The organism is Gammaproteobacteria bacterium (assembly GCA_022340215.1).
Classification (GTDB): Bacteria; Pseudomonadota; Gammaproteobacteria; order JAJDOJ01; family JAJDOJ01; genus JAJDOJ01.
On sequence record JAJDOJ010000046.1, the window covers coordinates 1 to 49540 of the forward strand.

Genomic DNA, 49540 nt, shown 5'->3' on the forward strand with positions numbered 1-49540 from the left:
TTCATGCACGTGCAGGAGATGCAGCGCATGGGAGCGGACATCCAGGTGCGGGGCAACACGGCGTTCATTCGCGGCGTCGCGGGTCTGCGCGCGGCGCCGGTGATGGCGACCGACCTGCGTGCCTCGGCCAGCCTGATCCTCGCCGGGCTGGCCGCAGAGGGCGAGACCGTGGTCGACCGGATCTACCACATCGACCGGGGATACGAGACCATCGAGGAGAAACTGGCCCAGCTCGGGGCCAATATCAAGCGGATCCCTTCCTGATGTCCGCTTCCGGTCCCGGGGCGTGGCGGGCGACGACGGTCCGGCGATGTTGAAGATCGCACTTTCCAAGGGTCGGATCCTCGATGAGACCCTGCCGTTGCTGGCGAAGGCCGGCGTGTTGCCGCTCGACGATCCCGCCACGAGCCGCAAACTGATCCTGGACACCGCTGCCGAGGCGGTGAAACTGGTCATCATTCGCGCCACCGACGTGCCGACCTTCGTGCGTTACGGGGCGGCCGACCTGGGTGTTGCCGGCAAGGACGTCCTGATGGAGAGCGGTGGCGAGGGGATCTACGAGCCGCTCGACCTGCGCATCGCGCGCTGCCGGATGATGGTCGCGGGCAAGGTCGGCGCGGGTCCCGTCGAGGGGCGCCTGAGGGTCGCCACGAAATACGTCGCCTCGACGCGCGCCTGGTACGCGGCGAGGGGCCAGCAGGTCGAGATCGTCAAGCTGTACGGCTCGATGGAACTCGCTCCGCTGGTCGGGCTCGCCGACCGGATCGTCGACCTGGTCGATACCGGCAACACGCTTCGTGCGAACACGCTGGAGCCGTTGGAGCACATCGCGGACATCAGTTCGCGTCTCATCGTGAACAGGGCCTCGATGAAGACGAAGCACGCCGAACTGAGGGGACTGATCGAGTCGCTGCGCCGTGCCGTCGACGCCCGGCAAGCGGCCCGAACGACGGAATCCTGACCGCATTCCCTTCCTCCGGGTGCGGTGTCCCGGGGATCGCATGCGGTTTGCACCGCGAAGCGCAGCCTGCCATATTTGTCCCATGTTCCCTTGCGGCCGGGCGCGCCGACCCGGGATGTGCCAGGGAAGCCCTGCGGGTAGAGCGAATGAAGATACAGACCGACGACCTCAGAATTCGCGAGATCCGCGAAGTCAGCACACCCGTGCAACTGCACGAGGAGTATCCCATCAGCGAGGCGGCCGCCGAAACGGTCGCGCGGACGCGTTCGGCGATCCACGATATCCTGCACGGGCCGGACGACCGGCTGCTCGTGATCGCCGGACCCTGCTCGATCCACGATCCCGAAGCGGCCCGCGACTACGCCGCGAGACTGAAGTCCCAGCGGGGCCGGTACGCCGTGGACCTCGAGATCGTCATGCGGGTCTATTTCGAGAAGCCACGAACGACCGTGGGGTGGAAGGGGTTGATCAACGATCCCGAACTGGACGGCAGCTTCCAGATCAACAAGGGGCTGCGGTACGCGCGCAGCCTGCTGCTCGACCTGAACTCGCAGGGAATGCCCGCGGCCACCGAATATCTGGACCTGATCAGCCCGCAGTACGTGGCGGACCTCGTCAGCTGGGGGGCCATAGGGGCACGCACCACGGAAAGTCAGGTGCATCGGGAACTGGCCTCCGGGTTGTCCTGTCCCGTGGGGTTCAAGAACGGTACCGACGGGGACCTGCAGGTCGCGATCGACGCGATACGCTCGGCCTCACAGCCGCATCATTTCCTGTCCCTGACCAAGGCCGGCCACTCGGCGATCTTTTCCACCACCGGGAACGAGGACGGCCATGTCATCCTGCGCGGCGGCAGGGAGACGAACTACGATGCCTCGAGTATCGATGCCGCATGTCAGCGGATCAAGGCCGCGGGACTGCGTGCGCAGGTGATGGTCGATTGCAGCCACGCCAACAGCCGCAAGCAACCGGAGCGGCAGATCGTCGTGGCCGAGGATGTCGCGTCCCAGTTGACGCAGGGAGAAACCCGGATCATCGGGGCGATGCTGGAAAGCCACCTCGTGGCCGGGCGCCAGGACGCGAAGCCCGGGGTCGAGCTGACCTACGGCCAGAGCATCACAGATGCATGCATCGGCTGGGACGATACGGAGCCGGTGCTGCAGCACCTCGCCGAGGCCGTGCGTAAGCGCCGTGCCTCAGCCAGCCGGCTGACGGCCTGACGATGGGTATCGCAATCGCGCGCCTGAGTACCGGGGCCCCGGGGTTCCACGAGGCGCTCGACCGTCTTCTGGCATGGGAATCGGTGTCGGGTGACGAGGTACTGCACACGGTCCGGGGAATCCTGGACGACGTGCGTGCCCGCGGTGACGCCGCGGTGCTGGATTACACCAGACGATTCGATCGGGTAGACGCCGACGGCGTGGCGGACCTCGAGATCGCAGCGCCGCGACTGCGCGACGCCGTGTCACGCATCTCCGCGGAGCAGCGCGAGGCCCTGGAGGTCGCGGCCGCGAGGATCCGCGCCTATGCCGAGCGCCAGCGACTGGAGTCCTGGGAGTATGAAGAGGCCGACGGCACGCTCCTGGGACAGCAGGTCCGGCCTCTGGATCGGGCCGGTCTCTATGTCCCCGGCGGAAAGGCGGCCTATCCGTCCTCGGTACTGATGAACGCCATACCTGCCAAGGTGGCAGGCGTGCCGGAGGTGGTCATGGTGGTGCCGACACCCGATGGCGAGGTCAACGAGCTGGTGCTTGCCGCGGCCGGGATCGCGGGGGTCGATCGAACCTTTGCCATCGGCGGGGCGCAGGCGGTGGCGGCACTGGCCTACGGGACGGAGACCGTCCCGTCCGTGGACAAGATCGTGGGCCCCGGGAACGCCTATGTGGCGACCGCGAAACGCCTCGTTTTCGGGCGCGTGGGCATCGATATGATCGCCGGGCCATCGGAGATCCTGGTGGTCTGCGACGGCAGGACCGATCCTGACTGGATCGCCATGGACCTGTTCTCTCAGGCCGAGCACGACGAGGACGCGCAGGCGATTCTGCTGAGCCCGGACGAAGGCTTCCTCGATGCCGTTGCCGCCCGGATCCCGATATTGCTAGAGGATATGCCGAGGGCGGCGATCATCGGCAGGTCCCTCGGCAGGCGGGGTGCGCTGATCGCCGTCAGGGACCTCGACGAGGCGATGGCGATCGCCAACCGGATCGCGCCGGAGCATCTGGAACTGTCCGTCGAGGACCCGCAGGCCCTGGCCGCCGGCGTCAGGCACGCGGGTGCGATCTTCCTGGGCCGCCACACGGCAGAGGCGATCGGCGACTACTGCGCCGGACCGAATCACGTCCTGCCGACCTCCGGCACCGCGCGGTTCTCGTCCCCGCTGGGGGTCTACGACTTCCAGAAGCGAAGCAGCCTGATCGGTTGCTCGGTCGATGGCGCCGATGTGCTAGGACGAACCGCCGCGATCCTTGCCAATGGCGAGGGGCTGACCGCGCACGCACGATCGGCCGGGTATCGCGTCGTCAAACCGGCTTGATTCGCTTGTCCGTTGCCTGCGATAGCGAGACCGGGAGGGATCCCGGCGAATTCGCACCACCCCCGACGGCGATCGGAAGCGAATAGCGATAATGGACAAGGACATCCTGACCTGGGTCCGCCCGGAGATCCGGCGGCTGGACGCCTACCACATCCCGGACCCCGGGGACGCGGTCAAGCTCGATGCGATGGAGAATCCCTACCGCCTGCCGCCGGAACTCGAACAACCCTGGCTGGAACGACTCCGCGAGGTTCCGATCAACCGCTACCCGGATCCCGGTGCCGAAGGGGTCCGCGCGCGGCTCACCCGGGGTCTGGGACTGCGGGACGGCACGGCTGTGATTCTCGGCAACGGTTCCGACGAACTGATCCAGGTCATCGCCCTGGCGGTCGCGGAACAAGGTCGTGTCGTGCTGGCCCCTGGGCCGAGTTTCGTGATGTACCGCATGATCGCCGCCTTCACTGGGATGCGTTTCGAGGAGGTGCCCCTGCTGGCGGGGTCGTTCGAACTCGACGTGCCGGCGATGCAGGCGGCTATCGATCGATACCGCCCCGCCGTGATATTCCTGTCCTGTCCCAACAACCCAACGGGCAACCTCTGGCCCCGCGAGCAGATCCTGGAGCTCGTCGAGCGGGCGTCCGGGATCGTGGTGGTGGACGAGGCCTATGCGCCTTTCGCATCCGACACGCTGATCGACACGGCCGGGTCCCCGAGTGGCCTCGTCGTGATGCGGACCCTGTCGAAAATGGGGCTCGCGGGACTGCGGCTTGGACTGGCGGTGGGAGACGCGCGACTGATCGCGGAGTTCGACAAGGTTCGATTGCCCTACAACATCAACGCATTGACCCAGGCAAGCGTAGAGTTTGCGCTGGACCATGCGGAGGTGTTCGAGCGCCAGGCCGAGCAGATCCGCCGGGACCGCGGCGAACTGCTGCTGCGTCTTGACGCGCTGGATGGCGTGCGTCCCTATCCCAGCGAGGCCAATTTCATCCTGTTCCGGCTCCCCACGGCACGGGGCCCTTCGGTTCACGCCTGCCTGATGAAGCGCGGTGTGCTGGTCAAGAACCTGTCTTCCCAGCCCCTGCTCGACGACTGCCTGCGGGTGACGGTCGGTACCCCTGAGGAGAATGCAGCCTTTATCGACGCCCTTCGGTCTTGCCTTACCTGACCCACGTATCTTCCCAGGCCGGCAGGCGGCCCGGCCCAGGTGGAGGGGTAGAGCACCGGCATGTTCTCAACCGACTTTCCGGTTGGGAGCCGCAGACATCCATGACGGTGGAACCGCTGCGCTTGTTCCACCCTACGCGATGTCATGACTCGCTGAAAGCACGGAACAACCGTAGGTCGGATCAAGCGAAGCGGATCCGGCAAGCCGTGGAAGCGCCACGACCTACGTTCTGGGGAGAATGCGGCATTCCTCGACGCGCTGAAAAGGTGTCTCGACTGAAATCGAGGCGCGACAGTCCGCCAGGGACCTGGGGGCGGCCCTGGTCAGTAGATCTTGGGTCTTTCCGCGATAGTGACGGACTGGCGGAACGGGGTCCCGCGCCGGATCCCAGAGATCGTGACAACGTCGCCGGGCCGGTGGCGGGCAATCCGTCTGAAGGCCTCCTTCGAGGACAGCAGTTCCTTGTCGTTCATGTGTGTCAGGATGTCACTCGGGCGCAGACCGGCGGCTTCGGCCGGTCCGCCCCGCATGACCTCGGTGACCAGCACGCCCTGTGTCTCCTCGAACCCGTATGACTCCGCCAGCTGATCGGTGACGTCCTGGGCCTGGACGCCCAGCCATCCCCGCACGACGTGGCCGTTTTCGATGATCTGGGTCATGACATCGCGCGCCAGACCCGCTGGAATCGCGAATCCGATCCCGAGTGAGCCACCGGAGTTGGAGAAGATCGCGGTATTGATGCCGATCAGTTCACCCCTGGCATTGATCAGCGCGCCGCCCGAATTTCCGGGATTGATCGCGGCGTCGGTCTGGATGAAATTCTCGATCGCGCTGATGCCGACCTGACTGCGGCCGGTGGCGCTGATGATCCCCTGCGTGACTGTCTTGCCCACCCCGAAGGGGTTGCCGATGGCCAGTGCCACGTCGCCGACCTCGAGACCATCGGAATTCCCGACGACGATCGCCGGGAGATCCCTGGCGGCAAGTTCGAGCACGGCGAGGTCGGTTTCCAGATCCGTGCCGACGACCCGGGCGGTGACGCTCCGCTCGTCACCGAGCATGACATAGATCTCGTCGGCGCCTTCGATGACGTGGTAGTTCGTCACGACATATCCCTGCGGGCTTACGATCACGCCCGAGCCCAGGCTGTTCTGGACGCGTGCGTCGGAGGTCGTGTCGGGGTCCTCGAACAGGCGCCGGAACGTCGGATCGAAGGCCAGCAGGGGCAGCTTCCGGTTTACCGTCTTGGTTGTGTACACGTTGACCACGGCCGGCGAGGCTTGCCGCACCGCGTGGGCATAAGAATAGGGGCCGGTTCCGGAAAGCGGCAGCGAAGACTCTCCGATCGAGGAGGCCATTTCCACGACGGGACGTCCGATACGGGCGTTGTCCGGCACGAGATACAGGACCACCAGCGCCGCGATGACCCCGACAATGGCGGAGCGAATCAGAAGACCATGAAGGGATTGCATGTTCATGATTCTGATACCCTATCACGGAACCGCCGTGTACCTGAACAGTGCCGGGTCCTCAGTCGGATGACCCGGGCGCCACCTATCCCGGACCGGAGCCCGAGCCATGGCCGCTCTGCATGCGATCGTCGCCCATCTCGACGCCTTTCTCGAGGCCGATCGATTCCAGGACTACGCACCCAACGGCCTGCAGGTCGAGGGGCAGTCAGAGGTTGAATTCGTTATGGGCGGCGTGACGGCCAGTCGGGCATTGGTGGAGGCGGCCGTACGAGACGGCGCGGACGCCCTGCTGGTCCACCACGGTTATTTCTGGAAGGGCGGCGACTCACGGGTGCGCGGGGTCATGCGCGAGCGGCTCAAACTGCTGTTGTCCCACGATCTCAGCCTGATCGCCTATCATCTGCCGCTCGACGCCCACCCCCGGATCGGCAACAACGCCTGCCTGGGTGAACGACTGGAACTCGATATCTCGGGACCCCTCGACCCCCGCGGGGATCTGACCCGGGGATTGCAGGGGCGGTTTCCCACACCCTTGTCACCGGTGGCGGTCAGGGAACTGCTGGCGCGGAAACTCGATCGGGACCCGTTGCACGTCTCGGGTCGGGACGGTCCGATCCGTTCGATCGGCTGGTGCACCGGCGCGGCGCAGGGGTTTCTTGAACTGGCGGTGGAACAGGGATTGGATGCCTACATCAGTGGTGAAATCTCGGAGCAGACGGTCCACCTGGCCAGGGAGTCCGGGACCCACTATTTCTCGGCGGGCCATCACGCGACGGAGCGCTACGGTGTACAGGCGCTGGGCGCCCACTTGAGCGGCGAATTCGGGATCCGATATCGGTTCGAGGAGATTTCGAACCCGGTCTGAACACGACACAGGCCTGCTGGTCACTTGACCCAAAACGCTGTTTCGGCGATCCTTGCCAGATTATGACGCCGCAAATATCGCGGTGTTTTCGAGCATAAGGGGAGACCGCCGCACCAACCCTCTGGCAGGTGGTGGCAACAGCTTCGACACACGGTCCGACCGGCGGCACCGCAGCCGGCCGGCGACGCTCGCGAATCCGGCAGACGGTTGATTCCCTCAGGTCTGTCAGGCGTCGTGAGATTCCCCCGCGTCGAGCAGATTCGAATTCTTCGTTGATTGACTTGCAGGAGATCTCTAATGGCAGAACAAGGCGTTGATCTGCGCCGACGCCGCATGCTGACCACAACCGCGAGCGTCGTTGGCGGCGCCGGCGTCGTGGCGGCAGCGTGGCCGTTTGTGGCATCGATGCGACCCAGCGCCAGGGCGCAGGCAGCTGGCGCACCGGTGGAGGCAAATATCGGACAGCTCGAACCCGGGCAACTGATCAGGGTCAAGTGGCGCGGCAAGCCCGTCTGGGTCGTGAGACGCACCGAGGCGATGCTCGAAAGTCTGAATCTTGACACCGACAAGTTGAGGGATCCGGATTCCCTCGTCGCCTCTCAGACGCCGGAGTTCGCCAGAAACAAGTTTCGCTCCATCAAGCCGGAGTACCTCGTGCTGGTTGGTATCTGCACCCACCTGGGATGCTCGCCGACGTTTCGCCCGGAGATCGCGCCGCCCGACCTCGGCCCCGACTGGATGGGCGGGTTCTTCTGCCCCTGCCACGGATCGCGTTTCGACATGGCGGGGCGCGTGTTCAAGGGTGTCCCGGCCCCGATAAACCTGGAGGTGCCGCCCTACCGATTCCTCAGCGATTCCAGGCTGATCATCGGCGAAGCCGAGGGGGTGTCGTGATGGGACGGATACTGACTGGACTCCTCGGGTGGGTGGATGCGCGGTTTCCGCTGTCCAAACTCTGGAATGAACACCTGGCCGAGTACTACGCCCCGAAGAACTTCAACTTCTGGTATTTTTTCGGCTCGCTCGCGCTGCTGGTGCTGGTGATACAGATCGTTACCGGAATCTTTCTCACGATGCACTACAAGCCGGACGCGGAACTGGCGTTCGGTTCGGTCGAGTACATCATGCGCGACGTGGACTGGGGGTGGTTGATCCGCTACATGCACTCCACGGGCGCCTCGGCCTTCTTCATCATCGTCTATCTGCACATGTTCCGGGGGTTGCTGTACGGCTCTTACAAGAAGCCCCGCGAACTGATCTGGCTGTTCGGTATGGTGATCTACCTGGCATTGATGGCCGAGGCCTTCATGGGATACCTCCTTCCCTGGGGTCAGATGTCCTACTGGGGGGCGCAGGTCATCGTGAACCTCTTCGGCGCGATTCCCGGGTTCGGGCACGACCTGGCCCTGTGGCTCCGCGGCGACTTCGTGATCTCCGACGCCACACTGAACCGCTTCTTCGCGCTGCATGTGAGCGCGATTCCGCTGGTTCTGGTGTTCCTCGTGATCGCCCACATCATGGCCCTGCACGAGGTCGGCTCGAACAACCCCGACGGCGTCGAGATCAAGAAGAAAAAGGGAGAGGACGGCATCCCGCTCGACGGCATCCCGTTTCATCCGTACTACACGGTCAAGGACATCGTCGGCGTCGTCGTCTTCCTCTTCGTGTTCGCCTTGGTCATGTTCTTCGTACCGCAGATGGGCGGCTATTTCCTGGAGCACGCCAATTTCATTCCGGCCGATCCCCTGACGACTCCCGTGCATATTGCGCCGGTCTGGTATTTCACCCCCTTCTATACCGTGTTGCGTGCGGTGCCGGACCCGTTCGGCGGGGTCGTGGCCATGGGGCTCGCCGTCGCTATCCTCTTCGTGCTGCCCTGGGTCGACAGGAACCCGATCAAGTCGGTGCGCTACCGTAGCGTACTGCACAAGATCAACCTGATCGTTTTTGCCCTGGTGTTCATTATACTCGGCGTTCTGGGTACCAAGCCCGCCACGCCCGAGCTGGGTGAGATGGCGGTTCGATTCAGCGAGGTCTATTTCCTGTTCTTCGTGTCATTGTGGTTCAGCAGCGCGAAGCGCAGTGCGAAGCTAGGCATCGTCACCACGATCGTCCTGCTGGGCATCGTGACGATCTACGACCTGACGCGAGTGAGTGCCGAGACCCAGTCACTGGTGCTCTCCGGGTGGTTCGTCCCGGCTGCATACATCGTCGTCATGTTTCTCCTGCCGGTGTTTACCAATCTGGACGAGGAGAAAGTGGTGCCTGAGAGGGTGACATCATGAGAAGCATTATTCTGATTTTGCTGGCAGCGGTATTGCCGGCGGGGGCCGCCGTGGCGGCGGTCGGCGTGGCGCATCTCGACCATGCCGCCGTGGACGTCGAAAACAGATCGTCGCTACAGCGGGGCGCGAAGTACTTCTTCAACTACTGCCTCAGTTGCCATTCGGCGAACTTCAGTCGGTACAACCGGATCGCCACGGACCTCGGTCTGTCGGAGCTGCAGGTGGAGGACAACTTCATCTTCACCGATTCCACCATTCGGGATCACATGACGGTTGCGATGCGGCCGAAGGACGCCAAGGAGTGGTTCGGCACCGCACCACCCGACCTGACCCTGTCCGCGCGGGCAAAGGGGGCGGACTGGTTGTATACCTATCTGCGGTCGTTCTACCTGGATGACACCCGACCCTTCGGCGTCAACAACCTGGTTCTCGAGAACGCCGCTATGCCTCACGTCCTGTGGGAACTTCAGGGATTGCAGAAGCGTGCCCATAAGGAGGCGGAAGCCCCCGCTGAAGGGGGGCACGGTGATGAGCAGGGGCACGGAGGGGGGGCGCCCGTCCTGGAACTCGTCCGGCCGGGAACGATGTCGCCGGATCAGTACGACAGGGCGGTACTGGATCTCGTCAACTTCATGGTGTACCTCAGTGAGCCTGTGCAGGTCGTCAGAAAGCAGATCGGTGTCTGGGTGCTGAGCTTTCTTCTGCTGCTGTTCGTGGTCACCTACCTGCTCAAGAAGGAATACTGGAAAGATATCCACTGAGCCCGGTTGTCCGGTTCCGGACCGGTCCACGGGCTTCAGACGAGGGAGCCGCGCTGGCGGTGGCACGGGAGTCCCCACGAGTCCACGAGTGGTTCGTGCCCCCGGGGCCGCCTGTCAGGCTCCCTCTCCGGTGACGGGGCCCGAGGCGGGAAATCGTTCACGTTGGGGCGACGAGGCGGTATGAAACCCCGGCGGGCCCTCGTTCCATCGATCTCAATAAGGGAGGCGTTGAATGGCGCTGGTTGCCAACAGACGTTCGGTCATGACGCTGTTTTCCGATCCATCCTGTCCGCAAAGTCACCGAACGCGTATCGTCATCGCGGAGAAGGACATCACGGTCGATGTGATCTATATCGATCCGGACGACAAACCCGAGGATCTTTCCGACCTCAATCCCTATAATTCCATTCCGACCCTGGTCGACAGGGACTTGGTGCTCTACGACTCACGCGTCATCATGGAGTATCTCGACGAGCGGTTTCCCCATCCGCCACTGATGCCGGTCGATCCGGTTTCGAGGGCGCGGTCCCGTATCGCCCTCTATCATGTCGAGCGGGACTGGTATGGCCTGGTCGCAGACCTGACCGACGGCAAAAAGGCCTCCGCGGCACGAAAGGTCCTTCGGGAAAGTCTGCTGTCCTCCGTGGACATCTTCCGGGCGAAACCGTTTTTTCTCAGCGACGAGTTCACCCTGGTCGACTGCTGTGTTGCGCCGATACTCTGGCGGCTGGAGCATTTCGGCGTGGACCTGCCGGCCCAGGCCAAGCCCATCAAGCAATATGCCGACAGGATGTTCGCGCGACCCTCCTTTCGGGAAAGCCTTTCCGAGGCCGAACTCGAAATGCATCCCTGACGATGGCGGTCGGGGGCGGTCAGCCGGTGCTCGTATCGGCGTCCCGCCATCCCGATGCCCTGCCACGGTAGCGATCATGACCTCCAGCCGTCCCTATCTGATACGCGCGATGTACGAGTGGATCGTGGACAACGAAATGACCCCGCATATCCTCGTCGATGCGGAAGCCGAAGGCGTGATCGTGCCGCGCGAGTACGTGGAGAACGGAAAGATCGTCCTGAACGTCGGCCCGATTGCAGTCCAGGGTCTGACCTTGGGCAACGGGGAAGTCACGTTCAGTGCACGATTCTCCGGGAAACCCGTGCGGATGCAGATCCCCGTCTCCAACGTGCTCGCTGTTTATGCACGCGAGAACGGTAAGGGAATGATGTTCGGTGAGGACGGCGACGAGCCGCCACCCGAATCGGGGCCGGAATCCGAAACGCCTGCGCGGCCGCACCTGAAGGTTGTTAAATAGCGGCCAGCTCGCAGCCGGGCATTCCTGGATTGCGCTTACGCTCCATCCAGGCTACGAGTTCTGGATGGTATGTCATTTGACAGAAATCGCCTAATTACATTCAAGGCACTTCAGGTTGTGCCTGCACCGATCCTGGACGGCTCGTCGACGGGAAATATCTTGGCGGGATTGAGGATGCCGTGTGGGTCGAACTGAGCCTTGATGCGTCGCATCAGTTCCAGTGTCGATGCATCAATTTCCCGCTCGATGTAGTCGCGCTTGGCGATCCCTACGCCGTGTTCGCCGGATAGCGTTCCGCCGAGCTCCAGCACCAGACCAAAAACCTCGGCAAGGCATCGCTCCGCACGTTCCATGACGCCGGCGATATCCGGGTCTATGAGCAGATTGACATGAATATTTCCGTTGCCCGCATGACCGAAGTTCACGATCGGGATCCGGTGCCTGTCGCTCAGTTCGCCGAGTCCACCGATCAGGGCGGGAATTGCCGAGACCGGAACCACGACATCCTCGTTGATCTTTTCGGGGGCGATCGTGCGCAGCGCCGGCGAGAGCGCCCTTCTGGCCGCCCATAGCTCCCGGATCTCGTCCTCACCTCGGGCCGCCCGCATGCGCAGGCAGCCGTCGATCCGTCCCGCGCGCATGATGGCATCCGCCGCGGCCGCCACCGCTGCCTCGCTGCCGTCGATCTCGATCATGAGCAGTGCGCCGGCGCCCTCCGGGACATCGACCTCGGCAAAGTCACGGATCATGTCGATCGCTTTTCCATCCATGAATTCAAGGGATCTCGGCACGGCGGGTTGTGCCATGATCCTGGAAATGGCCCGGGCTGCGGCTGCGACGTCGGCATAGACGGCCTGCAGGGTCTGTATCGTCTCAGGCAGCGGAACGAGTTTCAGCGTCGCCTCGGTGACGATGGCAAGGGTCCCTTCCGACCCGATCAACAGGCGTGTCAGATCGTAGCCGACCACACCCTTGGTGGTGCGCACGCCGGTGCGTATCGTGGTGCCGTTGCCGGTGACGGCGCGAAGGCCGAGTGTGTTCTCCCTCGGGGTGGCGTACTTGAGGGCGCGCGGACCCGCTGAGTTGTACCCCAGGTTGCCCCCGATCGTGCAATACGCAGCGCTCGTAGGATCGGGTGGCCAGAAAAAACCGTATCGCGCGGCCTCGTCCTGGACTGCCTGGTTGATGGCGCCGGGTTCCACGCGGGCGATCCGGTTGGCGGGATCCAGTTCCAGGATCCGCTCCATCCGTTCCATCGACAGGACGAGACCTCCGGTCAACGGCACGGTTGCCCCCGTCGTGCCGGTACCCCTGCCTCTGACGACCAGGCTCACCCGGTCCCGGTGGCAGCACGCGACGATGCGCGCGACCTGATCATGATCGCGAGCGAAGGCCACCGCCTCCGGAAGCGCGTGCTGGCGGCTGTTGTCGTAGCCATAGGCCCAGCAGTCCTCGGGGCTCGCGATGACGTTTTCCATCCCGGCGGCGTCCCGAAGGCGGCCCAGGAGGTCCGGGGTCAGGGCGCCCATACGGATTCGCTCATGGTCTGAGTCCGGGGCACGTGTTCACTCGCCGAGCAGGTGCCGGTCGACCAGATCGCAGAGGCAGTGAATGATCAGGAGGTGGACCTCCTGAATGCGGGCGGTGGAGTCGGCGGGAATCCGGATTTCCAGATCGTCAGGTCTCAGCAGCTCCACCAGCGCCCCGCCGTCGCGACCGGTCAAGGCGATGACGCGCATATTTCGACCATGCGCTGCCATCGCCGCCTTCAGTACATTGGCGGAATTGCCGCTCGTGGTGATGGCGAGCAACAGGTCTCCGGGTTGACCCAGAGCCTCGATCTGTTTGGAAAACACCAGGTCCCAAGTGTAGTCGTTGGCGATCGAGGAGAGTGTCGACGAGTCCGTGGTCAGCGCGACGGCTGGAAGTCCAGGACGATCGCGCTCGAAGCGGTTGAGCATCTCGGAGGAAAAGTGCTGCGCGTCCCCTGCCGAACCGCCATTGCCACAGCTCAGAATCTTGTGCCCGCCGAGCAGGCACTCGACGACCATGCCGGCACCCTCAGCGACGGTGGCGGAGAGTTCGGATCCCGCCGCCTGCTTGGTCTCGATACTTTCGGCAAAGATCTCGAGCACGCGCGCCGAATCGTTCATGGGAGATAGGCCCTCGGGAATGCCGGACTCGCTCGGGTCCGGGAAGTCGATCGATCGTCAATCCGCGAACGGCGGATGCTACCAGGCCGACTCGATTGCATTGCTAAGCCAGTCTATCCGGTTGCGGTCACGGACTCCAACCACATCGACACGGGTGGGGCACTCTAGTTTATGGCGCTGCACGTAGTGAGATGCGGCCGCAAGGATCCGGGATTGTTTCCGGGCGTCGATACTGGCCAGGGCGCCCCCGAAAACGGGATTGCTGCGGTATCTCACCTCGACGAAGACCACTGTTTCGACGTCCCGCATGACGATGTCGATCTCGCCCATCCGGCACCGGTAGTTCCGTTCCAGCAGTTTCAGGCCACGTCGCTGCAGATACGCGCAGGCCCATTGTTCGGCCTGCGCGCCTGCCTTGAGATGTGGCCTCACGGATTCTCGGTTTCGCTGGTGACGGGAGCCGCCGGTTCGGTGCGCGGTGCCATCAACACCGGTGCGCCCGCCTCGAACCGAGCCCAACTGAGTTGCCGGTAGATTCGCTGGCGGGCGTCCAGGGACAGCGATCCGGTGACCCCCTGAAACCTTTCATGGGGCCGGTCGGCCAGCCATCGCAGGGAAGGCAGTACATCGTAGGCATCGAAGCCCAACCCGACCAGTCGCGGATACTTGCGCACCAGGTCCGGACTGGTCTCCTCCAGACTGTTGCGCAGCGACCGGGCCTGTTCGTCATCACTGATGGTGAGTGGCATGTCGGCGAACATGATGCCGTTCAGATCCAGATCCGCGTTGTTCGCGGCCGCGCCATAGACGTTTGACGTCGCATAGACGGGCAGGTCGCCGGTGAAGTGGAATCGGAACTGGGGATTCAGCAGACGTGCCTGGCGGGGGGATGCGACAATCAGGATGGAATCCACGTCTTGTCTCCGGCGAGGCTCGAACGCGACGTTGCGGCGCAGGTTCGCCTGCAGGGTCCGGTGGCGCTGCCTGCTCTGATCGATCAGCAGGGCATGCTGGATCTGTGCGGCGAAATCGGGCTGTGCCGGGTCATAGGTTTCCACCGCCAGGACGCGTCCACCGAGTTCCTCGAACCGGGACTGGAAGCTGTCTCGTAACCGCCCTCCCCAGCGCCCCGCAGGGACGAAGACGATGGTATTCAGATTGCCGTCAATCGAGATGCGTTCCGCGGTCTGGCGCGCCTCATCCTCGGGGAGAAGCCCGAACTGATAGAGGTTCGAGGGCGCTTCCCGATCCGCTTCCAGGTAGTTCAGACTCAGTGCGACGACCGGAAGCTCGCCCGAATCCGACAGCGCGGATACCCCTTTTTTGTCCAGGGGGCCGATGACGGCATCGGCCCCGTCGCTCACCGCCTGGCGATAGATCGCGGGAACCCTTTCCGGCTTGTCCCCTGTGTCGTAGATTCTCAACACCTTTGTCGGGGTGTCGACACCCGCGTCGTCGTAGTACGCGGTCAGCGTCCCGGCCATGATGGCGGCCGCCGCCGCTGCGTACCGACCGCTAAAGGGCAGCAGCACGGCGATCGAGGCCGGCCGGAAACTGAGGCGTCCCCACTCGTCAAGGACACGCAGGGTGTACTCGGGAGCGGCCGGGTGCCCTGGGTAGCTCTGGTTCCACCGGTCGATGCGCTGCGCGAGTGTCTCCTTGTCCGGTGCCGGCTGCTTGTGTATCAGCGCCAGCGCGACCCAGCCCGCGACCTGGGCGTTGTCGGTGCCGAGGTACCACTGGTTCAGCTCGCTGGGACCAGCGTCCGTGAGGGTCCCCCAGATCGTCGCGTCGTTCGAGCGCCGTTGCGCCTCGTTGAGAGGCATCCTGTGGCGCTCAACCAGCAGCGCGAGACCTTCCAGTGTCATCCCCTTTTGGAGATAGGCTTCGGCACGTACGCCGGCCAGGTTCGCAGCCGATTCTGGCGCCAGCGTGTCAAGCGATTCCGGCAGGATGGCCAGTGCCTCGTCCGGATTTCCGTACAACAGGGCCAGTCTTGCCTCGGCGATCCTGCGGCGCACGAGAAGGGCCCCGTCCCAACCTTCAGCGGGGAGCCGATTCAGGTAGGAGCCTGCCGCCTCCCGGGTTGCGGGGGTCAGTAGGGTTTCCACCGCACGCAACTGCAGTTCACGCGCCACTGGGCCCTTCGCGAGTGCTGCCTGTCCCCAGTAGATTTCGGCCGCGGCGACGAGTTCTCCCTGTGCAGCGAGCTGCTCGGCCCGCAACTGCTCCGGGGGGGTGGTTGGCTTGCTCGGTTGCGGCGCGCAGGAGATGAGCCATCCGAGCGAAACGATCGCGGCCGCGATGATGCTGATAAACTTCAGGGGACTCAATCTTTACGTTCCATCGCGTGTCGCGCGGGTGCGACGTGCAGGGCAGATGTCTAAGTTCAGGCAGTATCGGGACTGATCAAACGGGTGTCAATCCAGACAGGCATTCTCTATGTGGTCGCCACGCCCATCGGAAACCTGTCCGACATCACCGAGCGGGCGGTGAGGGTGCTCGCCGCCGCGGATATCGTTGCCGCGGAGGACACGCGGCACAGCAAACCCCTGCTGAGGCGTTGCGGCGCGCGGGCGCGGCTCGTCAGCCTCCACGACCACAACGAACGCGACCGGACCCCCGGCCTGATCGGCGCACTTCGGGAAGGGGCATCGGTGGCGTTGATCTCGGACGCCGGTACTCCCCTGATCAGCGATCCCGGCTTCCGCCTGGTCGCGGCCGCCTGGGACGCGGAACTCCGTGTCTGTCCGATCCCCGGCCCGAGCGCATTCGTCGCCGCCCTGAGTGTCGCGGGTGTGCCGACGGACCGGTTCGCGTTCGAAGGTTTTCCGCCGCCGCGAACGGCGGCCCGCCGCAAGTGGTTCGATCGCCTGGCGCGCGAGGAGCGCACGATGGTCTTCTACGAATCGCCACGGCGCCTGTGCGAGTGCATCGAGGACATGCGCGATAGCTTCGGAGACGGGCGGACGGCAGTGATCGCGCGCGAACTTACCAAGACCTTCGAGACAGTGAGGCGCGGCCGGCTCGACGAGCTCGCCCACTGGGTCGCGGCGGACGCCGATCGGCAGCGGGGCGAGATCGTCATCGTCCTGGCGGGTGCCGAGGTCGCCCCGAGCGAGGCGTTGAACATCGAGGTGCGTGAAATCGTCGGCGTGTTGCTGCGCCATCTGCCGGTGCGTGACGCGGTCAGGGCTGCGGTCGAGCTGACGGGTCTGCCCCGCAATTCGCTGTATGCCATCGCAGTCCGTATGAAAACGGAGGATGAAAACGGAAGCGCCCCCTGATCCGGGGCTGTATCGGGGGGTATGATAGACTCCTCGCGGGAGTCGGCCGAACAGTCGCTGTGCCACAACCGTTCTTCGGGATGGCGGTGCGGAGGAAAGTCCGGGCTCCGCAGGGCAGGGTGCCAGGTAATCCCTGGGGGGCGCGAGTCCACGGAAAGTGCAGCAGAAAGCATACCGCCGATGACCCCGATCGTGTGCTGCCGTTCGCGGCACCGTGCGGAAGGGGGACAGGCAAGGGTGAAATGGTGCGGTAAGAGCGCACCGCGCTGCTGGTAACAGCGGCGGCAGGGTAAACCCCACCCGGAGCAAGACCAAATAGGGGAGCGCACGTGCGGCCCGCATGGCTCCCGGGTAGGTCGCATGAGGCGTGCGGTGACGCACGTCCCAGATGAATGGCTGTTCTCGACAGAACCCGGCTTACAGGCCGGCTCCCCTTCTCAATGCAGCGTTAGCGAGCGCGATAGACCGGTGCTCGGCGTCGTTCTGACCCACATTCCCCCACCTTCGCTTCACATCGCCCCCTTCACGGGCACGCAACTTCACGTAGTTTGTCAGCATTCAGGGTTAACGGGCTGAAAGATTCTTTATTTCTGTAGTTCTTGCAACACCTGTTGCAAGAGCGTCATAAGTTCTTGTCTGCAAAGAAAAAATCGGGGCGTCTCCTTGACACCCTTCCATCTTGGGGTATAAATGAGGAAAGCTGTGGGGGGAGGTGGAGAGAAGTGGGAGATTTTCCCACGCCCGGGGAGGGGGGATGTTCCGGGGCAAGGCGAAACTCAGTATCGACGAGAAAGGCCGCGTCGCCATTCCATCCAGCTACCGCAAACGGTTGATGGAGATGGAAGGGTGCGGGGGGCGTCTCGTCGTGACGACTCACTGGGACGGTTGCCTGCTGATCTATCCGCTGCCGGAATGGGAAATCGTCGAGGAGCACGTGAGAAAGCTCCCGAATAGCAAGCCCGCGGTCCGAAATCTCCAGCGCTTTCTGCTCGGCAACGCCATGGACCGGGATCTCGATGGTCAGGGGCGTCTTCTGATCCCCGCCGACATGAGGGAGACGGCGAAGCTCGACGGCCAGGCCGTGCTGGTCGCGCAGGGCAACAAGTTCGAACTCTGGGACGAGCAGCGTTGGGAACACCTCTGTAACGGCGTTCTGGAAGACCCGGATGCCCTGGCCGCGGGCGGCGATGCACTCGATTCCCTTTCAATATGACGCCATGTTCAATATGACGCTATGAGCGATCTGAAGATAGGCCGCCACGAGCCGGTATTGCTTCGAGAAGCGATCGAGGCGCTGTCCGTGTGTCAGGACGGTATCTACGTGGACGGCACCTTCGGGCGCGGGGGGCACGCCAGAGCGATTCTCGGCAGGCTCGGACCCAAGGGCGCGCTTTACGCGCTCGACCGCGATCCCGAGGCGGTACAGGCCGCTGGACTTCTCCTCGGAGACGAGGGTCGGTTCCGGATCGAACGCGGGTCGTTCGGGGCCTTGGCGAGGTTCTGTGAGGGCTGGGGTATTACCGGTCTAGTTGACGGCCTGTTGCTGGATATCGGGGTCTCCTCCCCGCAACTGGACGACCCCGCACGCGGCTTCAGCTTTATGGAAGACGGGCCGTTGGACATGCGCATGGATCCCGACGAGGGTCCATCGGCGGCCGCGTGGCTGCGGCAAGCGGACGAGCGGGAGATCGCGCAAGTGCTGTGGCGTGACGGCGAGGAGCGGTATGCGCGACGCATCGCCAGGGCCATCGTCGCCGCCCGAAGCGAGGCACCGTTAGAGACCACCGGGGATCTCGCCAGTCTGGTGGACGGGGCGGTTCCGCACCGCGAGCGAAGCAAGCATCCGGCCACCCGTACCTTCCAGGCCCTTCGCATCCTCATCAACCGGGAACTCGATGCCCTGAAGGCGGGGTTGGAGCAGAGTCTGGATGTCCTCAGGGCGGGCGGTCGTCTGGTCGTTATCTGTTTCCATTCGCTGGAAGATCGTCTCGTCAAGCGATTCATCAGGGCGAATGCCCGGGTGCCGCAGGCGCCGCGTCGCCTGCCGGTGAAAGCGCCGGGCGCCCGGCCGAAGCTGCGCGCGGTCGGCAAACTCATCCGGCCCTCGGAGGTGGAATGTCACGCCAATCCGAGGGCCCGCAGCGCGCTGATGCGCGTCGCGGAGGTGCTGGCATGAGGCAGGCGCTGCTGATCCCCAGTGTGCTCCTCGGCCTGGTCATCGCCAGCGCCGTGTCGGTGGTGTACTGCAAGCACGAGAGCAGGAAGCTCTTCGCCCAGCTCCAGCAGCAGCAGTCGATGGCCGACGAGCTGGCGATCGAGTGGGGCAGGCTCCGCCTGGAGGAAAGCAGCCTGGCCACGCACGGCAGGATAGAGGCCAAGGCCCTCAGACAGCTGAGGATGCGCAGCCCGGGGCCGGAAACGACGGTGATCGTGAGCAAGTGAACCATCGCAACGACAGGGTGTCGGTAACGTGGCGCAGGATGCTGGTGCTGTCCGTTCTGCTCGCCGGGATGGTAGGGCTCGCAGCGCGCGCCGTGCAGTTGCAGTATTTCGAGGAGGACTTTCTTCGCGGCGAGGGCGAGGCGCGGCACCTGCGGGTGGCGGGCATCCCGGCGCACCGGGGAATGATCACGGACAGACATGGCGATCCGCTTGCCGTCAGCACCCCCGTGGACTCGGTCTGGGCGAACCCGGTCGAGCTATTGTCCGACCCCCAGGGGATCGTGGGGGTGGAGACGCTGCTGGGACTTGGCAAGGGAGAGGTCCGGGGGAGATTGGCGGGTCGCGAGGACAGGGAATTTGTCTATCTCAGGCGGCACGTCAACCCGGACCTGGCCTCGCGGGTCGAGTCGCTCGGCGTGCCCGGCATCCATATCCAGCGCGAGTATCGCCGCTACTACCCGGCCTCCGAGGTGACGGCACACGTACTCGGGTTTACCGACATCGACGATCGCGGTCTGGAGGGGATCGAGCTGGTCTTCGATGACTGGCTGCAGGGGCAGCCGGGGGCCAAGCGCGTGATTCGCGACCGCCTGGGCCGGACCATCGAGGATGTCGAGCAGATCCGCCCGCCGAAGCCGGGCCGTGACTTGGCGTTGAGCCTCGACCGCCGTATACAGTACCTCGCCTATCGGGAACTGAAGGCGGCCGTGCAGCGCCACGGGGCGCGTTCGGGCAGTGTCGTCGTGCTGGATCCCGAAACGGGGGAGGTGCTGGCGATGGTGAACCAGCCCTCGATCAATCCCAACAACCGGGATGAGCGTGACCCGGGGTACACCCGCAACCGGGCCGTGACCGATGTCTTCGAGCCGGGGTCAACCATCAAGCCGTTCACCGTGGCGGCGGCCCTGGAATCTGGCAAGCTCAGGGTCGATTCCGTCATCGACACCGCGCCAGGATGGCACATGGTAAGCGGCTATACGATCCAGGATACGCACAACTACGGTTCCTTGACGCCGGCCGGGGTCCTGATGCATTCCAGCAACGTGGGGGCTTGCAAGATCGGTATGTCGGTGGCGCCTGAGCGGCTGTGGAGTATGTTCAGCCGGGTGGGATTCGGTGCCTCGACCGGGTCCGGGTTCGTCGGCGAGGCGGCCGGCGTGCTCGGCAATCCATCGCAGTGGCGGGACGTCGAACGCGCGACGCTCTCGTTCGGTTACGGTCTGTCGGTGACGCCGCTGCAACTGGCGCGGGCCTATGGTGTCCTGGCCAATGATGGCCGGCTGGTCTCGGTCTCGTTTCTCCCCCGTGACGAGCCCGAACTCGGAGAGCGCGTGCTCCCCGCCGAGACAGCCAGGACAATACGCGGCATGCTGGAGGGTGTGGTCAGCCCTAGCGGTACCGCGGTGAAAGCGTCGGTGGAGGGTTACCGTGTCGCCGGCAAGACCGGCACGATCCACAAACCCGCGGCCGGCGGCTACGCCAAGCACCGGTACGTCTCCGCCTTCGCGGGCATGGCGCCCGCCAGCGACCCCCGGCTCGTCATCGTGGTCGTCATCGACGAACCGGAGCGCGGCGGGCACTACGGTGGCCAGATTGCCGCGCCGGTGTTTTCCCGCGTGATGTCCGGCGCACTTAGACTGATGAATATCAACCCCGACCGCCCAGCGCCCGTCCAGGCGAGCGGAGACGAACCGGGGGGCCGGGCATGATGCCGGCCGCACGATCGGAGCCCGTCTGGGGTCTGTCCGCGCTGCTGCACGGTGTGGCGGAGGTGGCGCCGGCGGGTGACATACCGATCGCGGGGCTGGCGATGGACAGCCGCCTGCTGCGGCAGGGCGATCTGTTTCTTGCCTGTGCCGGGAGGCGGAGCCACGGTCTGCTCCACCTGGACGAGGCGATCTCGCGCGGTGCTTCGGCGGTGGCCTGGGAACCGGCGCCGGATATCGTCCCGCCGGCCATCCTGGCGCGAATACCGCTGGTGCCGGTTCCCGGGTTGAGGCACAGGGTAGGTGAAATCGCCGACCGGTACTATTCCCATCCCTCCGGGGAGATGAACGTCGTGGGCGTCACCGGGACCGACGGCAAGACCTCGGTGAGCCAGTTCGTCGCTCAGGCGCTGCATGCCGGGCATGATCGCTGTGCGGTGGTCGGCACTCTGGGATACGGGTTCTACGGCGAACTCGAACCCGGTTCGCACACCACGCCAGATGCCGTGACCCTGCAGCGTGTTCTGCGTGAGTTCCGCAGCCGTGGGGCATCCAGCGTCGCGATGGAGGTGTCCTCGCACGCGCTGGACCAGGAACGGGTCGCGGGGGTCGCTTTCGACCTGGCGGTTCTGACCAACCTGAGTCGCGATCATCTCGACTACCATGGCGACCTGGATGCGTACGGGGCGGCCAAGGAGAAGCTGTTCTCGACCCCGGGGCTTCGCGATGCGGTACTGAACCTCGACGACGATTTCGGGCGTGCCCTGGCAGGCGGGCTGCGGCACGGAGTGCGTCGCACCGGGGTGACGCTGGCAGGCGCGCGCCTGCCCGGGCTGGAGATCGTCGAGGCGACCCGGGTCGAGCCCCGTCCCGAGGGCCTGCGTGTGGAAGTGACGACGCCACTTGGTACGGGCCGCATCGACAGCCGGCTGCTCGGCCGGTTCAACGCATACAATCTCCTGTGCGCGCTGGTCGTGTTGCTTCGATTCGATGTACCGCTAAGCGCTGCCCTGTCCCGGCTTGCGCGCACCCGGACTGTCCCGGGGCGAATGGAGCCCTTCGGCGGCGCGGACCGGCCGCTGGTCGTCGTGGACTTCGCGCATACGGACGCGGCGCTGCGAAACGCACTGGCCGCCTTGCGCGAGCACGTAACGGGGAGGTTAACCTGCGTGTTCGGCTGCGGGGGTGACCGGGATCGCGGCAAGCGGCCAATGATGGGGGCTGCGGCCGAGCGGGGAGCCGATGTCGTCATCGTCACGGACGACAATCCGAGATCCGAAGCCCCGGCCGGTATCGCCAGCGAGATCCTTTTGGGAATGACTCGCCCGGACCGGGTGCGGGTCGAGCATGACAGGGGCGCGGCGATTCGCGCCGCGGTCGACGCGTCGCGCCCGGGCGATGCCGTTCTGGTCGCCGGGAAGGGGCACGAGACCACCCAAACCGGTGCCTCGGGGCCGGTGGACTTCAGCGACCGGGAGATCGTTACGCGCCACCTCGGGGTGGCGGCGCCGTGAGCTGGCTGCGACTCGGCGAACTGGCGGAGATGGCCGGTGGACGTCTGATCGGTGACGACGTCCCGGTGGGGTCGGTCTCGACCGATACCCGCAGGCTTGTGCCGGGGCAGTTGTTCGCCGCGCTGCGCGGCCCGAATTTCGACGCGCACGCCCTGATCGAGGCGGGCGCCGCCTCGAACGCGGCCGGGGTGTTGGTCGATCGGCGCCTCTCGGGGAAGACCCCCCAGATCGTCGTCGACGACACGCTTGCGGCGCTTATCCGCATGGCCGCCGCCTGGCGCAACCGCCTGGATACGCGTGTCGTTGCCCTGACGGGCAGTAACGGCAAGACGACGGTCAAGGAGATGACCGCCTCGATACTGCGCCAGGCCGGTGGGGTCCTCGCGACGCGGGGAAACCTCAACAACCATATCGGCGTACCGCTCACCCTGCTATCGCTCAGGCCGGCGCACCGGTTCGCCGTGGTCGAGCTGGGTGCCAACCATCCCGGAGAGATTCAGGCCCTCGGTGCGCTCGCCGCACCCGACGCCGCACTGGTGAACAATGCGGGACCGGCCCACCTCGAGGGTTTCGGCGATCTCGAGGGGGTCGCACGGGCCAAGGGCGAGATCTTCTCGGGCCTGCGGATCGGCGGTATCGCCGTCATCAACGCCGACGACCGCTTCTGCGACTATTGGACGGGATTGAACCCGGGGCGCAAGTGCATCACCTTCGGCCTAGACACCGCGGCTGACGTTGCAGGGTCGTGGAAGCCAGGCACACCGCTGTCGGTCCGCACACCGCTCGGCGGTGTCGAGATCCGGGTGCCGCTGAACGGCCGTCACAACGCCATGAACGCGCTGGCCGCCGCGGCACTTTCACTCGCCGCGGGGGCTAGCACAGAGCAGATTGCGCGGGGACTCGAGCGGGTGAGACCGGTCTCGGGGCGGTTGAACACCCGTGCGGGGGTCGCGGGTGCGGAGATCATCGACGATACCTACAACGCCAACCCGGCATCGCTTGCCGCCGCCCTGGCGGTCGTGTCTGACCTTGGCGGGGAGACCTGGCTGGTCCTGGGCGACATGGGGGAACTGGGGAGCGAGGCGAACGGACTCCACCGTCAGGCCGGGGAACTCGCGCGCCGTTGCGGCGTGACGCGGCTATACGGCGTGGGTCCGTTGAGCCTGGGCGCGGTTACCGCTTTCGGTGCCGGCGCCCGCCATTTCGACGATGCGGGGGCGCTCGCCGCGGCTGCCGCCGCGGAGCTGCGGTCCGGGGTTCGCGTGCTGGTCAAGGGGTCACGCGCCATGCACCTGGAGAACGTAGTGGCGGTGCTGACCCAGGCCGTGGTCGGGGACGAATCCGACCAGGGGGCAGAAGATGCTGCTTAGCCTGTCCGAGTCCCTGCAGCAGTACCACAGCGTGTTCAACGTCTTTCAGTACATCACACTGCGCGGCATCCTGGGCGTGCTGACCGCGCTGATCATCTCGTTGCTCGTTGGCCCGACGATGATCCGGCGTCTGACCAACCTCAATATCGGTCAGCAGATCCGCGAAGACGGACCGAGCAGCCACCTGACGAAGGCCGGGACACCGACCATGGGCGGGGCGTTGATCCTCGTCGCCGTGGCGGTGAGCACACTGCTCTGGGGGGATCTGGGCAGTCGCTACCTGTGGATTACCCTGCTGGTCACGCTGCTGTTCGGCCTGATCGGAGGCGTCGACGACTATCTCAAGCTGCGCTACGGGAACAGCCGGGGACTGTCCGCACGCTCGAAGTTTTTCTGGCAATCCGTGGTGGCCCTGGTCGGGGTCGTGAGCCTGTACGCGACCGCCTCGCTGGCGGTCGAGACCGAGCTGATCGTGCCCTTTTTCAAGCAGGTTGAAATCGATCTCGACTGGTTCTACGTCCCGCTGGCCTGGTTCGTGGTCGTCGGTTCGAGCAACGCCGTCAACCTGACCGACGGCCTGGACGGACTCGCAATCTTACCGACGGTGCTGGTGGCCGGCGCGCTGGGCGTGTTCGCCTATGCGAGCGGACATTCGAACTTTGCCGCCTATCTGCAGATCCCGTCGATTCCCGGCGCGGGAGAGCTAGTCATCTTCTGCGGCGCGCTGGTCGGCGCGGGACTCGGCTTCCTTTGGTTCAACGCCTATCCGGCGCAGGTGTTCATGGGGGACGTCGGTGCCCTGGCTATCGGTGCCGCACTCGGGCTGGTCGCGGTCATCGTGCGCCAGGAATTGGTGCTGGTGATCATGGGTGGCGTATTCGTGATGGAAACGGTGTCGGTGATCCTGCAGGTGGCCTCCTTCAAGCTGACCGGCAGGCGGATCTTCCGCATGGCCCCCCTGCATCATCACTTCGAGCTTCACGGCTGGCCGGAGCCGCGCGTCATCGTCCGGTTCTGGATCATCACCGTGATCCTGGTCCTGATCGGACTGGCGACCCTGAAGGTCCGGTGAGGAGACGCGGAACATGTTGATGCAATCAACACCCGATGCGCCCTATCTCGTCGTGGGGCTTGGCGAAACCGGCTTGTCGGTGGCGAAGTACCTGTATGCCAGGGGGCGCCGCTTCGAGGTGGCGGACACCCGGAGCGCGCCGCCGGGGCTGGAGCGACTGCGTGCGCTGGCCCCGGAGATCCCGGTTGCGCTGGGTCCACTGGGCGCGGGGTGCCTGGCGGCGGCGTCCACACTCGTGGTGAGTCCCGGCATCCCGCTGGACGACCCGGTCATCGCCGCTGCCCGTTCCCGGGGTGCGGAGGTCATCGGCGATATCGAGCTGTTCGCGCGCGAGGCGCTCGCCCCAATCGCCGCGATCACCGGCTCCAACGGAAAGAGCAGCGTGACGACCCTGCTGGCCGACATGGCGGCGGCTTCCGGATCGGAGGTCAGGGCGGGCGGTAACCTCGGGACACCGGCGCTCGACCTTCTGCTTGGGGGAGCCCCCGATCTCTATGTCCTGGAGCTGTCGAGTTTCCAGCTGGAATCGACCCGCGGTCTGCGTCCAAGGGTGGCCGCCGTGCTCAACGTGAGTGCGGATCACATGGACCGCTATTCCGATCTGGATGGCTACGCGCGCGTCAAGGCGCGAATCTACGAGGGGGCGGATGCGCGCATCGTGAACCGGGACGATCCTGTCGTCGGCGCCATGGCGACCGGTGCGAATTGCATCGGATTCGGGCTCGGTGCGCCGGGCGAGGGGGAGTACGGTGTCCTGACCACGGGTAATGGTCAGTGGCTCGCGCACGGTGCGCAGAGGTTGCTACGGATCGATGAGCTGCGACTGCGGGGATCCCACAACGTGGCCAACGTGCTGGCCGCGCTGGCAATGGCCGAGGCGCTGGGGCTCGATACCCGTGCGGCGCTCGACGCCGCCCGCAGTTTCGGGGGCCTGCCGCACCGTACGCAGTGGGTGGCGGATTCGGCGGGGGTGAGCTGGTATAACGATTCGAAGGGTACCAATGTCGGCGCCACGCTGGCGGCGATCGGGGGCCTGCCCGGGACGACCATCCTGATCGCTGGCGGGATCGGAAAGGGCGCGGACTTCTCGCCGCTGGCGTCGGCGGTCAGGGAGAAGGTGCGAGGCGTGATCCTGTTCGGTCGTGACGCCCCGGTACTGGCCGCGGCGCTACAGGATGCGGCGCCCATCGAGATGGCGTGCGACATGCGCGACGCGGTGCGCCGCGCCGCGCGGATGGCCCAAGCCGGCGACAATGTCCTGCTGTCGCCCGCCTGCGCGAGTTTCGACATGTTCGAGGATTACGCCGCGCGCGGTGACGCGTTTGTGGCTGCGGTCCGGGAGCTGAGCGTGTGAGCGGCGTCGCGCAGGCCGTACCCGGTACCGGTCGCGGCGGGGTCCCCGGTCTTGACCGTCGAATGGATCCGTGGCTGCTCCTGTCCGCCGTGGCGCTGGCGAGTGCCGGTCTGGTCATGGTGACGTCCGCGTCGATCGGTATCGCCGAGGATCCGCTGTTTTACTTCCGCCGGCAGCTGGTCTTCGTCCTGGCCGGTGCGGCAATCGTGGCGCTTGCGTGGCGAATCCCGCTGCGGGTGAGCGCGGCGCTTGCCGTGCCCCTGCTGATTCTCGTGATGGCACTGCTGGCGCTGGTGCTGATTCCCGGTATCGGGCACGAGGTCAACGGAAGCCGGCGCTGGCTTCCCCTGGGGGTGCTCAACCTGCAGGTATCCGAACTCGCCAAACTGGTGTTCGTCCTTTACACCGCGGGCTACCTGGTGAGGCGGCGGGAACAGGTCCGGGAACGGTTCTCCGGCTTTATCAAACCGATCCTCCTCACGCTGGTGGCGGCCGTCCTGCTGATCCTGGAGCCGGATTTCGGCGCGGTGGTGGTGCTGATGAGTGTGGTGCTCGGTATGCTGTTCATCGCCGGGGCGCGGCTGTGGCAGTTCAGTGCCCTGTTTCTGATCGCGGCAGGTTCGATGACCGTGCTGGCCATCGCCTCGCCGTACCGGCTGAGCCGCATGACCTCGTTTCTCGACCCCTGGTCGGATCCCTACAACAGCGGTTTCCAGTTGACCCAGTCGCTGATCGCGATCGGCAGCGGTGGCTGGTCGGGTCTGGGGCTCGGCGGCAGTATCCAGAAGCTGCACTACCTGCCGGAGGCCCACACCGATTTCCTGTTCGCGGTACTGGCCGAGGAACTCGGACTGATCGGCGGCATTGTCGTTATCGGTCTGTTCTCTCTTTTTATCTGGCGGTGTTTCGTCATCGCCCGCCGGGCCGAGATTGCGGAACTGCCGTTCGCCAGCTGGATTGCATGGGGTGTGGGCATCTGGTTCGGCTTGCAGGCCTTTATCAACATCGGGGTCAACATGGGGGTGCTTCCCACCAAGGGACTGACGCTGCCGTTGATGAGCGCCGGTGGCAGCAGCATGCTGGTTACCTGTGCTGCGGTGGGGCTGGTGATGCGTGCCTCGAGAGAGGTGTGCGAGTGTTATCCCGTCGGGACACAGGGCAGGCCATCGTGAACGGGCGACCGGTGATGATCCTGGCGGGCGGGACCGGGGGCCACGTGTACCCGGCGCTGGCGGTGGCCCGCAAGCTGCTCGCGATGGAAGTGCCGGTCGTCTGGATGGGGACCCATCAGGGCCTGGAGGCGGAGGTGGTCCCGCGGGCCGGTATTCCCATCGACTGGTTGTCGATCGGCGGTCTGCGCGGCAAGGGTGTCTGGACCTGGTTCGCCGCACCGTTCCGGCTGAATGTCGCCATCATGCAGGCTTTCGGCATCATGCTCCGGCGCCGGCCGCGTGCAGTCCTGGGAATGGGCGGCTTCGTCGCCGGTCCCGGTGGGGTGGTCGCGTTCCTACTGCAGCGCTACCTGGTGATCCACGAACAGAACGCCGTCGCCGGTCTGACGAACCGCCTGTTACGGCCGCTGTGCGATCGCGTGTTCGAAGGTTTTCCGGGCGCCTTCGGGAAGGCGAAGGCCACTCACGTGGGAAATCCGGTGCGCGACGACATTGCCGCGATCGCCCACCCGGCCGGGAGGATCGGCGAAAGGACCGGACAAACGCGGCTCCTCGTGCTGGGCGGCAGTCTGGGCGCGCGGGCATTGAACGAGGTGACGCCGCGGGCGCTCGAGCTGCTCGATCCGGCGTCGCTGCCCGAGGTCATCCATCAAGCGGGGCGCCGGAATATCGACCAGGCCGTCCGGACCTATGAACGGTGCGGCGTGCGGGCGGGCGTGCGGCCTTACATCGAGGACATGGCCGAGGCCTACCGCTGGGCCGATCTGGTGTTGTGCCGGGCGGGCGCCCTGACGATCGCCGAACTGGCCGCGGCGGGCGTGGGTTCGATCCTCGTCCCCTATCCCAGTGCGGTGGACGATCACCAGAGCGCCAATGCCGCGTACCTGGAGGCCGCCGGGGCCGGGATCGTCGTGCAGCAGCGGGATCTCGACGAGGGGCGTCTCGCCTCGATCTTGCGGAAACTCTGCGGCGACCGGGGGCGCTTGTGCGACATGGCCTGTGCGGCCCGCGAACTGGCGAGGCCGGAGGCGGCCGATCTGGTGGCCAACGCATGTCTGCGCGACCGGGGCGCTGGGGCGGAGACGATATGAAGGCCGAGATGACCATGCGTCGTATCCGTCGCGTGCACTTCGTCGGTGTGGGCGGCGCGGGCATGGGCGGCATCGCCGAGGTGCTGGCGAATCTAGGCTACGAGGTCTCGGGATCGGATATCGCCGAGAACGGCGTCACGCAGCGTCTCACGGGGCTCGGGGTTCGCATCGCGCGGGAGCACGCGGCGGCGAATGTGGCGGACGCGGACGTCGTCGTCGTGTCGAGCGCGATCGGCGACGACAACCCGGAGGTGGCCGAGGCCCGATCGCGGCGCATCCCGGTCGTGCCGCGGGCCGAGATGCTGGCCGAGCTGATGCGATTCCGGTTCGGCATCGCGGTGGCCGGCACGCACGGCAAGACCACGACGACCAGTCTGGTTGCGGCGGTGCTTGCAGAAGGGGGCCTGGACCCGACCTGGGTCGTGGGGGGGCGGGTCAACAGCTCGGCGAGCCACGCCAAGCTCGGCGCCGGCAAGTACCTCGTGGCGGAAGCGGACGAGAGCGATGCCTCCTTCTTGTACCTGCAGCCCGTCATCGCGGTGGTGACCAATATCGACGCCGACCATCTCGGAAGCTACGGGGGAGACTTCCGGAAGCTGGTCTCGACGTTCGCGGAATTCCTGCACCACCTGCCCTTCTACGGGCTCGCGGTGCTCTGCGTCGAGGACGAAACCGTGCGCGACCTCATGGGACAGGTTGCGCGTCCCGCGCGCGGCTACGGCCTGGACGAATCCGCGGACGTGCGCGCCAGCGAGCTGCGTTTCGAGGGCTCCGGTTCACGCTTCGTCGTGCATCTGCCGGGCGGGTCGGGTTTCGAGGTGCGGCTCAACATGCCGGGCAGGCACAACGTCCTCAATGCGCTGGCCGCGATTACCGTGGCGCATGAACTCGGCGTGGGCGAGGCAGCGATCAAGCGGGCGCTGGACGGATTCCAGGGCATTCGAAGGCGATTCCAGGACTATGGAGATATCCCGGTCGCGGGTGGCAAGGTCCGGCTGATCGACGACTATGCACACCATCCCACGGAGATCCTGGCGACCCTGGAAGCGGTGCGCTCGGCCTGGCCCGAGCGGCGACTGCTCGTCGTCTTCCAGCCGCATCGTTACACGCGCACCCGGGACCTCTTCGATGACTTCGCCAGTGTGTTGAACCAGGCCGACGCCCTCGTGTTGCTGGACGTTTACGCGGCGACCGAGGACGTGATCCCGGATGCCGACGGCCGTGCGCTGTGCAGGGCGCTGCGCGCGCGCGGCAAGCTGGTGCCGGTCTTCGTCGAGACCGTCGAAGGCTTGCCGGAGGTCCTGGGCGATCTGGTCGAGGCCGGTGATCTGCTGCTGACCCTGGGTGCGGGCAGCATCGGCGCCGCCGCCGCCGCACTGCCCGGGCGACTGGCCGCGGGAGGGGGGAGGCGATGATGGCGCAGGAACGCAAGCCGGCTCTTCGCGGTGAGCTCGGCTACTCGCAACCGCTGCGCACGCTCAACAGTTGGCGCGTGGGCGGGGATGCCGAGTGTCTGTTCCGACCGGCGGACCTCGACGATCTCCGAGGGTTTCTGGCCGAAGGCCTGGCCGTCGCGCCACTGACCTGGCTGGGACTGGGTACCAACGTGCTGATCCGCGACGGTGGGATCCGCGGCACCGTGATCGCCCTGCACGGTGCGCTCGACGGTCTGGCGCTCACGGACGACGGGCGGGTTGTCGCCGAGGCCGGGGTGCCTTGCGCCAAGGTGGCGCGGGTCGCGGCCCGCGGGGGGCTGGCGGGTGTCGAGTTTCTGGCCGGGATCCCCGGCACCATGGGCGGGGCGCTGGCGATGAACGCGGGCGCCTTTGGCGGCGAGTCCTGGGATCGTGTCGAGGCCGTCACCACGATCGACGGTTCGGGCGCGGTGAGAGAACGCGAGGCGGTTGCGTACCGGATCCGCTATCGGAGCGTCGAGGGGCCCCAGGGCGAATGGTTCGTGGCGGCGCGTCTCGCGCTGGAACCGGGCGCGACCGAGGCGGGCAGGGATCGCATCAGGGAGTTGCTGGCGCGTCGGGGGGCCACGCAGCCCACTGGACTGCCGAGTTGCGGTTCGGTATTCCGCAATCCGCCGGGCGACCATGCCGCGCGTCTCATAGAGACAGCGGGACTCAAGGGCTTTCGGATCGGCGGGGCCTGTGTGTCGGAGAAGCACGCCAATTTCATCGTCAACCTGGGTAAGGCGCGCGCCGCGGAGATCGAATCGCTCATTCGGTACGTGCAGTCTGAGGTGGCGGCGCGGCACGGGGTGGACCTGGTGACCGAGGTCCGCATTCTGGGGGAACCGGCGTCATGAGTGGCGCGAAGGACTACGGGCGGGTAGCCGTGCTGATGGGCGGGTGGTCGGCCGAACGCGAGATCTCCCTGCTGAGCGGTCGAGCGGTGCTCGCGGCGCTGCAGGCCGAGGACGTGAATGCCCACGGGATCGACCTGGGGCGCGATGCCTGCCAGGTGCTTGCCACAGGCGGGTTCGACCGGGTGTTTATCGCCCTCCACGGGCGCACAGGCGAGGACGGCTGCATTCAGGGGATGCTGGAGATCCTCGATCTGCCCTATACCGGCAGCGGCGTGACCGGTTCCGCGGTCTGCATGAACAAGGTCACGACCAAGCGGATCTGGAACGGTACCGGCCTGCCCACACCGGCGTTCGTGGAGTTCGGGGCCGATACCGAACCGCAGTTCCTGGTGCAGCGGGTGGGCTTTCCGCTGATCGTGAAGCCCTCGCTGGAAGGATCCAGCCTCGGGATGCGGAAGGTGGACCACCCGAATCAGCTGGAAGCCGCACATGCCGAGGCCGCGGGCTTCGGCTGTCCGGTGGTGGCCGAGGCCTGGGTCATGGGCAGCGAGTACACCGTTGCCATTCTGGACGGTGAAGCGTTGCCGATGATCCGCCTGGAGACCCCGCGTGAGTTCTACGACTACGAGGCCAAGTACCGGGCGAACGATACGCGTTACGTCATCCCCTGCGGGCTGGACGCCGAGCGCGAGAGCGAGGTTCGGCAACTGGCCCTGACGGCGTTCCGGGTGACGGGAGCGACCGGTTGGGGGCGGGTGGATCTGCTGATCGACGGTCGGGGCGATCCCTGGCTGATCGAGGTCAACACCGTTCCCGGTATGACCGACCACAGCCTGGTGCCGATGGCCGCCGCCGCGCATGGCATGCGCTTCAACCAGCTTGCTCTGCGGATCCTGGACACCGCGGGGACGGGGCGATGAATCGCCGGCCTAACAGGCAGCGGGGGGCCACGGTCAATTGCTGCGAAGCCGGGTCCGGCCTGCGGGGCTGGGTCTGTGTCCTGCGTGATGCGCTGATCTCGGGACTGATCGCCGCACTGGTCGCATGGGCTTGGATCGTAGCGCAGGACCCGGCAACCCTGCCGGTACGAGCGGTGACGATCGAGGGTAGGTATCGATACGTCGATGAGAAGGAGTTGCGCGGCGTGGTACGCGACTCGCTGAACGGGGGTTTCCTTTCCGTCGATCTCGGCGGCATCGAGCGATCCCTGGAGGCGGCGCCCTGGATCGCGAGCGCCTCGGTGCGTCGGCAATGGCCCGATCGTCTGCGGATCGACATCGTTGAAAGGCAGCCCGTGGCCCGATGGGGGGACGAGGGCCTGGTGACCGCGACCGGCGTTCCGTTCTATCCGGACAATGCGGCGCAATTCCAGGAGCTGCCCGTGGTCTACGGCCCTGAGGGAGCGGGGGGGGAACTCGTGCAACGACTTTCCGAGGTGCGCGCCCTGCTGGGTGTGGCGGGCCTGACACCGAGAGAACTGATCGTGGACGAACGGCGAGCCTGGCACCTGTGGCTGCAGGACGGGATCCGGGTGTCCCTCGGTAGAGGCGAGACGGACGAGGCCATCGCCCGGTTCGTGCGCGCCTGGCCGGCCGCGGTGGGGGAGCGGGCCGCGCAGGTCAGTGCCGTGGATCTGCGCTACACGAACGGCTTCTCCGTGCTCTGGAAGGAAGACTCGGCGCTGGAACAAGGAAACGCGGGAGAAAAAAACAGCTGATGACCAGGAAGGGTGAGAGAGGAATGATCGTCGGACTCGATATTGGCACGTCGAAGGTCGTTGCCATCGTTGGCGAGGGCAACGAGGATGGGGGGATTGAGGTCGTCGGAATCGGCTCACACCCCTCGCGCGGCCTCAAGAAGGGTGTGGTGGTCAATATCGAGTCCACGGTGCAGTCGATCCAGCGGGCCGTGGAAGAGGCCGAGTTGATGGCCGGGTGCCAGATCCATTCCGTGTTCGCGGGCATCGCCGGCAGCCACATACGCAGCCTGAATTCACACGGTGTCGTTGCGATCGGTGATCAGGAGGTCACGTTGAGCGATGTCGAGCGGGTCAAGGATGCGGCCCGGGCGGTGGCGATTCCCGCCGACCAGCGGGTCATCCATACCCTCCCTCAGGAATACATCATCGACCGCCAGGAGGGGATCCGCGAGCCGGTGGGGATGTCCGGGGTGCGCCTGGAGGTCAAGGTGCACATGGTGACCGGCGCGGTGAGCGCCGCGCAGAACATCGTCAAGTGTGTCCGTCGCTGCGGGCTGGAGGTAGACGACATCATCCTCGAGCAACTGGCTTCGAGTCATGCCGTGCTCACCGACGACGAGCGGGAACTCGGGGTCTGTCTGGTGGACATCGGCGGTGGCACCACGGACATCGCGGTATTCACCGAGGGCGCGATCCGGCACACCGCCGTCATCCCCATTGCCGGCGATCAGGTCACCAACGATATCGCGGTGGCCCTGCGGACACCGACGCAGCACGCCGAGGACATCAAGATCAAGTACGCCTGCGCGCTGCGGCAACTGGCCAATCGGGACGAGACGATCGAGGTGCCCAGCGTTGGCGAGCGGCCGCCGAGGCGGCTGTCCCGGCAGACCCTGGCAGAGGTGGTGGAGCCGCGGTACGAGGAGTTCCTGAGCCTGGTCCAGGCGGAACTGCGTCGCAGCGGGTTCGAGGAACTCTGCGCGGCCGGGATGGTGCTGACCGGTGGCAGCTCGAAGATGGAGGGTGTGGTCGAGCTGGCCGAGGAGGTGTTTCACAAGCCGGTCCGTCTGGGCATGCCCCAGTATGTGACGGGGCTGGTGGATGTTGTGCGGAACCCGATCCATGCGACGGGTGTGGGTTTGTTGTTGTACGGGCAATTGAGCCGTCAGCTGGAGATGACGGAAAAACTTTCCGACAAGGGAGTGCAGGCGATATGGAAACGGATGAGGAGCTGGTTCCAGGGAAATTTCTGAAGCGTAGTCATAGCGTAGTCATATAGAGCAAACAAAGACTGAGGAGACGGGAAATGTTTGAACTGGTCGATACATTCAATCAGAGTGCGGTTATCAAGGTAATCGGTGTCGGTGGCGGCGGTGGCAATGCCGTTCAGCACATGGTGTCCACTAGCATCGACGGGGTGGATTTCATCTGTGCCAACACCGATTCGCAGGCGTTGAAGAGCACCAACTCGAAGACGGTCCTGCAATTGGGCACCAACATCACCAAGGGCCTGGGAGCCGGAGCGAACCCCATGGTCGGGCGCGAGGCGGCCCTGGAAGACCGCGACCGCATCCATGAGGTCATCGGCGGAGCCGACATGCTGTTTATCACCGCCGGACTCGGAGGTGGGACGGGGACCGGCGCGGCGCCCATCGTTGCCGAGGTGGCTAAGGAAATGGGCATCCTGACCGTCGCAGTGGTCACCAAGCCGTTTCCGTTCGAGGGCAACAAGCGCACTCAGGTGGCAATGAGCGGGATCGACGAGCTGACCAAGCACGTGGATTCGCTGATCACCATCCCCAACGAGAAACTGCTGGCGGTGCTCGGCAAGGAGATGAACCTGCTGGACGCGTTCGGCGCCGCCAACGACGTGCTGCTTGGCGCGGTCCAGGGTATCGCGGAGCTGATCACCCGCCCCGGGTTGATCAACGTCGATTTCGCGGACGTTCGCACCGTCATGTCGGAGATGGGAATGGCGATGATGGGTACGGGAACGGCGCGGGGCAAGGAACGGGCGCGCGAGGCGGCGGAGGCCGCCATCGCCAGTCCGCTGCTCGAGGACGTCAACATCTCCGGTGCCCGGGGCATCCTGGTCAACGTGACGGCGGGCCGGGATCTGTCGATCGGCGAGTTCGACGATGTCGGCAACGCCATCAAGTCCCTGGCCTCGGACGACGCGACCGTCGTCGTGGGAACCGTCATCGACCCGGAGATGGCCGAGGATCTCCGCGTGACGCTGGTCGCCACCGGCCTTGGCGGCGAACGCCCCTCGAACACCGTCCGGTCCGCTTCGGTTGCGCACGTGCATGGACCCCGCGTATCGGTCGAAACCCAATATCAGGAGCGGCCGTCGGTTCGGTTGGTCGAACCCGAGGAAGAAGCCTTGACGGAGATCCGGCACGTCGAGCAGGGCGCGTCGGTTCGCCAGGCCGGGGTCGCGCGGGCTGCGGCTCGTTCCGAGGCGGGCAGAGGCGACTATGACATGGACTACCTCGACATCCCCGCGTTCTTGCGCAAGCAGGCGGATTGAGGGACGGGGCTAAGCGAGCCGGCAAGCGCCTGTCCCGAGGAACCCCGCGCACGCGCGGGGCTTCCGAGTAGGCATGGTTCGAGGCAAGCGGGAGGTACAGCGCCGCCGGGTTTGCCGGCGGCGGCGATGGTGCGCGATCCCTTTGAACGTTTTCGTACCAGTCAGCAGAATCGGGGTACTGGACAGGCCGAAATCGGCCAGGGAGGAGGTGCGGCAGGGCTACAGTGATGGGTAAATGCAACACCCTGTGTTTTTTTATGACATAATTGAGTGTCTGGGAGTGGTGTCGGGCTATACAATACGGCGGCTCTGGTAGTAGATTGTCGACCCACGGGCGACAATGGACGCCGAGTGTGTGCGTCCCCATGTCTAGTGTGGATTGCCCTCGATGGACGGGTTCCGGCGCGGACCGGATTATTGAATCAGACAATTCGTACCTGTATTGGAGATCGTTAAAATTGATTAGGCAACGCACGCTACAGAACGCAATCCGCGCGACGGGAGTGGGGCTGCATACGGGCGAGAAGATCTATCTGACGCTGCGGCCGGCCCCAATCAATGCTGGAATCGTCTTTCGACGCGTAGACCTCGAAACCCCGGTCGAAATCAAGGCGCATCCGGAAAACGTCGGTGACACGAGACTGTCGACAACCCTGGCCAAGGGGGACGTTAGCATATCCACGGTCGAACACCTGCTCTCGGCGATCGCGGGTCTCGGCATCGACAACGCCTACATCGACCTGAGTGCCTCTGAGGTCCCGATCATGGATGGAAGCGCTGGCCCCTTCGTATTCCTGATCCAGTCGGCGGGGATTGCGGAGCAGAACGCGCCCAAGCACTTCATCCGGATCAAGAAGACCGTCATGGCCGAAGACGGTGACAAGTGGGCGCGTTTCGAGCCCTTCGAGGGCTTCAAGGTCGGCTTTACCATCGATTTCGACCACCCCGTCTTCGCGTCCCGAAGCCAGAAGGCCGAGATCGATTTCTCGACCACATCTTTCGTGAAGGAGGTCGCCCGCGCACGAACCTTCGGGTTCATGCGGGACATCGAGATGTTGAGGGACCACAACCTGGCGCTAGGCGGCAGCCTCGACAATGCCGTGGTCGTCGATGACTATCGTATTCTCAATGAAGACGGTCTCAGGTACGAGGACGAGTTCGTCAAGCACAAGATCCTCGACGCCATCGGTGACCTGTATCTGCTGGGACACAGTCTGATCGGTGCCTTCATGGGGCACAAATCCGGACACGAACTGAACAATATCCTGTTGCGAAAACTGCTAGAGACCGAGGATGCCTGGGAAGAGGTTACCTTCGAGGACGAGTCGGAGGGCGCGCCGATTTCCTACGCGCGTCCGCTTGGGGTGTCCGAAATCTGACGGGGCCACCAAGGATTCCCCATCTCGGTCCAGCTATCCATATAAGAGTATATTGTTATACTTATTTAACGTTTAATCGTTTAATCTAGGTTTCCCGGGCCGATCGTTTTGCCAGACGCTTCAGGCTCCGGGACAGATCGCGGTCGCTTACGATCCTGGCTGCTGACGCCAGGGCCGCCACCCCCTTGCCGGGCGCAACAGGTCGTCTTGTCGGAGACTTGTATGTTTCCGGCATCGGAGAGACCCTGACTTGAACCTTTAATGGTACAGTCTTGAAACGGTCAGCGAGGTGGCTTCTGAGACCATCCAGAATTACCTGCTGGTGAAAGCGAACAAGGGTTGCGATGACGCCGGTTTCGGCGATGACAATGAGCACCCCGTGGTGGATGCCGGCGCAACGACACCGCTCTCGAGCCTGGGGTGGCAAGAGTCGCCACATGGCGTGGTCGAGTTCCCCGAGTATCGCGGCGCGTCGCCGGATGTCGGGATCTAGGAAGTCACCGGCGCAACGCATGATATCTATTGACTCGGTCTCGTGACGTTTGTGTTCCATAGTTAGCCATATACAAGATACGAATGGAATGAACTTAGTGATCTCGCCCGGGCAGATCGAAAAATCCCATCGCATCCGCTGGCGCCGCTTTCTTTCGCTCGGCCTGCTTCTCGTCGTCCCGGCGCTCGTGCTTGGCGGCTACGGTTTCTACGAGGGCTTCAACCGGGGTCAGCAGTCCGTCGTCAGCCAGTGGCGCGAGGATATCGTGCTGCAGGAGCTGCGTATTCAGAGCGCCCGCGACGAGGCCCAGGCGCGGTTGAACGTACTTGGCCAGGAGATGGGCCGACTCCAGGCGCAGGTGAATCGTATCGATGCCCTCGGTACGCGGCTCGTCATGATGGCGAGCCTCGACAAGGGCGAATTCGATTTCAGCTCGGTTCCAGGGGTAGGCGGGGCCGACGAGATGGGCGAGCAGGGCGATTCGGTCACCGGTGACATCGCAGTGGCAATGTCAACGATGCAGAAGCAGCTCGATGGCAGGCAGGACCAGCTACGGGTCCTGGACGATTTGCTGCTTTCACGGGAACTGAGCAGGGAGATTCTCCCTTCGGGCAGCCCGATCAGGAGCGGCTGGTTGTCATCGGGCTATGGCCGGCGCAACGACCCGTTCACCGGAAAGAAGACGTTTCACAAGGGGTTGGATTTCGCCGGCAAGCAGGGTTCGGACGTCATCGCGGTGGCCGGGGGCGTGGTCTCCATTGCGGAGAAACGCGGCGACTACGGATACCTGATAGAGATCGACCACGGCGGACGCTACGCGACCCGTTATGGACACAACGACAAGCTCTACGTTTCGGTGGGTGAAGCGGTGCACAAGGGGCAGGTGATCGCCGCCATTGGCAGCAGCGGCCGGTCGACGGGACCCCACGTGCATTTCGAGGTGTGGAAAGACGGGAAACGGGTCAACCCGGGGAGGTTCGTCCAAGCCTCGCGGTGAGTCATTCCCGATTCCGGGCATCGCCCGACCCTGGCTGCCCTGATGTCGCCATGCGGGCACCGGGTGCCATTTCACAACCCGGTGCCCGTTGTTCCGGAATCCGTGATCTCCGTCTTCGGTGCCCGAGGCTCGAGACCGGTTTGTCCGGTAGGTCATATCCGGCCACTCGGTGCGTGCGATCTGCACCTTTTCCGTAGTTTCCCGACCCGCACAAATTCGCTCTGGCATGGGGCGAATACGCTATTATTATTGCCCCCCTTCCTCTTTCCTTTACCGTAGACATCGATGGTAAGCACCGTTTTCAGCAAAATATTCGGCAGTCGCAACGAACGACTGGTCAAGGGCTATCAAAAGCAGGTCTCCCGCATCAACGAGCTGGAGCAGGAAACGCAGGCCCTGTCGGACGAAGCGCTGAACGGTCGCACCGCGGAGTTTCGCGAACGACTGCGTTCGGGCGTGTCCCTGGACACCATCCTTCCCGAGGCCTTCGCCGTCGTGAGGGAGGCGGGGCGGCGTGTTCTGGGGATGCGCCACTTCGACGTGCAGATGATCGGCGGTATGGTGTTGAACGACGGCAAGATCGCCGAGATGCGTACGGGCGAAGGAAAGACGCTGGTCGCCACACTGGCTGTCTATCTCAATGCCCTCGAGGCCAAGGGATCGCACGTCGTTACGGTCAACGACTATCTGGCCCGGCGCGACGCTGTATGGATGGGCGGGCTCTATGATTTCCTGGGTCTGTCGATCGGTGTCATCAACTCGTCGTCCGGCGGTGGCCCCGACAGTTCCTCGTATCTTTTTGACGCCGCTCATGCGGAATCCGCGGGCGGGTACCGAAATCTGCGGCCGGTGACGCGCCGCGAGGCCTATGCCGCGGATATCACCTATGGGACCAACAATGAATTCGGATTCGACTACCTGAGAGACAACATGGCGTTCAACGCCGAAGGCCGGGTCCAGAGAGGCCTAAACTTCGCAGTCGTCGACGAGGTGGATTCGATCCTGATCGACGAGGCACGAACTCCCTTGATCATCTCAGGGCCTTCCAGCGAGAGTTCCGAGCTCTATACCAAGGTCAACACGCTGATACCCAGCCTGGAGCGCCAGCTTGAGGAAGATGGCCCCGGGGACTTTTCCGTGGACGAGAAGGCCAAGCAGGCGTACCTCACCGAGGAAGGACACCAGCACGTCGAGGACCTGTTGAGCGAATCGGGCATGCTCGCCGAGGGAGACAGTCTCTACGACGTGACGAACATCGGTCTGATGCACCATCTCAACGCCGCGATCCGGGCGCACGCCCTGTTCCAGAAGGACGTCGACTACATCGTGCGCAACGCAGAGATCGTCATCGTCGACGAATTTACCGGCCGCACCATGTCGGGACGGCGTTGGTCGGACGGACTGCATCAGGCGATCGAGGCCAAAGAGGGAGTGCCGGTGCAGCAGGAGAATCAGACCCTCGCGTCGATCACCTTCCAGAACTATTTTCGTCTCTACGACAAGTTGTCCGGGATGACCGGTACCGCGGACACCGAGGCCTTCGAATTCCAGCAGATCTATGGCCTGGAGGTCGTCGTAATTCCCACCAACATGCCGATGATTCGCAACGACATGGGGGATCTGATCTACCTCACCATGAAGGAGAAGTACGACGCGATCATCGACGACATCAAGGATTGTATGTCACGGGGGCAGCCGGTCCTGGTGGGTACGGCCTCCATCGAGGCCTCCGAGTACCTTTCCGGCCTGATGAACAAACAGAAGATCGCGCATCAGGTGCTGAACGCGAAGTTCCACGAAAAGGAGGCGCATATCATCGCCAACGCCGGGCGTCCCGGCACGGGGACGATCGCGACCAACATGGCGGGCCGTGGAACCGATATCGTGCTCGGCGGCAGCCTTGACGCAGAACTGGCTGCTCTGGAGACCGATGGGAGTGGCGATGAAGCGTCCGCCCGGGAGAACTGGAAGGCGCGCCACCGCAAGGTGGTGGAGGCGGGGGGGTTGCACATCATCGGCACCGAACGTCACGAGTCCCGCCGCATCGACAATCAGTTGCGGGGACGTTCAGGGCGTCAGGGCGACCCGGGTTCGAGCCGCTTCTATCTGTCTCTGGAAGACAATCTCATGCGCATCTTTGCCTCGGACCGCGTCAAGGGCCTGATGCAGAAGCTGGGCATGCAGGAAGGCGAGTCCATCGAACACCCGTGGGTGACGAAGGCCATCGAGAACGCACAACGAAAGGTCGAGGCGCACAACTTCGACATCCGCAAGCACCTGCTGGAATATGACGATGTGGCGAACGACCAGCGCAAGGTGATCTATCAACAGCGCGCCGAACTGATGGAGTCCGAAGACATTGCGGAGAACGTCCAGGCGATCCTGCACGATGTCGTGGACAACGTCATCAGCGCCCATGTCCCACCCGGCAGTCTGGATGAACAATGGGACGTGCCCGGCCTCACGGAGTCGCTGAAAAACGAGTTCGGTACGCAGTTCGATCTGCCGGCCTGGCTGGACGAGGACCCGGACCTGCACGAGGAGACGCTGCGCGACAGGATTCAGGACGAGATCCGAGAGGTCATCAAGGCGAAGGAGCAGGTGATTGGCAGCGAGATGATGCGGCGTTTCGAGAAAGACGTCATGCTGCAGATCCTCGACCATACCTGGAAGGAGCATCTCGCCGCGATGGATTACCTGCGACAGGGGATCGGGCTGCGGGGCTACGCGCAAAAGAATCCCAAGCAGGAATACAAGCGAGAAGCCTTCGAGATGTTTCAGCAGATGCTGGAGCGAATCAAGCACGACGTCGTCTCGGTAGTGACCCGCTTTCAGGTCCAGTCGGAGCAGGAACTGGCGGCGATGGAGGCTGAGCGGCAGAAGCAGCAGATGCAGTTCAAGCACGAGGAGGTGGCCAGTGCGCTGTCGACCGACGAGCAGGCCGCAGGCGCAGAAGAAAAGGAGCAGCCGTTTCGGCGTGAAGGACGGAAAATCGGGCGAAACGAACCTTGCCCCTGCGGTTCAGGGAAGAAGTACAAGCAGTGCCACGGAAAGCTGGCCTGAATCCCGCACCGCTCCCAGAGGGTCTCGCTTCGTACCCATGTTTCCCTGAGCCACCTTCCGTTCGTCAAGTGCCATGCCCGTTGGACTCACCCCCCCAAAAGCCCTGTTGCCGGTTCCGGGGGTACGGCTTGCCAGTGCCGCCGCAGGGATCCGATACCTCGGCCGAGACGATCTCGTCCTCATGGAGCTGGCAAAGGGAGCCCGAACCGCAGCGGTGTTTACCCGCAACGCGTTTCGGGCCGCCCCCGTGGTCGTTGCCGGGGAGCACCTTGGCACGCTGGCGCCGCGTTATCTTCTCATCAACGCGGGAAACGCCAATGCGGGTACCGGTCAGGCCGGCCTGACCGATGCCCGCGCATCGTGCCGCGCGCTCGCCGAGGTTGCCGGATGCGATCCCGACGAAGTCCTGCCGTTTTCGACCGGCGTCATCGGAGAGCGTCTGGCGCTGGATCGGCTGACCGCCCCCCTGGGGGCGATGGTGTCCAGTCTGAGTGCCGACGGTTGGAAAGATGCCGCCCAGGCCATCATGACCACGGACACGGTCCCGAAGGCGGTATCGAGGCGCCTCCAGCTCGGGGGAGTCCCCGTCACGGTCACCGGGATTGCCAAGGGCGCCGGCATGATCCATCCGGACATGGCCACCATGCTGGCCTTCGTCGCGACCGATGCGTCGATTCCCCAGGCACAGCTTCAGACCCTTTTGTCCTCCCAGGTCGAGCGCAGTTTCAATGCGATCACCGTGGACGGGGATACCTCGACCAACGATGCCTGCGTGCTGGTCGCCACGGGAATGTCCGGCGTTGAGGCGACCGAGTCCTCGAGCGACTATGCGACGTTCCACGCAGGCCTTCAAGGTGTGATGATCGAGCTTGCGCAGGCCATCGTCCGCGATGCGGAGGGTGCGACGCGCTTCGTCGCCATCAGGGTCGAGGGGGCCCGCGACCGGAACGAGGCCAGGACAGCGGCGTTTACCATCGCCCATTCGCCACTGGTCAAGACGGCGTTTTTCGCGGGCGATCCCAACTGGGGAAGGATCCTCGCGGCACTGGGGCGGACCGGGATCGAGTCGTTCGACATCGGCAGGGTTGGGATCTTTCTCGACGAGGTGGAGGTCGTGCGGGCCGGTGGGGTGTCACCGGGATATCGCGAGGAAAACGGCGCGCGCGTCATGTCGGGGGAGGAATTCACCGTGACCGTGGTGCTCGGGCGCGGCGAGGCCGCGACCGTCGTCTGGACCTCCGACCTGTCGCACGAATACGTGCGCATCAATGCCGAATACCGTAGCTGACGGCGATTGAACGAACCACGAGTCCCGTGAACGTCTCGAATCTGCCATGCCACGCCGAGTGGTAGCAGGCGGCCATCTACGCGTGGTCGCTGCTGCCGTGAGCGACGATTCGGGCAGGCTGCTGATTGCCAGGCGACCCGCCGATACCCATCAGGGAGGCAAGTGGGAGTTTCCCGGTGGAAAGGTCGAGGCGGGAGAGGCGCCCCTCGATGCGCTGGCGCGGGAACTCCACGAGGAACTGGGTATCCGCGCCCGGACCTTCGATCCCCTGATTACCGTTCTTCACGACTATCCCGACCAGCGAGTCAGGCTCGAGGTCTGGCGCGTAGTATCGTTCGACGGGGTCGCCACCGGCCTCGAGGGACAGGAGGTCCGCTGGGTGAGGACGAAAGACTTGCGCGCATACGAGTTTCCCGATGCAAATCTTCCGGTTCTCGCCGCCCTGGAACTGCCCGACCGCTACCTGATCACCCCGGACCCGGAAGGGGACACCGACGAATTCCTTCGCAGGCTGGAGCGCGCCCTGGGTCGGGGTGTGTCACTGGTCCAGTTTCGGGCCACGAACCGCGAACAGGTCGAGTACGAGGCGCTTGCCGTCGAGGTGGTGGAGATCTGCCGGTCCGCGAATGCGCGTCTGTTACTCAATGCGAGTCCGGCGCGGGCGCGGGCGCTGGGGGCGGATGGGGTACACCTGAACGCGCGGCGCCTGCAGCAGTATCGCACGCGGCCATTGCCCAGGGACATGATCGTCGGGACATCGTGTCACGATACGGCCGAACTGCGGTTGGCGGCTTCGTGCGACGCGGATTTCGCCGTCCTGTCTCCTGTCAGGGCGACGCCGTCGCACCCGGGCGCAAGATCGCTGGGGTGGGAAACGTTCCAGGATCTCTGTCTCGGCGCCAGGATGCCGGTCTACGCGTTGGGGGGCGTCGGCGAAGGCGATATCCCCAGGGCGCGGGCCTGCGGAGGGCAGGGTATCGCGGCGATCCGGGGGTTGTGGCGCCGAGAGGACCGCCAGAGATGAGATGGGTGGTGGCGAAACCCTGATGACGGTCTGATGAGGCGCCTGCAATTTGCCCGATCTCCGGTGCCGTGGCTCTGCCCCGGCACCCGGAAAACGGCTCTGCCGTGAAAGACTGCGAGCACAGTAAGAGATCGGCGTTACCGACCTTGGGTGTAGCGGCAGAGCCGCAGGTATTCGACGCCGAGGCAGAGCCCCGGCGCCAGATACGCCCCGGCGCCAGATACAGGTCAGACAGAACGTTTCGGGACCATGCCGACTTCTCCGGGATCCTGTGTGTATCGCTCAAAGCGCACAGCAGGCCAGTTCGAATTCGAAGTCATCCGTGATCTGGATCGGGCGATCTTCAAGATCGGGTTGCACCAGAAATCGGATCGAGAAACGGTGCTTGCCCGCACTGACCTCCGGGAACTGGGGCGCGGCCATATCGACGCCGATGCGGATCAACTGATTCGGATGCGCCGGGTCTAGCGTTTTCTCGAAGAATCCCTTCTCCGCCCGCACCGTCTTCAGGCCGGCGCTTTCCCTGACCAGGTCCATGATCGCCGCGACCGCCAGATGAATCTTCCGATAGGGCTGGATCCACAGCTCGAGATCGTGTCGCCGTTGGGGGGTATCTCGGGAGAGCCAGTGATGAAAGGACGGCAGGTCGAAATCGCAGGTCCCGCCGGGAATCGCGGCCCGCTGCTCGATACTGCGCAGGAATTGGTTGGTCTTCAGTTGCGCCCCGGGATTGCCGGCGATGTCATGCAGCTTGTCGATGAGCGCGCGGTGACTGTCGACGATGGACCGCAGGTGTTCGGTATTGACCCCGGGAATCTTGCCCAGGCCCTCGAGATTGGCGATCTGGCGCTTGAGTTCCTTCATCAACTCGCTTTTCAGGTCCACCCGGGAAATGAGATCCGCTAGCTCGATCAGGGTCCGCAGCGCGCCATGCGTATCCCAGAGGGTATCCTCCTCGATGAAATGGTCGAAGCGCTGGATCAGTTGTTCCACGCGCAGAAAGGTACGGATTCGCTCGTTGAGGGGTTGCTCGAAGATAAGTGTCTCGGACACGTTCTGGGCCTGGTGTTGGTGGCGGTGTGCGACGCCGAAGACCGGCAATTGTGCAGTGTCTCCAGGCAAAGAACAATTCGGCGCAGCCCGGTTCCGAACAGTGGGACGGAGAATCGATTTGTCGCTCCTAGGTGGCTTGCGCAAACTCCCCGTGCAGTCTCTCTACCTGTGTGCGCAGATGGGAAAGATCGCCGGAATTTTCGAGGATGACGTCGGCGCCGGCCAGCCTTTCCTGTCGCGACAACTGGGATGACATGATCGCCCGGGCGTCCGTCGCGGAGGTACTGTCCCGGGCCGCCACGCGCCGCACCTGGATCTCCTCGTCGCAGTCGACGACAACGACGCGATCGAACATCGACTCCATCCCCGTTTCCAGCAGCAGCGGAACGACCACCACGCAATAGTCCGTCGGAGGCAGCATTCGGATCCGTTTCTCGATGGACCAGCGGACCTCGGGGTGCACGATGGCTTCCAGTGCCCTGCGTGCGTTCTCGTCGCCGAACACCCGCTTTCGCATGGCACGGCGATCGAGGTCGCCTGTGGGGGTCAGTGCATCGGGACCGAACGTTTCGGCGATCCGCGCAAGGACCGGGGACCCTTTGGAAGTCACGTCGCGGGCGATCACGTCGGCGTCGACGATCGGCGCACCCAGACTCGCAAAGAACGCCGCGGCTGCGGATTTGCCGCTGCCGACACCACCGGTCAGACCGATACGGAGCATACGGAACCTCAGCGAATCGCGAAGTCCAGGTAGGCCTGATTGATCCGGGGTCCCCAGAGGAGCGCGATCAACCCGGCCGCGGCGAGAAAGGGTCCGAAGGGAATGGGTACGTTGCGGTCGCGTCCGAGGGCGACCATCAGTGCGATGCCGGTGACCGCGCCGACCAGGGCCGACAGGATGACGATCAGGGGGAGGCTCTGCCAGCCCAGCCAAGCACCGAACATGGCGAGCAGCTTGAAGTCGCCAAACCCCATTCCCTCCTTGCCGGTCAGCCTCTTGAAGACATGGTACACGGTCCACAGGGAAAGGTACCCCAGGACCGCGCCGAGGAGCGCGGATTCGAGGTCGGTGAACAACCCGCCCAGGTTGACCAGCAGTCCCGCCCAGACGAACGGCAGTGTGATCGCGTCCGGGAGCAGCTTGGTGTGAAAATCGATGACGGCGAGCGCGATCAGCGCCCAGACCAGTGGGAGCGCTGCGGCGGCCTCCAGGGTATAACCGAATCGCCACGCGACCAGAAGGCTCGCGATCCCGGTGGCGGCCTCGACCAGCGGATACTGTATCGAGATCGATGCGCCGCAGGCGCTACAGCGAGCGCGGAGAAAGAGGTAGCTCAGCACCGGAATGTTTTCCAGTGCGGCGATCCGATGACCGCACTGCGGGCAGGCCGAGCGCGGTGCGATCAGGTTGAATTCGCTGCCGTGGTCGCGAGGCGGCTCTCCCCCGGGTTCCAGCAACGCCCGGCACTCCTCCGCCCACTGTCGTTTCAGCATGATCGGGAAGCGATAGATCACGACGTTGAGAAAACTTCCCACCATCGTCCCGAGGATCGTGACGAAGGAGAGAAAGAGCGCGGGATTCTCCGAGAGCAGATCGTGCATTGCGGTCATGGGCGGGGCTGGGTGCTCCAGGATTCGGCTACGGCGCGCTCGGAATGTCTGCGTCCCCTGAACCACCGGAAACGGTGATCACGGAGGGCGGCAGGGAATCCGGCGGGGATCGGATCCAGTGCCCGCCGGCATCGGGATTCAGACGACCGAACCCAGCTTGAAGATCGGCAGGTACATGGCGATGACGAGACCGCCGACGATGACACCGAGGATCGCCATGATCAGCGGTTCCAGCAGACTGCTGAGACCATCGACCAGGTTGTCGACCTCCTCTTCGTAGAAATCCGCCACCTTGGTCAGCATGTCGTCGAGGGATCCGGATTCCTCGCCGATGGCGACCATCTGGACCACCATGTTCGGAAACAGGCCGGTCTGCCGCATGGCGTACTGGAGCTGCGTGCCGCTGGCGACCTCGTCCTTCATCTTCAGGGTCGCCTCGGCGTAGATCGCGTTGCCCGTCGCGCCGGCCACCGAATCCATCGCCTCCACCAGGGGGACGCCCGCGGCAAACATGGTGGCCATGGTGCGGGTGAAGCGGGCGATGGCCGATTTCCGCAGGATATCGCCGACCACGGGGATCCTCAGCGATGCCTTGTCGATGGCACGGTGAACGGCGGGCGATCGCCTGTTAAGCTCGATCAGGGTGTAGAGCGCCAGGCCGATGCCGCCGAAGATGGCCCACCACCATTTCTGGAAGACCTCCGACAGGCCGATGACCATCTGCGTGAAGGCGGGTAGGTCCGCGCCGAATCCCTGGAACAGCTCCTGGAACTGCGGCACGACGAAGATCAACAGGATCGCAGAAACGATGAAAGCCACCACCAGCACGGCGGTGGGATAGAACAACGCCTTCTTGATCTTGCCCTTGAGGACCTCGGTTTTTTCCTTGTAGGTCGCGATCTTCTCGAGCAGCCGGTCCAGGGCCCCCGATTGTTCGCCGGCCTGGACCAGGTTGCGGAACAGGTCGTCGAACTGCAGCGGATATCTGCCCAGCGCCTCTGCGAGACTGGTGCCTGCCTCCACGTCACCCTTGATCCCCATGATCATATTCTGCATTGAAGGATTCTCGTGGCCGCGACCTACGATATCGAACGCCTGTACCATCGGGACGCCTGCCTGCATCATGGTGGCGAGCTGACGGGCGAAGATGGCAATGTCCTTTCCCACGATCCGCTTCTTGCGGCTGAACAGGGGCTTGGGCTTTTTGCGCACCCTGATCGGGTTGATGCCCTGACGGCGGAGGTCCGCCTTCGCGAGCATCTCGTTGGTCGCGTGGGTCTCGCCTTTTAGGCGCGCGCCCCTGCGGTCCGTGCCTTCCCAGACGAACGTCAATGCTTCTGCAGTTGCCATACTCAATCAGCCTTTCATGGATGCCGGGGGCCTGTCGGTACCCCCTGAAGAATTCTCGATGCCGGGTCGCTTGTCGTACCCGGGAAGCGCTTGATTCAAAGAGGATAGTCCAAACGGGGCGTGTTGAACCTATTCTTGGACGAATTGCGCTGGAATTCCGACGTGCAGAGGGAGGGAGTTACGTAGGTCGGGTTACGCTATCGCTAACCCGACGCACGGGAGCCTGCCGGGTCACTCATCGTCAATCCTTGGTGACCCGATTGATCTCTTCCAGGCTGGTCACACCGTCCTGTACCTTCTTCAGACCCGATGCGCGCAGGTCGGGGATCCCCTCCCTGCTCGCCTGGTCCGCCAGTTGCATCGCGTTGCCGCCTTCCATGATGATCCGGCCCATCGCTTCGGAGACCGGCATGACCTGGTAGATGCCGACCCGTCCCTTATAGCCACCGGTACATTGGTCGCACCCGACGGCCTTGTAGATCTTGATCCCCTCGAGCTGCTCCTCGGTAAACCCCTCCTTCAGCAGCGCCTCGCGGGGAACGTCGACAACCGTATTGCAATTGCTGCATAGGCGCCGGGCCAGGCGCTGGGCGATGATAAGACTGACGGCCGAGGCGATGTTGTAGGGTGGGACGCCCATATTGGCAAGGCGGGAGAGCGTCTGCGGCGCGTCGTTGGTGTGCAGGGTCGAGAGGACGAGATGGCCCGTCTGGGCGGCCTTGATCGCGATCTCGGCCGTCTCCAGGTCCCGGATCTCGCCCACCATCACGATGTCGGGATCCTGGCGCAGGAAGGCCCGCAATGCGGCGGCGAACGTCAGTCCGACCTTGGGATGCACGTTCACCTGATTGACGCCCGGAAGATTGATTTCCACGGGGTCTTCCGCCGTCGAGATGTTCCGGTCGGTGGTGTTCAGGATATTGAGCCCGGTGTAGAGCGACACGGTCTTGCCGCTACCGGTGGGTCCCGTTACCAGGATCATGCCGTAGGGTTTGCTCAAGGCATCCATGTACAACTGTTTCTGTTCTTCCTCGTAGCCCAGCGCATCGATGCCCAGCTGCGCACTGGTGGGGTCGAGGATACGCATGACGATCTTTTCGCCGAAGAGCGTCGGGCAGGTACTGACACGGAAGTCGATGGCTCGCTTCTTGGAAATCTGCATCTTCATCCGCCCATCCTGGGGTATGCGCCGCTCCGAGATATCGAGCCGGGACAACACCTTGAGTCGCGCAGAGATCCTGGGAGCGAGGTTCACGGGCGGCGCGGCGATCTCGTGCAGCACGCCATCCATGCGGAAACGGACACGATACTTCATTTCATAGGGCTCGAAATGGATGTCCGATGCCTTCTTGTTGATCGCATCCAGCAACACCTTGTTCACGAAACGAACGATCGGTGTGTCGTCGACCTCCGATGCGCCCTCGTCGGCCTTCGGTTCCTCGTCCCCCGCTTTGATCTGGAGATTGTCGAGATCCTCGTCCATCAATCCTTCCATGGCGCTGGCGGAATCTTCCGCCTCGAGGACCGTGTCGATCGCCTTGCTGAGTTTGTCCTCCTCGACGAGAATCGGGTCGGCGGAAAGCCCCGTGGCGAACTTGATCTCGTCCAGCCCCGTCAGGTTCAGCGGGTCCGCTACCGCTACGAACAGCTTGTTGCCGCGCTTCAGTATGGGTAACGCGTGATGTTGCCGAACGATCTTCTCGCTGACGACACCCTTCGGAAGGGCGTCGGGGTCGAGCACGCGGATGTCCAGTACCGGGATCCCGAACTCCCTGGAGGCAGCCATGGCGATGTCCGCCGGAGAGACGAACCCCTGCCCGACCAGATAGGTGACCAGCGGAATCCGTTTCTTGTGGGACTCGTCCTGGGCGGATGCGGCATCCATCTCGCTGATCAGCCTTTCGTTTACCAGCCGTAGCGCAAGCCCGCCCAATCTGAGATTTCTAGCCGTAGTTGCCATATAAATCGCTTGTTTGGCGATAAGATTCTTCGATAGTCGTGCATGGTAGCCGTTCAGGCTCCGAAGTCAATTCGGCACGGACGCGTATGAAAACAGGGAATCGAACCTACCGAATTCCAGTTCCATCGAGGTCAGGATTACGATGTATGGTGTATCGGAGAGTACAGAACGCGTTTTCGAGTCTGGCGTGCCGGCTCGTCTCTTCCGATCAATGTGTATCCTGTTGTTTCAACGACTCGTATGAAACATCGTCAAGGTCTTGT

The 49540-nt window shown here is 64.3% G+C and carries 43 protein-coding genes, 1 other RNA gene and 1 pseudogene; 34 read left to right on the top strand and 11 right to left on the bottom strand.

What is annotated here, in order from left to right; genetic code table 11:
* From LJE91_03260 to hisC, 5 genes are all read left to right on the top strand, one after another.
* On the top strand, positions 1-264 hold a 264-nt coding region (locus LJE91_03260), incomplete at its 5' end, for a UDP-N-acetylglucosamine 1-carboxyvinyltransferase (GenBank protein MCG6867763.1).
* 46 nt (positions 265-310) lie between these two features.
* The gene (hisG, locus tag LJE91_03265) at positions 311-961 is read left to right on the top strand and encodes an ATP phosphoribosyltransferase (protein ID MCG6867764.1); all 651 of its coding nucleotides are present in this window, start codon (positions 311-313) and stop codon (positions 959-961) included.
* Positions 962-1107: 146 nt separating this feature from the next.
* Complete coding sequence (aroG, locus tag LJE91_03270) at positions 1108-2181, top strand: 3-deoxy-7-phosphoheptulonate synthase AroG (GenBank protein ID MCG6867765.1); 1074 nt, start codon at positions 1108-1110, stop codon at positions 2179-2181.
* The gene (gene hisD, locus LJE91_03275; protein ID MCG6867766.1) at positions 2178-3494 is read left to right on the top strand and encodes a histidinol dehydrogenase; all 1317 of its coding nucleotides are present in this window, start codon (positions 2178-2180) and stop codon (positions 3492-3494) included. The genes aroG and hisD overlap by 4 nt, the downstream gene beginning before the upstream one ends.
* Before the next feature lie 91 nt (positions 3495-3585).
* Entirely contained in the window at positions 3586-4662 is a 1077-nt protein-coding gene (gene hisC / locus LJE91_03280; protein MCG6867767.1) for a histidinol-phosphate transaminase, read from the top strand.
* 323 nt (positions 4663-4985) lie between these two features.
* Here the strand turns inward: hisC and LJE91_03285 are convergent, their stop codons facing one another.
* Positions 4986-6140, bottom strand: coding sequence for a trypsin-like peptidase domain-containing protein (locus LJE91_03285; protein ID MCG6867768.1), 1155 nt, complete (start codon positions 6138-6140; stop codon positions 4986-4988).
* 100 nt (positions 6141-6240) lie between these two features.
* On the opposite strand from LJE91_03285, the gene LJE91_03290 reads away from it, so the two are divergent.
* The 6 genes from LJE91_03290 to LJE91_03315 all read left to right on the top strand — a co-directional run bounded on the left by LJE91_03290 (position 6241) and on the right by LJE91_03315 (position 11355).
* Positions 6241-6999, top strand: coding sequence for a Nif3-like dinuclear metal center hexameric protein (locus LJE91_03290; protein MCG6867769.1), 759 nt, complete (start codon positions 6241-6243; stop codon positions 6997-6999).
* Positions 7000-7296: 297 nt separating this feature from the next.
* Complete coding sequence (petA, locus tag LJE91_03295; GenBank protein ID MCG6867770.1) at positions 7297-7893, top strand: ubiquinol-cytochrome c reductase iron-sulfur subunit; 597 nt, start codon at positions 7297-7299, stop codon at positions 7891-7893.
* Positions 7893-9284, top strand: a complete 1392-nt coding sequence (locus tag LJE91_03300) for a cytochrome bc complex cytochrome b subunit (GenBank protein ID MCG6867771.1) — start codon at positions 7893-7895, stop codon at positions 9282-9284. The genes petA and LJE91_03300 overlap by 1 nt, the downstream gene beginning before the upstream one ends.
* On the top strand, positions 9281-10045 hold the full coding sequence (locus LJE91_03305; protein MCG6867772.1) for a cytochrome c1: 765 nt from the start codon (positions 9281-9283) through the stop codon (positions 10043-10045). The genes LJE91_03300 and LJE91_03305 overlap by 4 nt, the downstream gene beginning before the upstream one ends.
* Before the next feature lie 232 nt (positions 10046-10277).
* Positions 10278-10898: a glutathione S-transferase N-terminal domain-containing protein gene (locus LJE91_03310; protein MCG6867773.1), complete on the top strand. Its 621-nt coding sequence runs from the start codon at positions 10278-10280 to the stop codon at positions 10896-10898.
* Between the two features lie 76 nt (positions 10899-10974).
* Entirely contained in the window at positions 10975-11355 is a 381-nt protein-coding gene (locus LJE91_03315) for a ClpXP protease specificity-enhancing factor (GenBank protein ID MCG6867774.1), read from the top strand.
* Positions 11356-11465: 110 nt separating this feature from the next.
* Here the strand turns inward: LJE91_03315 and LJE91_03320 are convergent, their stop codons facing one another.
* From LJE91_03320 to LJE91_03335, 4 genes are all read right to left on the bottom strand, one after another.
* The gene (locus tag LJE91_03320) at positions 11466-12884 is read right to left on the bottom strand and encodes an FAD-binding protein (GenBank protein MCG6867775.1); all 1419 of its coding nucleotides are present in this window, start codon (positions 12882-12884) and stop codon (positions 11466-11468) included.
* Between the two features lie 36 nt (positions 12885-12920).
* Positions 12921-13508, bottom strand: a complete 588-nt coding sequence (locus tag LJE91_03325) for a phosphoheptose isomerase (GenBank protein ID MCG6867776.1) — start codon at positions 13506-13508, stop codon at positions 12921-12923.
* Positions 13509-13586: 78 nt separating this feature from the next.
* Complete coding sequence (locus tag LJE91_03330) at positions 13587-13940, bottom strand: YraN family protein (GenBank protein MCG6867777.1); 354 nt, start codon at positions 13938-13940, stop codon at positions 13587-13589.
* Positions 13937-15841: a penicillin-binding protein activator gene (locus LJE91_03335; GenBank protein MCG6867778.1), complete on the bottom strand. Its 1905-nt coding sequence runs from the start codon at positions 15839-15841 to the stop codon at positions 13937-13939. Before LJE91_03335 ends, LJE91_03330 begins: the two co-directional genes overlap by 4 nt.
* 90 nt (positions 15842-15931) lie before the next feature.
* Here LJE91_03335 and rsmI point away from each other — a divergent pair, with 90 nt between their 5' ends.
* The 19 genes and pseudogenes from rsmI to lpxC all read left to right on the top strand — a co-directional run bounded on the left by rsmI (position 15932) and on the right by lpxC (position 36438).
* Positions 15932-16795 carry a 16S rRNA (cytidine(1402)-2'-O)-methyltransferase gene (gene rsmI / locus LJE91_03340; GenBank protein ID MCG6867779.1) on the top strand — a complete coding sequence of 288 codons (864 nt, stop codon included), beginning with the start codon at positions 15932-15934 and terminating at the stop codon, positions 16793-16795.
* A 38-nt stretch (positions 16796-16833) separates the two neighbouring features.
* An RNA gene (gene rnpB / locus LJE91_03345) (RNase P RNA component class A) lies at positions 16834-17231 on the top strand.
* 318 nt (positions 17232-17549) lie between these two features.
* Entirely contained in the window at positions 17550-18008 is a 459-nt protein-coding gene (gene mraZ, locus LJE91_03350) for a division/cell wall cluster transcriptional repressor MraZ (GenBank protein ID MCG6867780.1), read from the top strand.
* Between the two features lie 21 nt (positions 18009-18029).
* Entirely contained in the window at positions 18030-18971 is a 942-nt protein-coding gene (gene rsmH / locus LJE91_03355; GenBank protein ID MCG6867781.1) for a 16S rRNA (cytosine(1402)-N(4))-methyltransferase RsmH, read from the top strand.
* Positions 18968-19237, top strand: a complete 270-nt coding sequence (gene ftsL, locus LJE91_03360; protein MCG6867782.1) for a cell division protein FtsL — start codon at positions 18968-18970, stop codon at positions 19235-19237. Before rsmH ends, ftsL begins: the two co-directional genes overlap by 4 nt.
* Positions 19234-20946: a penicillin-binding protein 2 gene (locus LJE91_03365; protein ID MCG6867783.1), complete on the top strand. Its 1713-nt coding sequence runs from the start codon at positions 19234-19236 to the stop codon at positions 20944-20946. Before ftsL ends, LJE91_03365 begins: the two co-directional genes overlap by 4 nt.
* Positions 20943-22457 (top strand): UDP-N-acetylmuramoyl-L-alanyl-D-glutamate--2,6-diaminopimelate ligase, encoded by a 1515-nt coding sequence (locus tag LJE91_03370; GenBank protein MCG6867784.1) that lies wholly within the window; start codon positions 20943-20945, stop codon positions 22455-22457. Before LJE91_03365 ends, LJE91_03370 begins: the two co-directional genes overlap by 4 nt.
* Complete coding sequence (gene murF / locus LJE91_03375; protein ID MCG6867785.1) at positions 22454-23827, top strand: UDP-N-acetylmuramoyl-tripeptide--D-alanyl-D-alanine ligase; 1374 nt, start codon at positions 22454-22456, stop codon at positions 23825-23827. The genes LJE91_03370 and murF overlap by 4 nt, the downstream gene beginning before the upstream one ends.
* On the top strand, positions 23817-24899 hold the full coding sequence (gene mraY / locus LJE91_03380; protein MCG6867786.1) for a phospho-N-acetylmuramoyl-pentapeptide-transferase: 1083 nt from the start codon (positions 23817-23819) through the stop codon (positions 24897-24899). Before murF ends, mraY begins: the two co-directional genes overlap by 11 nt.
* A gap of 13 nt (positions 24900-24912) precedes the next feature.
* Positions 24913-26253, top strand: a complete 1341-nt coding sequence (murD, locus tag LJE91_03385; GenBank protein ID MCG6867787.1) for a UDP-N-acetylmuramoyl-L-alanine--D-glutamate ligase — start codon at positions 24913-24915, stop codon at positions 26251-26253.
* Positions 26250-27368 (top strand): annotated as a pseudogene (gene ftsW / locus LJE91_03390) (putative lipid II flippase FtsW). The gene murD and the pseudogene ftsW overlap by 4 nt, the downstream one beginning before the upstream one ends.
* 71 nt (positions 27369-27439) lie before the next feature.
* Positions 27440-28516 (top strand): undecaprenyldiphospho-muramoylpentapeptide beta-N-acetylglucosaminyltransferase, encoded by a 1077-nt coding sequence (gene murG, locus LJE91_03395; protein ID MCG6867788.1) that lies wholly within the window; start codon positions 27440-27442, stop codon positions 28514-28516.
* Positions 28513-29931 (top strand): UDP-N-acetylmuramate--L-alanine ligase, encoded by a 1419-nt coding sequence (gene murC, locus LJE91_03400; protein ID MCG6867789.1) that lies wholly within the window; start codon positions 28513-28515, stop codon positions 29929-29931. The genes murG and murC overlap by 4 nt, the downstream gene beginning before the upstream one ends.
* Complete coding sequence (gene murB / locus LJE91_03405; protein MCG6867790.1) at positions 29928-30830, top strand: UDP-N-acetylmuramate dehydrogenase; 903 nt, start codon at positions 29928-29930, stop codon at positions 30828-30830. The genes murC and murB overlap by 4 nt, the downstream gene beginning before the upstream one ends.
* Positions 30827-31750 (top strand): D-alanine--D-alanine ligase, encoded by a 924-nt coding sequence (locus tag LJE91_03410; protein MCG6867791.1) that lies wholly within the window; start codon positions 30827-30829, stop codon positions 31748-31750. Before murB ends, LJE91_03410 begins: the two co-directional genes overlap by 4 nt.
* Positions 31747-32547 carry a cell division protein FtsQ/DivIB gene (locus LJE91_03415; GenBank protein ID MCG6867792.1) on the top strand — a complete coding sequence of 267 codons (801 nt, stop codon included), beginning with the start codon at positions 31747-31749 and terminating at the stop codon, positions 32545-32547. Before LJE91_03410 ends, LJE91_03415 begins: the two co-directional genes overlap by 4 nt.
* Positions 32547-33782, top strand: coding sequence for a cell division protein FtsA (gene ftsA, locus LJE91_03420; GenBank protein MCG6867793.1), 1236 nt, complete (start codon positions 32547-32549; stop codon positions 33780-33782). The genes LJE91_03415 and ftsA overlap by 1 nt, the downstream gene beginning before the upstream one ends.
* A gap of 53 nt (positions 33783-33835) precedes the next feature.
* On the top strand, positions 33836-35059 hold the full coding sequence (ftsZ, locus tag LJE91_03425) for a cell division protein FtsZ (GenBank protein ID MCG6867794.1): 1224 nt from the start codon (positions 33836-33838) through the stop codon (positions 35057-35059).
* Positions 35060-35517: 458 nt separating this feature from the next.
* The gene (lpxC, locus tag LJE91_03430) at positions 35518-36438 is read left to right on the top strand and encodes a UDP-3-O-acyl-N-acetylglucosamine deacetylase (GenBank protein MCG6867795.1); all 921 of its coding nucleotides are present in this window, start codon (positions 35518-35520) and stop codon (positions 36436-36438) included.
* An 85-nt stretch (positions 36439-36523) separates the two neighbouring features.
* On the opposite strand, the gene LJE91_03435 is transcribed toward lpxC, so the two are convergent.
* On the bottom strand, positions 36524-36952 hold the full coding sequence (locus tag LJE91_03435) for a DciA family protein (protein ID MCG6867796.1): 429 nt from the start codon (positions 36950-36952) through the stop codon (positions 36524-36526).
* 67 nt (positions 36953-37019) lie between these two features.
* Here LJE91_03435 and LJE91_03440 point away from each other — a divergent pair, with 67 nt between their 5' ends.
* The 4 genes from LJE91_03440 to LJE91_03455 all read left to right on the top strand — a co-directional run bounded on the left by LJE91_03440 (position 37020) and on the right by LJE91_03455 (position 43303).
* On the top strand, positions 37020-37928 hold the full coding sequence (locus tag LJE91_03440; GenBank protein ID MCG6867797.1) for a M23 family metallopeptidase: 909 nt from the start codon (positions 37020-37022) through the stop codon (positions 37926-37928).
* A gap of 285 nt (positions 37929-38213) precedes the next feature.
* Positions 38214-40991: a preprotein translocase subunit SecA gene (secA, locus tag LJE91_03445; GenBank protein ID MCG6867798.1), complete on the top strand. Its 2778-nt coding sequence runs from the start codon at positions 38214-38216 to the stop codon at positions 40989-40991.
* 73 nt (positions 40992-41064) lie between these two features.
* On the top strand, positions 41065-42279 hold the full coding sequence (argJ, locus tag LJE91_03450) for a bifunctional glutamate N-acetyltransferase/amino-acid acetyltransferase ArgJ (GenBank protein MCG6867799.1): 1215 nt from the start codon (positions 41065-41067) through the stop codon (positions 42277-42279).
* Positions 42280-42325: 46 nt separating this feature from the next.
* Entirely contained in the window at positions 42326-43303 is a 978-nt protein-coding gene (locus tag LJE91_03455) for a Nudix family hydrolase (protein MCG6867800.1), read from the top strand.
* Positions 43304-43585: 282 nt separating this feature from the next.
* On the opposite strand, the gene zapD is transcribed toward LJE91_03455, so the two are convergent.
* The 5 genes from zapD to pilB form a co-directional block, all read right to left on the bottom strand.
* Positions 43586-44356, bottom strand: coding sequence for a cell division protein ZapD (gene zapD / locus LJE91_03460; GenBank protein MCG6867801.1), 771 nt, complete (start codon positions 44354-44356; stop codon positions 43586-43588).
* A 127-nt stretch (positions 44357-44483) separates the two neighbouring features.
* Positions 44484-45077, bottom strand: a complete 594-nt coding sequence (coaE, locus tag LJE91_03465) for a dephospho-CoA kinase (protein MCG6867802.1) — start codon at positions 45075-45077, stop codon at positions 44484-44486.
* A gap of 8 nt (positions 45078-45085) precedes the next feature.
* Positions 45086-45958: an A24 family peptidase gene (locus tag LJE91_03470; GenBank protein MCG6867803.1), complete on the bottom strand. Its 873-nt coding sequence runs from the start codon at positions 45956-45958 to the stop codon at positions 45086-45088.
* Between the two features lie 147 nt (positions 45959-46105).
* Positions 46106-47317, bottom strand: a complete 1212-nt coding sequence (locus tag LJE91_03475) for a type II secretion system F family protein (GenBank protein MCG6867804.1) — start codon at positions 47315-47317, stop codon at positions 46106-46108.
* Positions 47318-47558: 241 nt separating this feature from the next.
* Positions 47559-49277: a type IV-A pilus assembly ATPase PilB gene (pilB, locus tag LJE91_03480; protein ID MCG6867805.1), complete on the bottom strand. Its 1719-nt coding sequence runs from the start codon at positions 49275-49277 to the stop codon at positions 47559-47561.
* Positions 49278-49540: the final 263 nt, after the last annotated feature.

What these genes read in the sequence shown, in the direction of transcription:
- LJE91_03325 (MCG6867776.1), bottom strand. Translation starts at nt 13,508, where the DNA reads ATGAACGATTCGGCGCGCGTGCTCGAGATCTTTGCCGAAAGTATCGAG.
- LJE91_03435 (MCG6867796.1), bottom strand. Translation starts at nt 36,952, where the DNA reads ATGCGTTGCGCCGGTGACTTCCTAGATCCCGACATCCGGCGACGCGCC.
- LJE91_03455 (MCG6867800.1), top strand. Translation starts at nt 42,326, where the DNA reads ATGCCACGCCGAGTGGTAGCAGGCGGCCATCTACGCGTGGTCGCTGCT.
- LJE91_03415 (MCG6867792.1), top strand. Translation starts at nt 31,747, where the DNA reads ATGAATCGCCGGCCTAACAGGCAGCGGGGGGCCACGGTCAATTGCTGC.
- murB (MCG6867790.1), top strand. Translation starts at nt 29,928, where the DNA reads ATGATGGCGCAGGAACGCAAGCCGGCTCTTCGCGGTGAGCTCGGCTAC.
- LJE91_03310 (MCG6867773.1), top strand. Translation starts at nt 10,278, where the DNA reads ATGGCGCTGGTTGCCAACAGACGTTCGGTCATGACGCTGTTTTCCGAT.
- LJE91_03475 (MCG6867804.1), bottom strand. Translation starts at nt 47,317, where the DNA reads ATGGCAACTGCAGAAGCATTGACGTTCGTCTGGGAAGGCACGGACCGC.
- ftsA (MCG6867793.1), top strand. Translation starts at nt 32,547, where the DNA reads ATGACCAGGAAGGGTGAGAGAGGAATGATCGTCGGACTCGATATTGGC.
- LJE91_03370 (MCG6867784.1), top strand. Translation starts at nt 20,943, where the DNA reads ATGATGCCGGCCGCACGATCGGAGCCCGTCTGGGGTCTGTCCGCGCTG.
- mraY (MCG6867786.1), top strand. Translation starts at nt 23,817, where the DNA reads ATGCTGCTTAGCCTGTCCGAGTCCCTGCAGCAGTACCACAGCGTGTTC.
- coaE (MCG6867802.1), bottom strand. Translation starts at nt 45,077, where the DNA reads ATGCTCCGTATCGGTCTGACCGGTGGTGTCGGCAGCGGCAAATCCGCA.
- LJE91_03440 (MCG6867797.1), top strand. Translation starts at nt 37,020, where the DNA reads ATGAACTTAGTGATCTCGCCCGGGCAGATCGAAAAATCCCATCGCATC.
- murG (MCG6867788.1), top strand. Translation starts at nt 27,440, where the DNA reads ATGATCCTGGCGGGCGGGACCGGGGGCCACGTGTACCCGGCGCTGGCG.
- hisC (MCG6867767.1), top strand. Translation starts at nt 3,586, where the DNA reads ATGGACAAGGACATCCTGACCTGGGTCCGCCCGGAGATCCGGCGGCTG.
- LJE91_03410 (MCG6867791.1), top strand. Translation starts at nt 30,827, where the DNA reads ATGAGTGGCGCGAAGGACTACGGGCGGGTAGCCGTGCTGATGGGCGGG.
- argJ (MCG6867799.1), top strand. Translation starts at nt 41,065, where the DNA reads ATGCCCGTTGGACTCACCCCCCCAAAAGCCCTGTTGCCGGTTCCGGGG.
- mraZ (MCG6867780.1), top strand. Translation starts at nt 17,550, where the DNA reads ATGTTCCGGGGCAAGGCGAAACTCAGTATCGACGAGAAAGGCCGCGTC.
- LJE91_03300 (MCG6867771.1), top strand. Translation starts at nt 7,893, where the DNA reads ATGGGACGGATACTGACTGGACTCCTCGGGTGGGTGGATGCGCGGTTT.
- ftsZ (MCG6867794.1), top strand. Translation starts at nt 33,836, where the DNA reads ATGTTTGAACTGGTCGATACATTCAATCAGAGTGCGGTTATCAAGGTA.
- pilB (MCG6867805.1), bottom strand. Translation starts at nt 49,277, where the DNA reads ATGGCAACTACGGCTAGAAATCTCAGATTGGGCGGGCTTGCGCTACGG.
- rsmH (MCG6867781.1), top strand. Translation starts at nt 18,030, where the DNA reads ATGAGCGATCTGAAGATAGGCCGCCACGAGCCGGTATTGCTTCGAGAA.
- LJE91_03320 (MCG6867775.1), bottom strand. Translation starts at nt 12,884, where the DNA reads ATGGGCGCCCTGACCCCGGACCTCCTGGGCCGCCTTCGGGACGCCGCC.
- LJE91_03290 (MCG6867769.1), top strand. Translation starts at nt 6,241, where the DNA reads ATGGCCGCTCTGCATGCGATCGTCGCCCATCTCGACGCCTTTCTCGAG.
- LJE91_03315 (MCG6867774.1), top strand. Translation starts at nt 10,975, where the DNA reads ATGACCTCCAGCCGTCCCTATCTGATACGCGCGATGTACGAGTGGATC.
- ftsL (MCG6867782.1), top strand. Translation starts at nt 18,968, where the DNA reads ATGAGGCAGGCGCTGCTGATCCCCAGTGTGCTCCTCGGCCTGGTCATC.
- murD (MCG6867787.1), top strand. Translation starts at nt 24,913, where the DNA reads ATGTTGATGCAATCAACACCCGATGCGCCCTATCTCGTCGTGGGGCTT.
- LJE91_03305 (MCG6867772.1), top strand. Translation starts at nt 9,281, where the DNA reads ATGAGAAGCATTATTCTGATTTTGCTGGCAGCGGTATTGCCGGCGGGG.
- LJE91_03285 (MCG6867768.1), bottom strand. Translation starts at nt 6,140, where the DNA reads ATGAACATGCAATCCCTTCATGGTCTTCTGATTCGCTCCGCCATTGTC.
- murC (MCG6867789.1), top strand. Translation starts at nt 28,513, where the DNA reads ATGAAGGCCGAGATGACCATGCGTCGTATCCGTCGCGTGCACTTCGTC.
- hisG (MCG6867764.1), top strand. Translation starts at nt 311, where the DNA reads ATGTTGAAGATCGCACTTTCCAAGGGTCGGATCCTCGATGAGACCCTG.
- LJE91_03470 (MCG6867803.1), bottom strand. Translation starts at nt 45,958, where the DNA reads ATGCACGATCTGCTCTCGGAGAATCCCGCGCTCTTTCTCTCCTTCGTC.
- aroG (MCG6867765.1), top strand. Translation starts at nt 1,108, where the DNA reads ATGAAGATACAGACCGACGACCTCAGAATTCGCGAGATCCGCGAAGTC.
- petA (MCG6867770.1), top strand. Translation starts at nt 7,297, where the DNA reads ATGGCAGAACAAGGCGTTGATCTGCGCCGACGCCGCATGCTGACCACA.
- secA (MCG6867798.1), top strand. Translation starts at nt 38,214, where the DNA reads ATGGTAAGCACCGTTTTCAGCAAAATATTCGGCAGTCGCAACGAACGA.